The following is a 53,522-nucleotide window of genomic DNA, read 5'->3' on the forward strand; positions in this document are numbered from 1 at the left end:
CATCAGTTCGCCGCCAGCCGCGACTTCGCAGCCTCGCTCGGGCTGGTGCCGCGCCAGTACAGCACCGGCGGCAAGGCCACGCTGCTGGGCATCAGCAAGCGCGGCGACAAGAACCTGCGACGACTGCTCGTGCAGTGCGCCAGGGCCTTCATGCAGCGTCTGGACAAGTACCCCAGCCCGCTGGCCGACTGGGTGCGCTCGCTGCTCACGCGCCGGCACTCGAACGTCGTGGCCTGCGCGCTGGCCAACAAGCTCGCGCGCATGGCCTGGGCCTTGGCCCGCAGCCACACGGTCTATGACCCTGGCAAGCTGCGGCCGGAAGCAACGTCAGCCTGACCAACCAACACTCGCCCTTAACTCCTATCAACACCCAACAGGTTTTGCGACTGCTGTAGCAGTGATGACGTGAACGGCCCATTCGGCCTGGCAGGCATCCAGACACAAAAATCGGCTCTTGAAGCCGAGCGGCTTTTAAGGACTGCCAGGCGCGACTCTCATCGTGGCGCGGGAATCACCGATCCCCACCCAGACGCCGGATAGATTTACGCAAGCCACTTCACATCGCCGTCAGCGCTTGCAAAAGCGGGGTGACCATAGATTTTTGTTGCCCGCTCAGCGCGTGGCGGCCTGGCGCACCTTGTCGAGGTAGGCGTGCCCGTCCGGCGGCAGGCCGCTGCGCTGGGAGGCCCAGATCATCTCGCCCAGCGCTTCCATGGCGACGTGGTGGGCTTCATGGCGGGAGTTGCGCTTCGCCGCCAGCAGGTCCACCGCCTGGCGGATGCCGGAGGGCTGGTCGATGGCGTGCTGCTCCGTGATCGTCAGATGCATGGACAGGTGCAGGAAGGGGTTGGTGCGGCCCTCTTCCACCGTATAGACCTTGTCCAGCGCTGCGGCCTCGTCGGCGAGGTCGTCGTGGTACTCGGGGTGCTCGGCGATCCAGTCCGCGGCGATGGCTTCCATCGGGATCAATGGCGCGCCGTCGCGCCATTTGCGGTAGGTGGCGCAGAAGAAGCGCCGAACTTCGAGCTGGGAGGGGGCGAACATGGGCGCGATTGTCGCCGCCGGCCTCAACCCGGGCGCGCCTCCAGGGCTTGCAGCGCCTCTAGCGCTCCGCAGGCCATGCCCACGCCGAAGGCGGCGGCCACTTCCGGCTCGCGCACATTGATGCGCACGATCTGCCCGCCGTGGGCGGCGGCGACGAGCTGGCTGAAGTGCCGCACCGAGGGCACGGCGGTGCCGGCGCCGATCTCGACGACGACGGCCCGCTCCACACGGCCCAGCCAGTCCGACAGGCGCCGGGCCTGGGCCTCGTAGCGGTCGGGCACCCAGTCCCAGTCGCCGAACATCAGCACGTTGGGTCGTGCCAAGCCGCTGCAGCCGGGGCAGGCGGGCAAGTCGCTGAGCCAGCGGCACTCGGCCTCGTCGATGTCGGGCTCGATGCCGTCCGCCGGCCAGGGTTCCTCACCGCAACCGCGCAGGCACTGCAGCCAGTGCAGGGAGCCGTGGCATTCCTGGATGGGCATGCCGTCGAATCCGGCGCGCTGGAACTGCCCGTCGACGTTGCTGGTGAACACCGCCATGCCCTGCAGCATCTGCCCGCCCCAGCGCCGCAGCAGGCCGAAGCCGGCATGCGGCACGGTGCGCCGGTACAGCGCCAGGCGGTGGCCGTAGAAGCCCCAGGCCAGCTGCGGGTCGCGCTCGAAGGTGCGCGGCGAGGCGACGGTCATGAAGTCCAGCCCCGCGCGGCCCAGCGCCGGGTAGGCGCGCCAGAAGCCCTCGGTGCCGCGGAAGTCGGGCAGGCCGGAGTCCACGCCCATGCCGGCGCCGGCCGCGACGATGAGGGCGTCGGCCTGGGCGATCAGGTCGGCGGCGTGGTCCAGCGCAGCGTCGTTCATGACGGCGTGCCGCCTTCCCAGCCACCGCGCTGGGCGCGGCGGTGGGCTTCCTCGGCCTCGCGCTCGGCGGCCATCTGCTGCTCGAACTGCTGGCGGCCCAGCTTGGCGGCGGCGATCAGCGCGCCCTCGTCGCCCTGCAGCGGCACCATCTGGTTGAGCACGTCGATGTTGTGGCGCCGGAAGCGCATGGCCTGGCGGCGTGCGGCGTGGGGCTCCATGCCGGTCAGCTCCAGCACGCTGCGGGCGCTCATCAGCGCGGCGTCGAAGGTCTCGCGCTCGATGTGGCGCACGCCGGCCTCGTGCAGCTGGTAGTAGTGCTGCACGTTGCGCGCGCGGGCCACGACGGTGAGCTGCGGGAAATGCGCACGCGCCAGCTCGGCGATCTCCACGCTCTGTGCGATGTCGTCGATGGCGATGACGAGGACACGGGCCGTCGCGGCGCCGGCGGTCTTGAGCATGTCCAGCCGCGTTGCGTCGCCGTAGTAGACCGTCCATTCGAAGCGCCGCAGGCTCTCGATGGCCTCGGAGTCGTGGTCCAGCACGGTGGCCTCGATGCCGTTGGCACGCAGCATGCGGGCGATGACCTGACCGTAGCGGCCGCTGCCGGCAATGATGATGGGCGAGGGCGGCGGCGGCACCTCGTCGCGTTTCTTCTTCTGCCCGAGGCGGGCGAGCTTCTGCGACATCAGCCGGTCGCCGCCCGTCAGCAGCAGCGGCGTGAGCGCCAGGGACAGCGCCACGGCCGCCACCAGCGCCGAGTTCTGCGCCGCGGAGATCATTCCTTCACCCTGGGCGAGCTGGAACACGACGAAGCCGAACTCGCCGCCCTGGGCCAGCAGGATGACGAACGCTGGCCGCTCCACCAGCGGGATCTTCATCGCCTTGGCCATGCCTACCAGCACGAAGATCTTGCACACCAGCAGCGCCAGCACCAGCAGCGCCACGGAGCCGGGCTGGGCCGCCACGGCCTTCAGGTCCAGCCCCATCCCGACCGCGATGAAGAACAGGCCCAGCAGCAGGCCCTTGAAGGGCTCCAGGTCGGTCTCCAGCTCGCGACGGTACTCGCTTTCGGCCAGTAGCACGCCGGCGAGAAACGCGCCCAGCGCCATCGACAGGCCGACCAGCTGCATCAGCGCGGCCGTGCCCAGCACCAGCAGCAGCGCAGCGGCGGTGAAGATCTCGGGCGTCTTGCTGTGGGCAATCCAGCGCAGCGCCGGGCGCAGCAGCAGCCGGCCGCCGAAGACGATGGTGACGATGGCGCCCACCGCCTTGGCCGCCGCCAGCCAGGTCTTGCCGTCTCCGTCGTCGTGCGCGCCGCTCAGGGCCAGCACGGGCACCAGCGCGAGGATGGGAATGGCGGCGATGTCCTGCAGCAGCGCGACGGACAGGATGCTCTCGCCCGCCGTCGTGCGGCCGAGGTTGCGCTCGGCCAGCACGGCGAGCGCGACGGCGGTGGACGACATCGCCAGCCCCAGGCCCACGACGACGGCCAGCCGCCACGGGTAGCCCAGCGCGATGCCCAGCACCGTCAGCACCGCCGCACAGCCCAGCAGCTGCACGCTGCCCCAGCCGAAGATGGGCCGGCGCATGGCCCACAGCCGCTTGGGCTCCAGCTCCAGGCCGACGAGGAAGAGCATCAGCACGACGCCCAGCTCGGCCACTTCGGGGATGGCGGTGGACTCGGGGATCAGCCCCAGCACGGCCGGGCCGACAGCCAAGCCGGCGGCGAGGTAGCCGAGGATGGAGCCCAGGCGCAGGTAGCGCGCGAGGGGCACCGCCAGCACGGCGGCGGCCAGGAAGACCAGCGGCAATTGCAGCCAGTTGCCGTGGCTCATTGCTCGCCTCCAAGCGTCGAGAACAGGGCCGGGCGTTCGTCCAGCTCCACGGCTTCCTCGTCGCCCACCGGGGGCTCCAGAACCTCGTCGCACCACTCGGGGAAATGCGCCAGCCGATGCGAGAAGAGGTCGGCATGGGCCCGGATCTGCGCATCCGTCGCGCGGTGGGCGGCGTGCAGGATCTGCGGCGGCAGCCAGTTCATGCCGCAGGTGCGCGCCGACTGCTGGTAGGGCAGCAGGAAGTCCTCGATCGGATGGTGGTTGTGGCCGCCGGGCGAGTAGGCCTCGGCGCTGCCGCCGGTGGAGGCCACCAGCCAGAAGTCCTTGCCGTGCAGGGCCGTGCCGCCGGGGCCATAGGCCCAGCCCAGGCGCGGCACCTCGTCCAGCCAGAGCTTTTGCAGCGCCGGCATGCTGTACCAGTAGATGGGGTGCAGCATGACGACGAGCTTGGCTGATTCCAGCGCGCGCTGCTCGGCGTCCACATGGATGTGGAAGTCCGGGTAGAGGCGGTAGAGGTCGCGCAGCTCCACGCGGCCGGCCGCAGGCGAGGCGCGCAGCGTGTCGAGCACGGTGCGGGTTGCCTGGGAGCGGGCGAGGTCGGGGTGGGCGGCGAGGACGAGGATGTCGCGGGCGTTGCTGTCGGGCATGGCGAGCTAGGTTAACTTCCTGGCCCTGCACTGCCACCGAGATCAGCCCGAATGCGCATCTTCGAGACTCTTGCCGACCTGCAGGCCCTGACCGGCCAGCCCCTGGGCCACAGCGACTGGATCACCGTCGACCAGGCCCGCGTCAACGCCTTCGCCGAGGCCACCGAGGACCGGCAGTGGATCCATGTCGACCCCGAGCGGGCCAAGGCCGGACCCTTCGGCGGGCCGATTGCCCATGGCTTCCTGACCCTGTCGCTGATCCCGTATTTCTTCGAGACCGGATTTGCCGTGCGCGAGAGCCGCATGGTGCTGAACTACGGTCTCAACAAGGTGCGCTTCACGGCGCCGGTGCCGGTGGGCAGCCGGCTGCGTGCGGCCTTCAAGCTGCTGGCGGTGGAGGACGTGGCCGGCGGCGCCAAGCAGCTGACGGTGGAGGTGGCCATTGAGGCCGAGGGCGCGGCCAAGCCGGTCTGCGTGGCGGAGAGTCTGGCGCGGCATTACCGTTAGTTCGGGCGGGGCCGGCTAGCATCGCGGCCTTCGCAACGATTGCTCGCCCCATGGCCTCCAGCCTGCTCGTCCTGCTCGACGACATCGCCACCGTCCTCGATGACGTGGCGACCATGACCAAGGTCGCCGCCAAGAAAACCGCCGGCGTGCTGGGCGACGACCTGGCGCTGAACGCCCAGCAGGTAACCGGTGTGCATGCTGATCGCGAACTTCCCGTCGTCTGGGCCGTGGCGGTGGGCTCGCTGCTGAACAAGGCCATCCTGGTGCCCGCGGCGCTGGCCATCTCGGCCTTCGCGCCCTGGGCCGTCACGCCGCTGCTGATGCTGGGCGGCGCCTACCTGTGCTTCGAGGGCTTCGAGAAGCTGGCGCACAAGGCCCTGCACAGTGCCGCGGAAGACCAGGTCCACCACGACGAGCTGGTTAAGGCCATCGCCGACCCGCAGGTGGACATGGCGGCCTTCGAGCGCGACAAGGTCAAGGGCGCCATCCGCACCGATTTCATTCTGTCCGCCGAGATCATCGTCATCGCGCTGGGCACGGTGGCCACGGCCTCGCTGCAGCAGCAACTGGCGGTGCTGGTGGCGGTGTCCGTCGCGATGACGGTGGGCGTCTACGGCTTCGTGGCAGGCATCGTGAAGATGGACGACGTGGGGCTGTGGCTGTCGCGCAAGCCGGGCGCCGGCGCCCAGGGCCTCGGCCGCTTCCTGCTGGTCGCGGCGCCGCGGCTGATGGAGCTGCTGTCGGTGCTGGGCACCGCGGCCATGTTCCTCGTCGGCGGCGGCATCCTGGTGCACGGCATCGCGCCGCTGCACCATGCCATCGCGCATCTGTCCGAGGGGCAGGCCTGGGCGGTGGGCGCGCTGCTGCAAAACGGCGCGAATGCCTTGGTGGGCGTGGTGGCCGGCGCGCTCGTGCTGGCCGGCGTGATGGCCGTGCAGAAGCTGCGCGGGCGCTGATCAGCTGGCGCTGTAGGCCAGCCTGACGTAGATCGGCGCGAAGGCCTCGGCCTGCGTGATCTCCAGCAGCCGCTCCTTGGCCAGCTCCAGCATCGCGATGAAGGTGACGACGAGCACGGCCTGGCCCTTCTCGACGTCGAAGAGCTTCTCGAACTCAACGAAGCGCTGGCCCTGCAGCCGGCGCAGCACGATGCTCATGTGCTCGCGCACGGAGAGCTGCTCACGGCTGATCTTGTGGTGCTGGTTGAGCTTGGCGCGCTTGAGGATGTCCAGCCAGGCCTCGCGCAGGTCGGCGGTGGAGACGTCGGGGAAGGCCGGCGTCAGCGACTGCTCGATGTGGATCTGGGCGCGCAGGAAGTCGCGGCCCAGCACGGGCAGGCGGTCCAGCCGTGCGGCGGCCAGCTTCATCTGCTCGTACTCCAGCAGCCGGCGCACGAGCTCAGCGCGTGGGTCCTCGACCTCCTTGCCGTCCTCGCTCTTCTTGGGCGGCAGCAGCATGCGCGACTTGATCTCGATGAGCATGGCCGCCATCAAGAGGTATTCGCTCGCCAGCTCCAGGTTGTGCTTGCGGATCTGCTCGACATAGCTGAGGTACTGGCGCGTCACGTCGGCCAGCGGGATGTCGAGGATGTTGAAGTTCTGCTTGCGGATCAGGTAGAGCAGCAGGTCCAGCGGGCCCTGGAAGGCTTCCAGGAAGACCTCCAGCGCATCCGGCGGGATGTAGAGGTCCAGCGGCATCTGGAACAGCGGCTCGCCGTACAGGCGTGCCACGGCAACCGCGTCGACGACCTCGGGCAGGTCGGACTCGGCGAGGCCGGGTTCCTCAGCCACGGCCGTCAAGGCTTACTTGCCGGACGTTTGATAGACGTAGGGCTGCTGGGGCACGCGGGCTTCGTTGAAGCCGGCCTGGGCTGCGCGGTCCTGCTCCTTGTCCCACAGCAGGGCACGGCCGGCGCGCTGTTCGGCTTCCAGCGTCGGGCGCTGGGCCTTGAGCTGCTCGATGAAGGACGTGACTTCGGACTTGTAGGGCTTCCAGAACAGGGGCATGGCGGATCTCGCAGACAGGACTCAGGATTTTAGTTCGCCCAGCGAGGGCAGGATGCCGGCCTCGCCGAGCTCGTCGGCCAGGCCGGAGCGGCGCAGCAGGTCCAGCGGTTGCGGGTTCACGTTGGCGAGGACGAGGGCGGTGCCGCGCTTGAGCAGGGTGCGGTGCAGCTCGCGCAGCGCCTCCACGCCGGTCGTGTCCATGACGATCAGGCGGTGCATCTCGAACACCAGGGCCCGCGTGCCGGGCGGCAGTTGCTCCGGCACGGGCTCCAGCCTGCCTACGGCGCCGAAGAACAGGCCGCCATACAGCTCGTAGGCGACGACGCCGGCGGGCAGCGGCTGGTCTTGCACGCGCTTGAGCGTGAACAGCTGGCTCATGCGATAGACGAAGAACAGGCAGGACGCGACCAGCCCGACCTCCACGGCCACCGTCAGGTCGGCGACGACGGTCAGCACGAAGGTGCCGAGCAGCAGCGTCCGGTAGGTCAGGTTGAAGCGCCGCAGCCGGGCGAATTCATGCCACTCGCCCATGTTCCAGGCCACGACGAGCAGGATGCCGGCCAGCGCGGCCAGCGGCACGTGCACGGCCAGCGGCGCGGCGACGAGCAGGATGAGCAGCAGGATCAGAGCGTGCACGATGCCGGCGACGGGGCTGGTGGCGCCGGCGCGGATGTTGGTGACGGTGCGGGCGATCGTGCCGGTGGCGGGCAGGCCGCCGAACAGCGGTGCGGCGAAGTTGGCGATGCCTTGCGCCATCAGCTCCTGATTGGGGTCGTGGCGGGGCAGGTCGGGGGTGAGTTTGTCGGCCACGCGGGCGCAGAGCAGCGACTCGATGGCGCCCAGCAGGCCCAGCGTCAGTGTCGGGATGACGAGCTGCTGCATGCCCGTCCAGTCCATGGCCGGCCAGGCCAGGGCGGGCAGGGACTGCGGGATGCTGCCGAAGCGGCTGCCGATGGTGTCCAGCGGCAGTTGCAGCAAAGCCGTGGCGGCCGTCGCGCCGACGAGGGCGATGACGGTGGACGGCAGCAGGGCCATCCAGCGCCGCAGCCCGGTGAGCGGCCGGTCCTGCACGATGTTCTTGGGCCAGAGCAGCAGGATGGCCATGCAGGCCGCTGCCAGGGCCGGCGCGGCGGGGTTGAGGCTGCCGATGTGCTCGCGCAGCGCGGCGATCTGGCCGAAGAAGTCGGCGGGCATCCTGGTGATGCTCAGGCCCAGGAAGTCTTTCAGCTGGGCCAGCGCGATCAGCACGGCGATGCCGTTGGTGAAGCCGGTGACGATGGCCACCGGGATGTAGCGCACCAGTACGCCGAGCCTGAGTGCCCCCATGGCGAACAGCAGCACGCCAGCGCCCATCGTGGCCAGCAGCAGATTGGCCAGGCCGTGGCGCTGCAGGATGCCGTAGACGACGACGATGAAGGCGCCCGCCGGCCCGCCGATCTGCACGCTGGAGCCGCCAAACAGGGAGATCAGCAAGCCTGCCACGATGGCGGTGGCCAGGCCCTGCTCGGGCCGCAGGCCGGAGGCGATTGCAAAGGCCAGGGCCAGAGGCAGCGCGACGATGCCGACCGTCAGGCCGGCGCCGACGTCAGCCAGCAGATGGGCGCGCGGATAGCCCGCCAGCAGCGCGAGGCTGCGTGGGCGAAAGGGATGCAGGCGGGGCAGGGGCATGAGTCCTCCGGGAGATGGCACGCGACGCGAGGGGCGCGGAGGCCGGAGGGCCGCAGTGGTAGCGCTCGGCGATGAAGCGGCGGCGCCGCGACGGACCGAGCTGCGGGTTCATGGCCTCAGCGCACCCGCATGCCCGGCTGGGCGCCGGCGTGGGGCTCCAGCACGAAGATACCGGGGTGGGCCTTTTCATCGGCATGGCCGGCGGCCAGCACCATGCCCTCGCTGATGCCGAACTTCATCTTGCGCGGGGCGAGGTTGGCCACCAACACCGTCAGCTTGCCTTCCAGGTCTTCGGGCTTGTAGGCGGCGCGGATGCCGCTGAAGACGTTGCGCGTGCGGCCTTCGCCCGCGTCCAACGTCAGGCGCAGCAGCTTGTCCGAGCCCTCCACCAGCTCGGCCTTGACGATCCTGGCGATGCGCAGGTCGACCTTGGCGAAGTCGTCGATCTTGATCTCGGCCGCGATGTCTTCGCCGCCGGGGATGACCTTGGGCGCCGGCGGAGCCTCGAACAGCTGCTCGACCTTGGCGAGGTCCACGCGCTGCATCAGGTGCTGGTAGGCGCCGATCTGGTGGGCGCCCAGCGCCCGAGCGCTGTCGCTCCACTGCAGCGGCTCGACTTTCAGGAAGGCTTCGACCTGGCCGCTGAGCGCGGGCAGTACCGGCTTGAGGTAGATCGCCAGCAGGCGGAAGGCCTCGATGCAGACGCTGCAGACGTCGTGCAGCGCGGCGTCCATGCCTTCCTGCTTGGCCAGTTCCCAGGGCTTGTGCTGGTCGACGAACTCGTTGACCTTGTCGGCAAGCGCCATGATCTCGCGCAGCGCCTTGCCGAACTCGCGCGTCTCGTAGAGCTCGGCGATGCCGGCGCTCTGGGCGCGCAGCGCATCCAGCAGCGTTCTGCCTTCCACGCCGAGGTCGCTGCTGAGCCTGCCATCGAAGCGCTTGGAAAGGAAGCCCGCAGCCCGCGAAGCGATGTTGATGAACTTGCCGACCAGGTCGCTGTTGACGCGGGCGACGAAGTCTTCGGGGTTGAAGTCGATGTCCTCGACGCGGGCGTTGAGCTTGGCGGCGATGTAGTAGCGCAGCCATTCCGCATTCAGGCCCAGGCTGAGGTACTTCAGCGGGTCCAGGCCGGTGCCGCGGCTCTTGCTCATCTTCTCGCCGCCGTTGACGGTCATGAAGCCGTGCACGAAGACGTGGTTGGGCGTCTTGCGGCCGCTGAAATGCAGCATGGCCGGCCAGAACAGCGTGTGGAAGTAGGTGATGTCCTTGCCGATGAAGTGGATCTGCTCCACCTCGGGCTGGGCCATGAAGGCGTCGAAGTCTTTCCCGATCTTGCCGAAGTAGTTCTTCAGCGAGGCCAGGTAGCCGACGGGCGCGTCCAGCCAGACGTAGAAGTACTTGCCTGGTGCGTCGGGGATCTCGATGCCGAAATAGGGCGCGTCGCGGCTGATGTCCCAGTCGCTGAGGCGGTTCTTGCCTTCCTCGTCAGGCTCGAACCATTCACGGATCTTGTTCAGCACCTCGGGCTGCAGGCGGCCGGGTTCCTGTGTCCACTGGGTCAGGAAGTCGACGCAGCGCGGGTCGCTGAGCTTGAAGAAGTAGTGCTCGCTGGTCTTGAGCACCGGTGTGGCGCCGGACAGTACCGAGTAGGGGTTCTTCAGCTCGGTAGGCGCGTAGACGGCGCCGCAAACCTCGCAGGAGTCGCCGTACTGGTCCTTGGCGCCGCACTTGGGGCATTCGCCCTTGATGAAGCGGTCGGGCAGGAACATCGACTTGGCAGGGTCGAAGAACTGCTCGATGGTCTTGGTGGTGATCAGCTCGTTGTGGCGCAGCGCCAGGTACACGGACTTGGAGAGTTCGTGGTTCTCGGCGCCGTCGGTGCTGTGCCAGTTGTCGAAGCTGATGTGGAAGCCGTCGAGGTACTGCTTGCGGCCGGCGGCGATGCCGGCGACGAAGTCCTGCGGCGTCTTGCCGGCCTTCTCGGCCGCGATCATGATCGGCGCGCCGTGGGCGTCGTCCGCACAGACGAAGTGCACCTGCGAGCCCGCCATGCGCTGGTAGCGAACCCAGATGTCGGCCTGGGTGTACTCCATGATGTGGCCGATGTGGAAACCGGCGTTCGCATAGGGCAGGGCGGTGGTGACGAAGAGCTGGCGGGGCATGGGCGCGGAAACGGCGGGCTGACGGGAAACGACTGATTTTAGGTTTGCGGCTCGACGGGGCCGGCATCACCGGCTTCGGTCGGGGCTTCGGCGCCGGCCTCGGCGGGAGCGTCGTCCTCGGCCGGCTTGCCGCTGAGCTTGCGCTGGCGCTTCTCCTCGGCCTTGCGTTTCTTGGCCAACTCGCGCTGGCGCTTCTCGTAGCTGTAATTCGGTGTGGCCAAGTGCAGTCTCCTGGGAGCGCCCGCACGCGCGGGCATCGGCCAATGTAACCCGCGGGCCAGTCGCAGGGGCTTTCCCACTTGGCGCCGAAAGCTACAGAGCACCTCAAGGATCAACCGTAAGTCACTGATCCGTAACACTTCCGCAAACTATCCACCGAGTCTGTGGAAAACTTTGTGGAGAACTGGCCTCCATCGCAGCCAAGCCCTTGTGTGATGCGGTCCCGCTTAGGTTGCTGAATTTTTAAGCACCTCCAACTGGCCTATAAGAATCAATCACTTAGCTTCATGGCTCGGGTTGTGGAAGCGTTGCCGCTGCTCAGGGTCCAAAAGGCTTGACGCTTGCCAGATTTGGGGATAAGTCAAGCCGCGGCGGGCGGATGTCACGGGTCTGGATGACAGCGTCGCCGCGGTTGTCCCCGTCAGCTGTGGACAAGTCTGTGGGCCGGTTGCCGACAGCGGCGCTAAGTACTTGATCCGCCACTGCCCGGCCTGCGCTGCCCGTTTTTGAGGCGACTTGCGCGCGGCTTTTGGGGGCAGTCCCCAACAAGGCAGTCGAAGGGCGGCGGCTAAACTCGCGGCCTTTTGAAGAGGCGGCAGCGGCGCAGATGGCGGATTTGATGAAGGACAGCGGTGGGCGCAAGAGCGCTTCCCGCGCCGGCACTTTCGAATTGAAGTCGCGCCGCTTCAGCCTGTTGGGCTTGGTGCTGCACAGCGCCAACATGGCGGACATCGCTGCCGACTGGGCCCAGCGTGCCGGCGCCGGCGGCTTCGAGCATGAACCCGTCGTCATCGACCTGAGCCAGGTGCCGCGGGCGCCGGCTGCCTCGGCCGATGAGGGCCAGGCCGCGCTCGCGCTGGACGGTCCCGCACCCGTCGACCTGAAGGCCATCGTCGAGTTGCTGCGCGCCAGCCAGCTGCAGCCGGTGGCCGTGGCTGGCGCGACGGTCGAGGAACTCGCGTTGGCGCAGGCCCTGGGCCTGGCCGACGCGGCAGACGAGCCCGCCGTTGCGGCGGCCGCGCCCGTCGAGACCGTGCGCGAGGTGGTGCGGGAGATCACCGTCGAGAAGATCATCGAGAAGCCCGCCGCGCCCGCGCCGACTCTGGTCATCGACAAGCCTCTGCGCTCGGGCCAGCGCATCTATGCCAAGGGTGGCGACCTCGTCGTGCTGGCTCTCGTGAATCACGGCGCCGAGGTCATCGCCGACGGCAGCGTGCATGTCTACGCGCCGCTGCGTGGCAAGGCCATCGCTGGTGCGCGCGGCGACACGACGGCGCGCATCTACGCCCACAGCCTGGAGGCCGAGCTGCTGTCGATTGCCGGCATCTACCGCACGACCGAGAACCCGCTGCCGGCCGATGTGGCGGGCAAGCCGGCGCAGGTTTTTCTGGATGGCGAGAAGCTGCTGATGCAGCCGCTCGCCTTCTGAACACCCGATTGAACTGAACGAACAGGAAAGCTCCAGATGACCAAGATCGTCGTCGTCACCTCCGGCAAGGGCGGGGTCGGCAAGACCACCACCAGCGCGAGCTTCGCCACCGGCCTCGCCATGCGCGGCCACAAGACCTGCGTCATCGACTTCGACGTGGGCCTGCGCAACCTCGACCTGATCATGGGCGTCGAGCGCCGCGTCGTCTACGACCTGATCAACGTCGTCAACGAAGAGATCAAGCTCACGCAGGCGCTGATCAAGGACAAGCAGCTCGACAAGCTCTACATCCTGGCCGCCTCGCAGACGCGCGACAAGGACGCGCTGAAGCAGGAAGGCGTGGAGCGTGTGCTGGAAGAGCTGAAGGCGATGGAGTTCGACTACATCGTCTGCGACTCGCCGGCCGGCATTGAGACCGGCGCGCTGATGGCCATGCACTACGCCGACGAGGCCCTGGTGGTGACCAACCCCGAGGTCTCCTCGGTGCGCGACTCGGACCGCATCCTTGGCATGCTCTCCAGCAAGACCAAGCGCGCCATCGAAGGCGGCGAGCCCGTGAAGGAGCATCTGCTCATCACGCGCTACAACCCCAACCGCGTCGAAGGCGGCCAGATGCTGAGCCTGGACGACATCCACGAGATCCTGCGCACGCCGCTGATCGGCGTCATCCCCGAGAGCGAGAGCGTGCTGCAGGCCTCCAACCAGGGCACGCCGGCCATCCACCTCGCCGACACGGACGTCGCCGAGGCCTACAAGGACGTCGTCGCCCGCTTCCTCGGCGAGGACAAGCCCATGCGCTTCACGGAGGCCGTGAAGCCGAGCTGGTTCAAACGCGTCTTCGGCGCCAAGTGAAGGGAGCCTCGCGATGGGATTCCTGAACTTTTTCCTCGGCGAGAAGAAGAGCTCGGCCAGCGTGGCCAAGGAGCGGCTGCAGCTCATCCTCGCGCATGAGCGCAATGGCCGCAGCTCCAGCCCCGACTACCTGCCGCAGCTGCAGAAGGAGTTGGTGGCCGTCATCAGCAAATACGTGTCGATCAATCCCGACGACATCAAGGTCCACATGGAGCGCCAGGGCGATCTTGAGGTCTTGGAAGTCAAGATCGAATTGCCGGAAGCAGCTGCGGGCCGCTAAGGCCTGCCGGCGCGTGCCTGCTCGCGCCGCATGAACAGGTAGAGACTCTCCACCTTGGCGCGGGCCCACGGCGTCTTGCGCAGGAACTTCAGGCTGGACGCCACGCTGGGGTCGATGCGAAAGCACTTGATCTCGATGCGCCGGCCCAGCTCGACCCAACCGAAATAGGCGACCAGATCGGTCACGATGGCCTCGAGCGTGAGGCCGTGCAGGGGATCGTTGGCGCCGTTCATTCGTGTGTGAACTGGTCTGAGTTCTTGCCCTTGAACTGGGCGTAGTAGCGCTTGATGGCCGCCATGTCGGCCTCGACGTCGCCGGTGGGCGTGAACAGCGGCCCGAGGCCCACGAGCTTGCGCGGATAGTCCATGTGCGCCATCACGATGGGCAGCTTGGCCGTCACGGCGATCCAGTAGAAGCCTGTCTTCCAGTAGATGGTCTTGCTGCGCGTGCCCTCTGGCGGCACGATGAGCTGCACCGGCCCGTCGGCCGCCAGCAAGGCCTCGGCCGAGGCGGCGACGAGGTTGTTGGACTTGCTGCGGTCCACCGGGATACCGCCCAGCCAGCGCATCAGCCCGCCGAACGGAAACTTGAAGATCGAGGCCTTGCCCATCCAGTAAGGCGTCAGGCGCAGTGCGAAGGACGCGAACAGCGTGAAAGGCAGATCCCAGTTGCTGGTGTGAGGCGCGGCGATGAAGACGCTCTTGCGCGCCTCGGGCGGCAGGCTGCCCTGGACGGTCCAGCCCGCCAATCTGAGCCAGGCCAGGGAGACGCCGCGCAGCAGGGTGCTGATCACGGGCGTCGTGAAGATGGTGCGATGCATGGCCGCGATTGTCCCGCGGCACCGGCCTGCCTCAATCTGAGGCAGCGCAAGAAAAGCGCTGCTGTGCCAAGGACTTGGGCTTGCAGCTCGCAGGCTGTCCCCGGTGTTGTCCACAGCTGCTGTGGATGGACGCTGCGGCTCATGCCGTGAATCCTGCCGTTGGTCGCACGCCCGCTTGCCGCCGACGCTGCCTGCCGCGATGCTGCGCGCCGTTCCATCCACCCGTTTGCAGCCATGCGCACACCCTCGATTCCCGTTGCCGTCCTGTTGTCTTTGCTGCTGGGCGCGGCTCACGCCGGCCAGCCCGCCACGCCCGCCGCCATGAAGGCCTATGCCGACAAGCTGCTCAATGACAGCAAGCTCAGGCCGGACGGCCCTGGCGTGACCGTGCTGGTGGCGCGCGGCGACCAGCTGCTCTACAAGGGCGCCCGCGGCATGGCCAGCATCGAGCTCGGCGTGCCCATGCAGCCTGACCAGCTGATGCGCATCGGCTCCGTCACCAAGCAGTTCGCGGCCGCGGCCCTGCTCAAGCAGATCGACGAAGGCAAGGCCGGGCTGGACGACCCGTTGTCCAAGTTCCTGCCCGACTATCCCGATGGCGGCCGCATCACTCTGCGCCAGCTCCTCAACCACACCTCGGGCGTGAAGAGCTACACCGGCATCGCCGGCTATATGGGCAACCCCGTGCGCCGCGACCTCAGCACGGCGGAGTTGATCAAGGAGTTCAAGGACCAGCCGGTGGACTTCCAGCCCGGCGAGAAGTGGGCCTACAACAACTCGGGCTATGTGCTGCTGGGCGCCGTGGTCGAGGCCATTTCGGGCAAGAGCTGGCACCAGTCCATCGACGAACTGCTGCTCCAGCCGGCCCACATCAACAGCGTGCACTACCAGGCCGGCGACAAGCTCTTCAAGGGCATGGCCCAAGGCTACACGCTGAACGCCGAGGCCCAGGTGGCACCGGCCGGGATCCTCAGCATGACCCAGCCCCACGCGGCCGGCGCCTTGATCGCTAACACCGACGGCCTGTGGCGCTGGAACCAGGCCCTGCATGGCGGCAAGCTGATCAGCAAGGCCGGCTACGACGGCATGGTCACGCCCGTGGCGCCGGCTGCGGCGCAGCGCTATGGCTTCGGGCTCTTCACCGGCACGCTGCGCGGCCAGCCCATGCTCTTCCATGGCGGCGGCATCCATGGCTTCGTGTCGACGCTGAACTACCTGCCGCAGAGCCAGACGACGGTCGTTATCTTGCGCAACAGCGACGCGCCCGGCTTCGCGATGGACACCGTCGCGCGCAAGCTGGCCGCCTTCGCCATCGGCGAGCCCTTTGCCGAAGCCAGGCCCGTGGCCGTGCCCGCCGAGCAACTCAAGGCGGCACAAGGCGTCTATGCCGGCGAGGGCGGGCAGACCCGTACCCTGCGGCTCAAGGACGGCGTGCTGCAGAGCCAGCGCAGCGGCGGTGGTGCAATGCCCCTGACCCCGCTGGGCCAGGACCGCTTTGCGTTCGCCGACTCCTTGACCGAGCTGCGGCTGGAGCGTGGCGCCGGCGGTCAGATCGTGGCCGTACGGCTCTTCAACAACGGCGAGAACGATGGCGAGCGGTGGACGCGCAGCGGTGATGCGCCGGCCGAGCGCAGCTATCTGGCCTTGGCGGCGGCGCAGATGCAGGCCCTGGCCGGCGACTACCTCTCGCCCCAGCTGTCGGTGCGTGTCTACATCGACGACAAGGGGCGGCTGATGGGCCAGGCACCCGGCCAGCCGGCCTTCGAGCTCAGGGCCAATGCGCCGCGCCAGCTCTATGTGGAAGAGGTCGACGCCCTGCTCGACTTCAGCGCCGAAGCGGGGCAGCCGGCCTCGATGACGCTGACCCAGGGCGGCCAGAAGGTGCTCATGCAGCGCAAGTGAGAATCACATCGCTGCGCGCCTCGGCCACGCAGGGCAGGATCAGCCCTTCGGCCTTCTCCTCGCAGGACAGGCCCGGCCATTCGATCCGGTACTCGATGCGCCCTTCGACCAGACGCGAGATGCAGGTGCGGCAGGTGCCCGTGCGGCAGGACCAGGGCAGGGCAATGCCGGCGGCCAGGCCGGCCAGCAGCAGGGTCTGGTCGGCCGCGGCGGGAAAGGTCTCGCCGCCGGGCAGCAGCGTCACGCGAAATGTCTCGGACATGACCGCCATCATGCCGGCTGCCCGGTAGCATGCGGCCGCCGATTCGCAAGATCGGCAGCGTTCTCAGGGCGGGGCGGAATTCCCCACCGGCGGTAGGTGCGCAAGCACGAGCCCGCGAGCGCCTTCGCCGCTTCGGTGGCGAAGGGTCAGCAGACCTGGTGCGATGCCAGGGCCGACGGTCAAAGTCCGGATGAAAGAGATCGCGTCGTGTCGGCGTGCCTGCGTTGAGTAGGCGCGCCGCTGCTGCGTGCGCTTGCCCTGATTCTGGAAAAACCGTCTTTCAAGAGGACACCATGAATCAGACCCTCAACCCCAGCTTCAACCTGACCCGCCTGCCGCGCGTGGCCATCCTGGCCGCCAGCTGGCACAAGGACATCGTCGGTGTGGCCGTTGCGGCCATCCGCAGCGAGTTCGGCCGATGTCGGATCCCTGCGGAGCAGGTCACCGTCATCGACGTTCCCGGCGCCTTCGAGATCCCGCTGCACGCCAGGCGCCTGGCCCGCACGGGGCGCTTCGATGCCGTCATCGCCTGCGGCCTCGTCGTCGACGGCGGCATCTACCGCCATGACTTCGTCGCCCAGACCGTCATCCAGGCGCTGATGGACGTGCAGCTGGAAACGGATGTGCCGGTGTTCTCCGCCGTGCTGACGCCGCACCACTTCCACGAGCATGGCGAGCACAAGCGCTTCTTCGCCGAGCATTTCTCCACCAAGGGCGTGGAGGTGGCGCGTGCCTGCCTCGCGACAATAGCGAGCCTGGACCAGCTGAACACGCTGGCCGCCTGACCTCGCCCACGGCGCGGCGCCTCACCAGGCGCCGCGCCCTTTGAACCGATTGCATGCTTGCCGCCCGCTACCTCGCCGGCTATCCCCCCGAACTGATCGCCCAGGCCGAACAATTGCGCCTGGAAGGGCGGCTGGCCGACCATTTGGTCCGCCGGCTGCCTGAAGCCCACGAGGTGCGCAGCGACTCGGCCCTGTTCGACTATGTGCAGGCGCTGAAGAACCGCCACATGCGCAATGCCGGCCCCTTGAACTTCGTCGGCTACGACGCCAAGCTGCGCGTGCTGCAGCAGGCCCTGGGCACCCACACCCGCCGTACCCAGGTGCAGGGCGCCAGGCTCAAGATGCGGCGCGAGATCCGCGTCGCCACGCTGTTCAAGGAGGCGCCGGCCGCGCTGCTGCGCATGATCGTCGTGCACGAACTGGCGCACCTGCGCGAGCTGGACCACAACAAGGCCTTCTACCAGCTCTGCCAGCACATGGAGCCGGACTACTTTCAGCTGGAATTCGATCTGCGGCTCTACCTGATGAACCAGGAGAACCCGGCGTGATCCTGCTCGCGCCGATGGAGGGCCTGCTCGACCACATCCTGCGCGACGTGCTCACGCGCGTGGGCGGCGTGGACCGCTGCGTCTCCGAGTTCATCCGCGTGACCGACCAGCTGCTGCCCAGCCGCGTCTTCACGCGCATCGTGCCCGAGCTGAGGAACGGCGGCCGCACGGCGGCGGGCGTGCCGGTGCACCCGCAGCTGCTGGGCTCCGACGTCATGTGCCTGGCCGAGAACGCGGCCCGCCTGGCCGAGCTGAAGCCTGAGGGCATCGACCTCAACTTCGGCTGCCCGGCCAAGTGCGTGAACCGCCACCGCGGCGGCGCCGTGCTGCTGGACGAACCCGAGCTCATCCATGAAATCGTGGCCACCGTGCGCCGCGCCGTGCCGGCCGACGTGATGGTGTCCGCCAAGATGCGGCTGGGCTACATGGACGACAGCCGCACGCTGGACGTGGCCCGTGCCATCCACGCGGCGGGCGCCCAGGAGATCGTCGTCCACGCCCGCACCAAGGCCGACGGCTACAAGCCGCCGGCCTACTGGGAGCGAATCGCCGCCGTGCGCGAGGCCGTGCCCATCACCCTCATCGCCAACGGCGAGATCTGGACCGTGGAGCATGCCGAGCTCGCGCGCGAGCGCAGCGGCTGCGAGCACCTGATGCTGGGCCGTGGCATGGTGGCCGACCCGGGGCTGGCACTGCGCGTCGCGGGTGCCCGTGCGACACCGCTGGCCTGGGCCGAGTTGCTGCCGCTGATGCAGGTGTTCTTCGATCAGGTGCGCGCCACCGTTGCCGCCAGGCACCAGGGCGGGCGGCTCAAGCAGTGGTTGCACTACCTCAAGCGCGCCTACCCCGAGGCCGAGGCGGCCTACGCGGAGCTGCGCACTTTCAACGACGCGGACGAACTGGCCCGGCGGCTGTTCAAGCCCGCCGCCATCGCCTGAAGCCTCAGCTGCCCGCGCCCGTTGTCAGGTGGTGGGCCGCCCGATGCAGATGGGCCAGGAAGTGGCGCACGCTGGGCTTGATGGCCGTGTCGGTGCGTGCCAGCGCGGCCAGCGTCAGCTGCAGCGGGCCTTCCTCCACGCGCACGATCTCCAGGTGCTGGCCCGCGAACGGGTGCTGGGCGATCTGGCGCGGCAACAGGCCCACGCAGTTGCCGCTGGCGACGATGGACAGCAGGCCCAGCGTCGAGTTGACGATGGCGCCGGCCGGTGGCGGCCTCATGCCGTGGCTCTCGTACAGCGTCTTGGCATAGCCCGAGTCGGCCGTCGCGCCGGTGTAGACCCAGGGCTGCTCGGCAAGCTCGGCCAGCCGCCGCGCGCGGGCCGACGGGTTGCCGCGCCGCACGACGATGACCATGTCGATGGGCATCAGCGTCTCGACGGCGAACTCTCCCGGCGGCAGATGCTCGGGCAGTGGACCCAGCGCCACATCGACCTCGCCCTTGCGCAGCCGGGTCAGTTGCTCGATGTAAAGCTCTTCGAAGACACGTAGCTGGATCTGCGGAAATTCGCGGCCGAAGGTGCGCAGGGTTTCCGGCACCAGCAGCATCACCGCCAGCGGCACGGCGCCGATGGACAGCGTGCCCGTCATGCGGCCGCCGAGCTGCTGGATCTGGTCCACCGCCTGCGTCAGCTCGCGGTCCGCGGCAATGGCTCTTTCATAGAGGACCATGCCCTGCGCCGTGGCCAGCACGCCGGTCGTCGAGCGCAGCAGCAGCGTGGTTGCCAGCTCGCGCTCCAGCTCGCGAATCATCTTGGTCAGCGCCGGCTGAGACACGCCGATCTGCCGCGCCGCGGCGCGCAGGCTGCCCTGTTCGATGGCCGCCACCAGGGCGCGGAGATTGGTCAGCTTCACCGCCTCATGATAACGAGCGGTTATCGCGACCTCGTGTGCAGCATCTTCTGGCGCCCAGGCCCCGTTCCTAGACTGCGCCGCAACTTGACCTGGATCAAGTCCAAACCACAAAGCCGCCGCCACGGCGGCACGCGAGGAGACTTCGTTGGATTCACTTCAGCCCGGCGCGCAGCCCGTGATGCGCCGTTTGGAAAGGCTTTGCGACGCGAGCGCCGCCGTGGGCGCCCTCGTGCTCAGCGCCGTCGCGCTGATGACCACGGTCAGCGTCATTGGCCGCGCCTTCTTTTCCCACCCCATCCTCGGTGACGTCGAGCTCGTTCAGCTGGGCGGCGCTGTCGTCGTTGCGAGCTTCCTGCCCTACACGCAGTTCCGCCGGGCCAACATCATCGTGGACTTCTTCACCACCGGCGCTCGCGCTGCCGCGCAACGGCTGATGGATGCCCTCGGCACCGGGCTCTACACGCTGGTGCTGGCCCTCATTGCCTGGCGCGTCGCGGCGGGCGGCCTGTCCATGCTCGCGTCGCAGGAGCGCTCCATGCTGATGGACCTGCCGCTGTGGATTCCCTACCTGCTGATGCTGCCGGGCCTGGCGCTGAGCGTGGCCATCGGCGCCGTGCAGACCTCCCAGCTACTGCGCGCGGAGGTGGCGGCATGAGCACGATGTCCATCGGCCTGTCGATGTTCGGCGCCATGCTCGTGCTGATGGCCGTGCGCGTGCCCATCGCGATCGCGATGTTCGTGCCGGGCGCCGTGGGCTACGTCTTCCTGTCCGGCTTCGATCCGCTGCTGGCCCACCTCAAGGGCGCGGTCTACGGCCGCGTGTCGGTTTACGACCTGTCCGTCATCCCGCTCTTCATGCTGATGGGCGCGGTGGCGGTGCAGGGCGGGCTGTCCAAGGCGCTGTTCGACTTCGCCAACGCGCTGCTCGGGCGCTTCCGCGGCGGCATGGCCATGGCCGGCGTGCTGGCTTGCGCGGCCTTCGGCTCCATCTCGGGCTCGACGGTGGCCACCACCGCCACCATCGCGCAAGTGGCCTACCCGCAGATGCGCCGCATCGGCTACTCGGGCAAGCTCGCCACGGCGGCTCTGGCTACCGGCGGCACCATGGGCGTGCTGCTGCCGCCGTCAGTCACGCTGATGGTCTACGCCATCCTGACCGAGCAGAACATCACCAAGATGTTCCTTGCCGCTTATGTGCCAGCGCTGATCGCGGCCGTCGGCTACATCGTCGCCATCGCGGTGATGGTGCGCCTGAACCCGCAGGACGCGCCGGCCGCCCAGGCCGCGCCGCGCAGCGAGGTGATGGCCGCCGGCCTCAAGGTCTGGCCCATCGTCGCCATCTTCGCCGTCGTCTTCGGTGGCATCTATGGCGGCCTGTTCACGGCCACCGAGGGCGCGGCCATCGGCAATGTGATGACTTGCGCCATCACGCTGCTGCGCCGCGAGATGGACGGGCCCAAGTTCGTTGCCGCCATCCGCACCACGGCCCAGACCAGCGGCATGATCTTCCTGATCTTCATCGGCGCCGACATGATCAACGCGGCGCTGGCCCTGTCGCAGCTGCCCGCGCAGCTGGCCGAGCTGGTGGGCCACCTGCAGATCCCGCCGCTGCTGGTGATGGCCGGCGTGATGGTGTTCTACATCGTGCTGGGCTGCGTGATGGACGAGATGAGCATGATCCTGCTCACCGTGCCGACGCTCTTCCCGGTCATCATGGGCATGGACTTCTTCGGCCTCGGCGTGGCCGACAAGGCGCTGTGGTTCGGCATCCTGATCCTGACTGTCTGCGAGATCGGGATGATCTTCCCGCCCGTGGGACTCAACGTCTACATCATGAACGGCCTGGCGCGCGACGTGTCCATGGTCGACACCTACAAGGGCGTCGTGCCCTTCCTGATCACCGACGGCCTGCGCCTGTCGCTGTTGATCGGCTTCCCCGCCACGGCCCTCTGGCTCGTGCACCTGCTGACCTGAGACCCAGAACCTAGGAGACACCATGAAACTGAACTTCCTGGCCGCATGCGGCCTGGTTGCAGCCGCTGCATTGCCCGCGCAGGCCCAAGAGGTCACGCTGAAGGTGCACTTCTTCCTGCCGCCCACCTCGTTCGCGAACACGCTGTTCATCCAGCCCTGGTGCGACAAGATCGCCAGGGAGTCCGGCCAGCGCATGAAGTGCCAGCTCTACCCGTCCATGCAGCTCGGCGGCACGCCGCCCCAGCTCTACGACCAGGTGCGCGACGGCGTGGCCGACGTGGTGTGGACGCTGCCCGGCTACACGGCCGGCCGCTTCCCCGCCGTCGAGGCTTTCGAGCTGCCCTTCATGATGCAGAGCCCCGAGGCCACCAGCAAGGCGCTGTGGGACTACGTGCAGGCCCACGCTCAGCCTGAGTTCAAGGATGTCAAGCCGCTGGCCTTCCATGTCCACGGCGACGGCGTTTTTCACATGGCCAGCAAGCCGGTGAAGGGCATGGCCGACCTGCGGGGCCTCAAGCTGCGCGCCCCCACGCGCATGACCAACAAGTTCATCGCCATGCTGGGTGCCACGCCGGTCAGCATGCCGGTGCCGCAGGTGGGCGATGCGCTGTCCAAGGGCGTCATCGACGGCGCCGTCGTTCCCTACGAGGTCGTGCCCTCGGTCAAGCTGCAGGAGCTGGCCAGGTACCACTCCGAGACCGATCCCGCCGAGCCGGCCTTCTACACGTCCACCTTCATCTTCGCGATGAACAAAGCGAAGTACGAATCGCTGCCGGCCGATCTGAAGAAGGTCATCGACGCCAACAGCGGCCAGGCCCTGTCCGGCCAGATCGGCAAGGCCTTCCTGCAGGCCGACCACGAAGGCAAGAAGCTCGTGCCGCCGGCCTCGGTCAACGTGATCCCGGCGAGCGAACTGGCCAGCTGGAAGCAGCTCGGCAACAAGCTGGCCGCCGACTGGGTCAAGGACATGGACGCCAAGGGCTTGGCAGGCGGCAAGTTGCTCGACGACGCCAAGGCTCTGATCGCCAAGCACGCTGCCGCGCGCTGATCCGGCTTCCTCACAACCAGGCCCGCCAGAGGCCCCGGACACAACCGATGAAACGAATGTTCAAGCGCCATTCGCTGGCGCTGAGGCTGGCTATTGCCTGCGCCACCGTCATGCCCGCCGCCTGCGCCGCCGCCAGTGGCAACAGCGCCGACTACATCCTCTGCCTGGAGGAAGTGGGTGCCGCCGGCATCAGGGGCTCGGGCGCGTCCGCCGCCAGCACGATCAAGGACGACATGTTCGCGGCGGTGGCCTACTGCCCCATCAACAACTTCGGCAACGCCGACGACGGCTACGAGTTCGAGTACGGCGCCGTGCGCAGCGACAAGAACACCGGCGCGCTGGGCGGCGTCGCCTACTCGGCCGGCCTGCAGGCGGCGGCGTCCACGGCCATGGCGGCCAGGTTCGCCGCCTACGTGGCCGGTCTCAACCTGAAGAGCGACGTCGGCGCGGCGCTGACCGCGCAAGGCTTGCGCGACGCCACCCAGGCCTTCGTGAAGGCCGAGATCGAGCGTCAGATCGCCAAGGGCACGGCCGTGCCGCAGCTGGGAGGCAGCTTCGTCACCAGCCTCGCGACGCTGGCCAACGACTGGCTCGCGCTCAGCGGCACGGACAGCAGCGCTACCGCGGCGGGCATCGACTACGCCAGGTTCGTCGCCTACGTGGCCGCCAACCAGGCGCTGAAGACCGTCGTGGCCTTTGACGCGGTCGGCGTCACGGGCAACAAGAGCGCGTCCACCAGCGCGTGGAACGTCAGCGGCGAGACCAATCTGTTCGGCGCGGCCACGGCGCGCTACGCCAACTTCAGCGAATGGAGCTGGAACAACAACGCCGCCACCGGCGACGGCTCCGGCACCGACGACACCGGCCTGAGTTGGGCCCAGCACACGGCGCTGAGCTCCAACACGCTGGCCACGCAGATCAAGCTCATCAACCCGCTGGCCTACCTGGGCACGGCCGCCGATAGCGCGCCCTACTGGAATGTGCGCCACGGCATGGTGGACCGCGACACCGCGTTCGCCATGCAGACGCTGCTGTATTTCGCGATCAGGAACGACGCGTCGGTCAAGGACCTGAACTTCAAGATCCCTTACCTCGTGCCCCACAGCGGCAACTACGACGTGCAGGAAGCCTTCGCCTGGATCAAAGCCAAGCTGGACGCCAATCCCTAAGCCCCCCACCCGCGGCGGGCCCGGGCCCGCCGCCAGCCGTACACACCATGGCCCAGATCATCGGCGGCATCGCCGCCTCCCACACGCCGACCATCGGTTTCGCCTTCGACCGCGACAAGCGCGACGAACCCGCCTGGGCGCCCATCTTCAAGGCCTTCGAGCCCGTGCAGCAGTGGCTCGCCAGCGCCAAGCCCGAAGTGCTGCTGCTGATCTACAACGACCACGTCACGTCCTTCTTCTTCGACCACTACTCGGCCTTCGCGCTGGGCGTGGGCGAGCAGTGGGCCGTCGCCGACGAGGGCGGCGGCGCGCGCGATCTGCCGGCCATCCAGGGCCATCCGCGGCTCGCCGCCCACATCGGCCAGTCGCTGATGACGGAGGAGTTCGACCTGTCCTTCTTCCAGGACCGCGGGCTGGACCACGGCTGCTTCTCGCCGCTGTCGGTCATGTGCCCGCACGTGCCGGCCTGGCCGGTGCAGCTGGTGCCGTTGCAGATGGGCGTGCTGCAGTTCCCCATCCCGAGCGCGCGGCGTTGCTACAAGCTGGGCCAGGCCCTGCGCCGCGCCATCGAGAGCTACCCCGAGGACCTGCGCGTGGCCATCGTCGCCACCGGTGGCCTGTCGCACCAGGTGCACGGCGAGCGCGCCGGCTTCAACAACACCGACTGGGACGCGCGCTTCCTCGACCTCTTCGAGCGCGACCCCGAGGCGCTGGCCGACATGACCCACGCCGAGTACGCGGCGCTGGGCGGCCTGGAAGGGTCCGAGGTCATCATGTGGCTGGTCATGCGCGGCGCGTTGGCGGCCCAGGTGACGTGCCTGCACCGCGACTATTACCTGCCGTCCATGACCGGCATCGCCACGGCCATCTATGAGCCTGCCGAACAGGCCCTGCCGTCCGCCGTGCTGCAGCGCCACCGCGCACGCATGGCCGAGCAGCTGGAGGGCGTCGAGGCATTGCCCGGCACCTACCCCTTCACGCTGGCGCGCAGCGTGCAGGGCTACCGCATCAACCGCTTCCTGCACGCGCTGGTGCGGCCCGAGGTGCGCGCCGCCTTCCTGGCCGATGAGGAGGCCGCCTTCGAGCAGGCCGGCCTGAGCGACACCGAGCGCGACCTCGTGCGCCGGCGCGACTGGCGCGGCCTCATCCACTACGGCGCCATCTTCTTCATGTTGGAGAAGCTGGGCGCTGTCATCGGCGTGTCCAACCTGCACATCTATGCCGCCATGCGCGGCGAGGCGCTGGAAGCCTTCCAGCGCACGCGCAACACCCGGGCCCTGTACTCGGTCGCCGGCAAGCAGGCCGGCCCGCTGGACTGGAACAAGCCGGCCCAGACCTGATTCCCAACCACAACGAGGAGACCTCCCCATGATCAAGCACGCAGTCGCGCTGTCCGCGCTGGCCCTGGCCGCCGGCGCCCAGGCCCAGAGCAATGTCGCCATCTATGGCATCCTGGACGCCGCCGTCGAGCACCTCAGCAACGTCGGCGCCAGCGCCGGCAGCCTCACGCGCATGCCGGGCCTGACGGGCGGCATCTCGCCGTCGCGCCTGGGCTTTCGCGGCACCGAGGACCTGGGCGACGGCCTCAAGGCCGTCTTCACGCTGGAGCAAGGCCTGGGCGTGGACAGCGGCACGCTGAACCAGGGCGGCCGCGCCTGGGGGCGCCAGGTCTTCGTGGGGCTGCAGGGCAGCTGGGGCACGGTCTCGCTGGGCCGGCAGTACTCCATGCTGTTCTGGTCGCAGCTGGACGCCGACATCCTCGGCCCGGCCATGTTCGGCTCCGGCTCGCTGGACAGCTACTTGCCCAACTCGCGCGTGGACAACGCCATCGCCTACCGCGGCAGCTTCAACGGCCTGACCGTCGGCGCCACCTACAGCTTCGGCCGCGATGCGGTGAACGCCGGCCCCAGTCCCTCGGGCACCAACTGTGCCGGCGAGAGCACGGACAGCAAGGCCTGCAAGCAGTGGTCGGCGATGGCCAAATACGACACGCCCACCTGGGGCGTGTCGGCCGCGGTCGACGAGATTCGCGGTGGCACCGGCGCGTTTGCCGCGCTCACCAGCAGCGCCCTGACTGACCGCCGCAGCACCGTGGCCGGTTGGGTCAGGTTCGGCACGGTGAAGCTCGGTGCCGGCGTCATCGATCGCAGGAACGAGGGCAGCGCCACGATGCCCAAGAGCCAGCTCTGGTACCTGGGGGCCAGCTATCCCATCACGCCGGCCTTCACGCTGGACGGCCAGGTCTTCCGGCTCGACTACCGCAACACCGTCAACCAGGCCACGCTGTTCGCGCTGCGCGGCGTGTACTCGCTGTCCAAGCGCACGGCCGTCTACGCGACGGCCGGCCGCATCGACAACGACGGCGCGCTGGCGCTGGGCGTGTCCAACGCCGCTGCCGGCAACGGCCCGGCCGCGGGCGCCGGCCAGACCGGCCTGGCCCTGGGCGTGCGGCACAGCTTCTGAAGCTGCCGCGCCGCCAGGGAATCAGCGCGGCTGCTTGGTGATGCGCAGATAGGGCTTGGGCGCCTTCCAGCCCTGCGGGAACAGCGCCTTGGCGTCCTCGTCGCTGACCGAGCCGGCGATGATGACGTCCTCGCCGGGCTTCCAGTTCACCGGCGTGGCGACCTTGTGCCTGGCGGTCAGCTGCAGGCTGTCCAGCACGCGCAGGATCTCGTCGAAGTTGCGCCCCGTCGTCATCGGGTAGGTCAGCATCAGCTTGATGCGCTTGTCCGGGCCGACGATGAAGACCGAGCGCACGGTGGCGTTCGTCGCCGCCGTGCGGCCCTCGGACGTGCTCTCGATGTCGGCCGGCAGCATGTTGTAGAGCTTGGCGACGGCGAGGTCGTGGTCGCCGATCATGGGGTACTTGGGCAGATGGCCCTGGGTCTCCTCGATGTCGGCCGCCCAGCGGTGGTGGTTGTCCACCGGGTCTACGGAGAGGCCGATCAGCTTGGCGCCGCGCCGGGTGAACTCCGGCTCGATCCTGGCCATGTAGCCCAGTTCGGTCGTGCACACCGGCGTGAAGTCCTTGGGGTGGGAGAACAGGATGGCCCACTGGTCGCCGATCCAGTCGTGGAATTTGATCTGGCCTTGCGTGGTCTGGGCAGTGAAGTCGGGGGCGATGTCGTTGATGCGCAGGGACATGGTGGCTCCAGGTGTGGGGGAGGGCGGGCTGAATGATAGGAAGGGTCCGGGCACCTGTCCCGCATGAGCTTGCTCGGAACGCGTCTATCGGCCCGCCGTGCCGAAGCCGGCGTCGGCCGGCATGAGCCGAGGTCGCGGCTAGCATGTCGCGATGAAGATCCTCATGACCCTGCTGGCCGCCGCCTGCGTCACGAGCGCAGCTCCGGCCCAGACCCCCAGCCTCGAACGCCTTACCGCCGACCCGCCCCTTGCCGGCCGCCTGCCGCGCCAGGCCGAGATCTCGCCCGCCGGGCAATGGGTCAGCTTCCTGCGTCCCTCGGCGGCGGACAGCGAGGTGCTGGAGCTCTGGGCCCAGCCCAGCGCGGGTGGCGAGCCGCGCAGGCTCGTCGCCGCGGCCGACCTGCTCGGTGGCGCCGCGCAGCAGCTCAGCGAGACCGAGAAGATGGCCCTGGAGCGCCAGCGCATCACCCAGCGCGGCATCACTGGCTACCAGTGGTGCGGTGGCGATGACGGCGCGCTGCTCTTCCCGCTGTCCGGTGATCTCTACCTGGTGCGGCTGGGGGGCGGCGGCCCGCAGGCGCAGCGCCTCACCAGCACGCCCGACGCGCCCAAGCTCGACCCCCGCTGCGCGCCCGATGGCCAGAGCCTGGCTTATGTGCAGGGCGGCAATCTCTATGTGCTGCCGCTTGGCGCCGGCGCCAGGCCGCGCCAGCTGACCGAGGACGGTGGCGACACGCTCAGCTGGGGCCTCGTGGAATTCATCGCCGCCGAAGAGCTGGGGCGGCAGCGTGGCTTCTGGTGGTCCAAGGACGGCAAGTCGCTGCTGGTGCTGCGCGTGGACGAGTCGGGTGTCGGCATCAAGACGCGCGCGCAGATCTTTGCCGACCGCACGGCCATGACGGCGCAGCGCTACCCCGCTGCCGGTGAGGCGAATGCCAGGGTCACGGCCTTCGTCATCGACGCGGCGACGGGCCAGCGCCGCGCGCTGCCGCTGCCAGCCGCGGCCGAGTACATCGCCCGTGCCGGCTGGTTCGCCGACGGCGCGCCCTGGCTGCAATGGTTCACGCGTGACCAGACGCGGCTGACCTTGACCGAATTCAAGACAGCAGCCCGCGACATCACTGTCGAGACCGATGCCGCCTGGGTCGACGTGCACGACGACCTCATCGAGACGCCACGCGGCCTTCTCTGGTCCAGCGAGGCCTCGGGCCGGCGCCAGCTGCTGCTGATCGACCGCGCCACGGGCGCGCGCACGCCGCTGACGCAGGCTTCCGAGCCGGTCGCGCACGCGGTCTGCGTGGGCGAGCGCGGAGTCGTCTTCGCCGCCGCGGGCGACTTGGGCAAGAGCCAGGAGCTCTACCTCGTGCCGCTGGCCGGCGGCAAGGCGCAGGCCGTGCCCGGCACGGCCCAGCGCCAGTGGCGCGACGCGAAGGCCGACAGCGCCTGCGCGCGGCTGCTCGTCACGCGTTCCGCCTGGGGCGAGCCGCCGCGGCTGGAACTGCGCACGCTGGGCCGCGGCGATGCCATCTTGCTGGCCGGCGATGCGCCCGACCCGGCGCTCAGGGCCTTCAGCAACACGCCCCTGGTGCTGGCGCTCACGGCCGCCGACGGCAGGACTGCGCTGAACGGCTTCTTCTTCGCCGCCCAGGGGCCGCAGCAGGGCAGGCGCCCCGTCATCGTGCTGGCCTACGGTGGCCCCGGCGCCGCGACGGTGGCCTGGGCCTGGGGCCGAGACATGCCGCTGATCGCCTACTGGCAGCAGCGCGGCTACGGCGTGCTGATGCTGGACACGCGCGGCATGGAGCACCGTGACCGCGAGTTCAGGCGTGCCCACCATGCCGCATTCGGCAAGGTCGAGGTGGCCGACCTCTTCGCCGCCGTGCGCCAGTTGCCCGAGCGCGTGGCCGGCGTGGACCCGGCTCGCATCGGCTTCTTCGGCTGGAGTTACGGCGGCTTCCTCGGCGCCCGTGCGATGCTGGATGCCGACACGCCCTTCGCCGCCGCCGTGGCCGTGGCGCCGGTGACCGACTGGACGCTCTACGACACAGCCTATACCGAGCGCTACCTTGGCATGCCGCAAGCGGGTAAGGCCCCGACCTATGCCGGCGCCAACCTGCCCGCCCGGGCGGGGCTGCTCGCCAAGCCCCTGCTGCTGGTACACGGCACGGCCGACGACAACGTGCTCTTCGAGCACACGCTGCGCCTCGTCGAGGCCCTGCAGACCGCCGGCAAGACCTTCGACCTGCAGATCTACCCCGGCAAGGCCCACGGTATCGCCGGCCGCGCGGCGCGGCTGCACCTCTACCGCACGATGGATGCCTTCTTCGAGAGGCATCTGAAGCCATGACCCTGGTTTACTCCACCGACGTCGGCCGCGTCTGCCCGGGCTGCCGCCAGCCCGTCGCCCAGTGCGCCTGCAAGGCCAAGGCGCGCCCGGCGGGCGACGGCGTCGTGCGCGTCAGTCGCGAGACGGCGGGCCGCAAGGGCAAGGGCGTGACCGTCATCCGCGGCCTGCCGCTGGACGATGCGGCGCTGACCGCGCTGGCCAAGCAGCTCAAGGCCGCCTGCGGCAGCGGCGGCACGGTGAAGGATGGCGTCGTCGAGATCCAGGGCGACCACGCCGACAAGCTCGCGGCCTGGCTGCAGGCACGGCCCGAGGGCTGGAAGGTCAAGCGCGCCGGCGGCTGAGCCGGCGGCCCGGGCCGGCGCCGCGGCTGCCGGCTACTGCAGGCCCTGGCGCGCTCTTTCGCGGGCCAGGTAGTTGGCCTGGGCCTGGTCGCGGTCGCGCTGCACGCGGGCCTCGTGCGTCTCCCAGTCGCCACAGCTGAAATAGGAGCCGCCAAACAGCCAGCCGCCGAGGCTGGAGCTGTCGACGGCGCGGGCATCGCCGCCTGTGCAGACCATGGCGGCCTTGGAGCTGCTCTGCTCGGCCAGGGCTTCCTGCACGAGCATGGAGCGCGACATCAGCACCGAGGCCGGCATGCCGACGGCGAGCAGCACGCCGCCGATGACGACACCCTTGGCCCAGCGTGGCAGGCCGGGGGCGGCCGGCGCTTGCGCCGGCCTGGCCTGGGGTTGAGGCCGTTTGAAGGGCACGGTGGCCGTGAAGGTGGTGGCATCGGCGGCTTTGGTGCCCGCGGTGCGGGTGCCGCCGGCGCCGCTCAGCAGGCGGGGCTGGGCCGGACGGGAGGGCTGGGAGGATGGCTGGGAAGAGGGCGGGACGGTGGGCATGGGGCGGGCCGGCGACGGGACCAAAAGGCATGCTAGGGAGCCGCTTCCGGCGAGGTGTGAGCAATTGCAAGGCCGCCCGTCCGGGGGGCTGAATCCGCGCAGAAAGTCACACCCTCGACAATCGGGCCATGACCGATACCGCTTTCTCCCGCCTGCCCCTCAGCCCCGCCATGCTGGCCAACCTCGACCAGCTTGGCTACGCGCAGATGACACCCATCCAGGCCGCCAGCCTGCCGCTGGCCCTGGCCGGGCGGGACGTCATTGGCGAGGCCCAGACCGGCTCGGGCAAGACGGCGGCCTTTGCAGTGGCGCTACTGCACCGCCTCAAGGCCGACCTGCCCCGCGTGCAGGCGCTGGTGCTGTGCCCCACGCGCGAGCTGGCCGACCAGGTCACGCAGGAGATCCGCCGCCTGGCCCGCGCGGCCGACAACATCAAGGTGCTGAGCCTGTGCGGCGGCAGCCCGATGAAGCCGCAGATCGAGAGCCTGTCCTTCGGCGCCCACATCGCCGTCGGCACGCCGGGCCGGCTCATCGACCACCTGGAGCGCGACACGCTGGACCTGTCGGCGCTGAACACGCTGGTGCTGGACGAGGCTGACCGCATGCTGGACATGGGTTTCCTGGACGACATCAAGGCGATCGCCAGGCGGGCGCCTGCCAACCGGCAGACGCTGCTGTTCTCGGCCACCTTCCCCGAGGCGGTGATGGACATCGCGCAGAAGTTCATGCGTGAGCCACAGACCGTCAAGGTCGCCGGGGCCACGAGTGCCGCGGCCTCCACCATCCGCCAGATCGCCTTCGAGGTGAGTGACGCCGAGCGCCTGGACGCCGTGCCCCGCCTGCTGCGCGCCTTCCGGCCCGAATCGACCATCGCCTTCTGCAACACCAAGCAGCAATGCCGCGACCTGGAAGCCGTGCTGGCCGCCCAGGGCTTCGTCGCGCTGGCCCTGCACGGCGACCTGGAGCAGCGCGACCGCGACCAGGTCCTGATCCAGTTCGCCAACCGCAGCGCCTCGGTGCTGGTGGCGACCGACGTTGCCGCGCGCGGCCTGGACATTGCCAACCTGGCCTGCGTCATCAACGTGGACATCAGCGCCGACGTCGAGCAGCACGTGCACCGCATCGGCCGCACCGGCCGGGCGGGCGCGGAAGGCCTGGCGCTGAGCCTGGCCAGCCTGGACGAGATGGGCCGCATCGGCCGCATCGAGCAGTTGCAGGGGCGGGAGTTCACGTGGCAGCCGCTGGACGAATTGCGCGACGCGCCGGGCGGCCCGCTGCTGCCGGCCATGGACACGCTGCAGATCCTGGGCGGCCGCAAGGAGAAGATCCGCCCTGGCGACATCCTCGGCGCACTGACCGGCGAGGCCGGCTTCACCGCCGCGCAGATCGGCAAGATCAACGTGACCGACTTCCACAGCTACGTGGCCGTGGAGCGCGGCATCGCCAGGGAAGCGGTGCGCCGGCTGTCGCTGGGCAAGCTCAAGGGCCGCAAGGTCAAGGTCAGGCGCCTAGCCGACCTCGCCGACCCAGCGGCGTCCTAACTGTCAGTTTTAGGGATAAGCCGGCATTCCGCGGCCTGCGCGTGGCGGCTACATTGGCCCTCAGCCCAGGGCCCCACATGCTGCACCGACGCCATCTGCTCCGAGGAATGGCCGCGCTGCCGATCGCAGCGGCCGGCCCCGTTCGCGCGCAGGAGCTGACGCTGACGCTGCGCGCACCCGACAGCGACACCGACCTGCGCAACGCCTACATCCGCGACGCCGTGCAGCTGGCGCTGGACAAGACCCGCGCCAGCGACGGCGCCTACCGCCTGCAGCTCTCCGCGTCGATGAACAAGCGCCGCGCGCTGCTGGAGGCCGCCCAGCAGACCGTGCCCAACTTTCTGCTCGTCACCGGGCCGGACGCCGGCCGCGCCGCCGGCCTGGTGCCGGTGCTCTTTCCCATCCACCTGGGCGTCAACCGTTACCGCGTCTGCTTCGTGCACGCGCCGCACCGCGCCCTCGTCCGGGAGGCCGACACGCTGAGCGCCATCGCGCGGCTGCGCCACGTGCAGGGCCGCGGCTGGGCCGACGCCGACATCCTGCGCGCCAACGGCTTCACGGTGGCCGAGATCGCTACCTACGAGGCCTTGTTCCAGATGATCGCGCTGGGCCGTGCCGACCTGTTCTGCCGCAGCGTGCTGGAAGTGGGCGAGGAGGTGCGCGCCCATGCCGGGCTCAAGGGCCTGGCCCTGGACGACAGCCTTCTGCTGGCCTACGACCTGCCGCAACACATCTACACCCACCCCGGCAACCATGTGGTCATCGAGCGCCTCGCCCGCGGCCTGCGCCTGGCTTTTGCCGACGGCTCGCTGCAGACCCTGCTGCGTCAGCACCTGCAGCCCTCGCTGGCCCTGTTGAACCTGCCCCAGCGCCGGCTGATGACGCTGAACGTGCCCAGCCCCGCCATCGTCGAGATGAACGACCGGCCTTTCCAGATCGATGTGCTGAGAGCATCGCCGCGCCAGCCGTGACATCTTGGCGCGCGGACCGTCAACTGCGGGGGGCGGTGGCCGCGGTTGCGACCTTTTCACGCGCAAAGGCCCCGGGCGGCGCCTAGTCTGGTTGCAAGACGAGGTGCAACATGAACTCACGCCCCATGCCCCTGATGTGCGACGACTACGAGTTGCGGTTCGAGTCCCTGTTCCAGGCCGGCCGGGCGCTCGCCTTTCCCTGCGATGCCCATGGCGGCGTGCGCCTGGATTCCCTGAGCGACCGGGCGCGGCAGAACTATCTCTTCGCCCGCGCCGTCGTCGGTCGTGAATACGCCACGCCCGTCGTGCTGCGTCGCTGAAGGCGCCGTGCCGCGCTCGCCACGCAGCGCCTGAGCCTCACTTCGAGAAGCTGTCCTTCAGCCCGGTGATCTTGTTGAATACCGGCCGGTCGGCGCGGTGGTCGACGCGGTCGGTCACGAAGTAGCCGTGGCGTTCGAACTGCCAGCGCTGGTCGGCCGCCGCGCCGGCCAGCGAGGGCTCGACGAAGCCCTGCACCACGCGCAGCGAGTTCGGGTTCAGGAACTCGATGAAGTCGCGGCCGCCGGCATCGGGCTGGGGTTCGGCGAACAGGCGTTCGTACAGGCGCACCTCGGCCTGCACCGCTTCGTGCGCGCCCACCCAGCCGATGGTGCCCTTGACCTTCACGGCATCAGCGCCCGGTGTGCCGCTCTTGGTGTCGGGGATGACGGTGGCGAGTGCCGCGGTCACGTTGCCGTCGGCGTCCTTCTCGGCGCCGGTGCACTCGACGATGTAGCCGGCCTTCAGGCGCACCTTGTTGCCCGGGCTGAGGCTGCCGTCAGGCTGCCGTTGTGGCGGGTACAGGCGGAAATAGCCCTTGGGCGGCACTTCGACGAAGTCCTCGGCCTCGATCCACAGCTCGGGGCCGAGAGAGAACTTGCGCTGACCCAGCTCCGGCTTGTGCGGGTGGGCGGCCGTCTCGCAGGACTCGCGGTGGTCATTGCTGCCGAAGACCTCGGCGTAGTTCGTCAGCTTCAGCTTCAGCGGTTGCAGCACGGCAAAGGCGCGCGGGGCTTGTGGCTCCAGGTCGGCACGCAGGGCCTGGTCGAGGACGGTATCGTCGATCCAGGCATTCTGCTTGCTGGCACCGGTGGACTCCACCATCGCGCGCAGGCTGGCCGGCGTGAAGCCGCGGCGGCGCAGGCCCACCAGCGTCGGCATGCGCGGGTCGTCCCAGCCGCTGACGTGCTTCTCCTCCACCAGCTGGCGCAGTTTGCGCTTGCTGGTGACGACGTAGTTCAGGTTGAGGCGGCCGAACTCGATCTGCTGCGGCAGGGGCCGGGCCAGCAGCCCCAGGTCGGCAAGATGCTCCAGCAGCCAGTCGTAGAAAGGGCGCTGGTCTTCGAACTCCAGCGTGCAGATGCTGTGGGTGATGCGCTCCAGCGCGTCCTCGATGGGGTGGGCGAAGGTGTACATCGGGTAGATGCACCATTTGCTGCCGGTGGCGTGGTGTTCCGCGTGCTTGATGCGGTACAGCGTCGGGTCGCGCAGGTTGATGTTGGGCGAGGCCATGTCGATCCTGGCGCGCAGCACCATGTCGCCGTCGGCATGCCGGCCGTCGCGCATCTCGCGCAGACGGGCCAGGTTCTCGGCTGGGCTGCGGTCGCGGAAGGGGCTGTTCACGCCGGGCCTGCCGAAGTCGCCGCGGTTCATGCGCATCTCGTCGGCGCTCTGCTCGTCCACATAGGCATGGCCGGCGTTGACGAGCGCCTCGGCCGCGGCATACATAAAGTCGAAATAGCTGCTGGCTTCGTAGAGGTTGTCGCCCCAGCTCCAGCCCAGCCACTGCACCATCTCCTTGATGGCGTTGACGTACTCCACTTCCTCCTTCTCGGGGTTGGTGTCGTCGAAGCGTAGGTGGCAGGCGCCGCCGAAGTCGCGTGCCAGGCCGAAGTTCAGGCAGATGCTCTTGGCGTGGCCGATGTGCAGATAGCCGTTGGGCTCGGGCGGGAAGCGGGTGCGGATGCGCGCCTCGTCCAGCGGGCCCGCGGCGTGGTGGGCGGCGTCGCCCGGCGTGCCGGCGAAATGGCGGCCGGCGAACGTGCCAGCTTCGAGATCGTGCTCGATGCGCTGGCGCAGGAAGTTGCTGGCGGGGGCTGCGGAGGAGGCGGGCTGGCTCATGGCGGGCTCTAAAACGGAACCGGGCCACATGGCCCGGCGGAATGCGGCGATTTTACGGAGCCGGCGGGTGTGCCCGCAGCGGCAGCCGCACATGGGCCAGGCCGATGCTGATCCAGACGGCGACGCTGAAGTAGAGCGTCATCCAGACGACCTCGCTGCGCCAGTGCGCCCAGTCGTGCGACACGTGCCAGCGGTAGGCAGCATCGGCCACGCCAGCGGAGAGCGTCGGATAGACGCGGCCGGCGGCTTCGTCGGCCAGCCAGCGTTCCCAGTACATGGGCACGTCAACCGTGAACATGTAGGCGGCATAGAGGCTGCCTGCCATGATGGCCAGACCCAGCCAGCGCCTGGCCCGCACGGTGGTGCGGGGCCACAGGGCCAGCAGGGCCAGCACGCTGAGCAGGGCGACCGTGCCCCACAGCGTTTCCTCCACGACGTGGCCGATGTTGCGCGTCGTCAGCACGGCATACCAGGAGTGGCACTCGGCCAGTGTGATCAGCGGCAGCACGGCGTGCGACAGCCACAGCCCGCCGCGGTGCCGCGTGGCCAGCGCCGCACCGCGCAGCAGCAGCGCCCATTGGGCGGCGAAGCTCAGTTCCGCCAGCGTCGCCACCGTGCGGCCGACGATGACGCTGGACGCCCACGAATCAACCATGACGAGGCGCGGTACGTCGAACACCGGCAGCAGGGAGCGGTAGCCGCAGCCCAGCACGTACAGGGCCGACAGCAGCAGCTGCAGGCGCTGGTGCGGCCAGGTCGCGCCGTCGGGCCGATTGCGGTGCAGCCAGGCGGTGGAGGCCGTCCAGGCGACCAGGTTGAGCCCCGCGATGGCGCAAAGCAGATGCCACCAGTAGGTTGCGTCACTCATGGGTGTCTCCTCGGCCCGCTTCCTCAGCCCGATTTGCGCGGCCGCCCGGTCTTGACGGGTTCCAGCCGGTCCAGCGCAGCGGCCAGGGCCTGGGCGTCCAGCTCGGCCAGCGCATGCAGGCCGGCACGCAGCAGCTCGCTCTTCTTGGCCTCGCGCCTGGCGTCGTGCAGCCGGTGCTTGAGCTGGGCGATCAGCGCGTAGTCGGCCTCGGGCATGGTGAAGCCGTCGCGCACGAGCTTGGCGCGTTCGGCCGGGGCGGGTTTGCGGGGCTGGCTCATAACGATGAAAACCGTTTATACAGTTTTCATCGTTGCTAGGCTACAGGGCTTTGAAACGATGTGCGTGCACGCGGCTGACCGTCAGCTTCTCGGGCCGGCGGCGCAGTTCCAGCTGCACGGTGCCGTTCTCCTGGCGCAGCGCCCGGGCGACGGCGTCGATATGGACGACGGTCGAGCGGTGCACCAGCCAGAAGCGCTCGGGGTCGAGCTGGGGCAGCAGCTCGCGCAGGGACACGCGCACCCAGAACTCGCGTTCGGGAGTCACGGCGCGCACGTATTTGTCGGCGGCTTCGAGGTAGGCGATGTCGTCCACGGGCACCAGCTCGATGGCCTCGCCGACGGCGGCCTGCAGATGGCGCAGCCGCGGTGCCGGCGCGGCCTGGGCCAGCAGCTGGCGCAACGTGGCCAGCGTGGCGTCGCCGGTGGCCGGCTCGGCGAGGCGGGCCCGCAGTCGCTCGACGCTCTGGGCCAGACGCCCGGGCGTGACCGGCTTGAGCAGGTAGTCGGCCGCGGCCGTCTCGAAGGCCTGCAGCGCATACTGGTCATACGCCGTCACGAAGACGAAGAGGGGCAGGGCGCCGGCGTCGTCCGGCCAGTCCTCGGTGATGGCCTGGGCGGCCTCCAGCCCCGTCATACCCGGCATGCGAATGTCGAGAAAGCAGACCTGGGGTCGATGCCGCAGCGCCAGCTCGACGGCCGCCGTGCCGCTGCCGGCCTGGGCGACGACGTCCAGCGCCGGCCAGGCCGTGGCCAGCTCGGCGCGCAGGTTCTCGGCGAGCAGGGGCTCGTCCTCGGCGATCAGGGCGGTCGGGGTCATGTCAGCGGCGCCCGGCCGCGCGAAGGCGCTGACGCGCCGCCTCGGTCGGGAGTGAACGAAGTGAGCGTGGTGGCTTCATGTCTGGATCTCGATGCGGGCGACGCTGCCGCCGCCAGTTTGGGACTGCAGCGCGAAGCGGGCGCCGCCGCCGTAGCGCTGCGCCAGCCTTTCCTGCACCTGGCCGAGCCCGAAGCCGGTGCCGATGGCGGCAAGCTCGCTGCCCGAAGCCAGGCCGACGCCGCTCTCGGCCACCTCCAGCACCAGACTTTGGCCGGCCCTGGCGGCGCTGACGCGCAGCTCTCCGCCCTCCACATGCGGCTCCAGCCCGTGCTTGATCGCGTTTTCCACCAGCGGCTGCAGCAGCAGCGGCGGGATGGCGATGCCGGCCAGCTCGGCCGGCAGATCCAGCTTCACGCGCAGCCGCTCGCCCATGCGCAGCTTCATCAGCGCGAGATAGTCCGACAGGCGCTGGAACTCGTCCGCGAGGGCGTGCTCGGACGCGCGGCTGGCCTGCAGCGTGGCGCGCAGGTAGTCGATGAGGCGGTCCAGCATGCGCTGGGCCTCGTCGGGGCGCAGCTTGATGAGCACGCGCAGATGCGCCAGCGTGTTGAACAGCATGTGCGGCTCCAGCTGGCTCTGCAGCAGCGTGAGCCGTGCCTCGGCGGCCTGCTGCAGCGCTTGCGCCTGGGCCAGCCGCAATGTATTGACGCGGAGCAGCGAGAAGAAGAACAGCGTGGCCAGCAGCGACATCAGCAGCGCGAAGCCGACCGACAGTGCGGCGCGGCCGCCCGGCAGCTGCCAGGGCAGGGGCTCGTGCAGGCCGGTGATGGCGTTGGTCAACGCCACGCCACCGGCATAGCCCGCCACCGACCCCAGGGCGACGCAGGGCAGCATCCAGCCCCAGCCCACCCAGCCCTGGCTCAGCGCCGGGCTGTCGCCGCGCCAGCGCCGCAGCAGCCGGCTCATGGCGGTGGACAGCAGCGAGATCCAGGCGGAGATCTGCGCGCCGATCATGAAGGAATACAGCATGGACAGCCCGAAGTGGCTGCCACGCACGAGGTAGTTCACCAGGCCGGCCAGCAGGCAGATGGCGGCCGTGCCGCCGATGTGGGTCAGCCAGGAGTGGTGGCGGGAAGGCGTGGTCATGCCGCCAGCATCATGCCGCGCGCGGCGCGTTGCCAGCGAGGCGCGACGAACAGGGCCGGCGCGGCGCCAGCCGCATTCAGCGGTCGCCGCCGGTGTCGAGCTTGAAGACGCCCACCACCTCGTTCATGCGCTGGGCCTGGCCGCGCAGGCTGTCGGCGGCCGCGGCGGCCTCCTCCACGAGGGCGGCGTTCTGCTGCGTGACGCGGTCCAGCTGCTGCACGGCCTCGCTGACCTGGCCGATACCGGTGGTCTGCTCCTGGGTCGCCGAGCCTATCTCGGCGATCAGGTCGGCCACGCGCCGGACCTGGGTGACGATCTCGGTCATCGTGCTGCCGGCCTCGCCGACGAGCCGCGAGCCGGCGTCGACGTTGTCCACGCTCTGGCCGATCAGGGCCTTGATTTCGCGCGCCGCCTCGGCGCTGCGCTGGGCCAGGGCCCGCACCTCGCCGGCCACGACGGCGAAGCCGCGGCCCTGCTCGCCGGCCCGTGCGGCCTCCACGGCGGCGTTCAGCGCCAGGATGTTGGTCTGGAAGGCGATGCCGTCGATGGTGCCGATGATGTCGGCGATTCGGCTGGAGCTGGCCGAGATGTCGCCCATCGTCGCGATGACCTGCTGCACGACCTGGCCGCCGCGCGCGGCCACGCCGCTGGCGGACTCGGCGAGCTGGGTGGCCGTCTGCGCCGTCTCGGCGTTCTGGCGCACCGTGGCGTTCATCTCCTCCATGGAGGCAGCCGTCTGCTCCAGGTTGGCGGCCTGCTCCTCGGTGCGCTGCGACAGGTCGGCGTTGCCGCTGGCGATCTCGCCGGCGCCGGTGAGGATGGAGTCGGCGCCCTGGCGCACCTGACGCACGATGTTCACCAGGCCCTGGTTCATCTGGCTCAGCGCGGCCAGCAGCTCGGCGATCTCGTCGCGCCCTTCGGCGGTGATGGCCGAGCGCAGGTCGCCACCCGCCACGGCCTGGGCGTAGCCGACGGCACGCCGCACCGGCTCCGTGATGGAGCGCGTGATCAGCCAGGCCAGGCCCCCGCCCAACAGCAGCGCGGCTGCGGTGAGCAGGGCGGTCGTGGCGACTGCCGCCCCGCGGGTGTCCTGCCCGCGCTGGTACTCGGCAGCGGCCTCGTCGACCTGCAGCTTGACGAGCTGGTCGGACAGCTCGCGCGCCTTGCTGCCCAGCGGCAGCGTCTTTTCTTCGTAGATCAGCTGCGCGCTGCTCATGCCCCCGGCGGACAGCGCCGCGCCCACCGGCAGCAGACCTTCGTCGATATAGGCCTTGCGCGCCGCGACGAAGCGTTGCGCCAGGTCTCTTTCCTGCTCGGTCAGCTGCGTGGCCAGGTACTGGTCCATCAGCGACTGGCCGCGCTGGAGGTTGGCGGCGAGTTCGTCGCTGCGCCGCTTGATTTCATCGAAGCCCGGCGCGCGCAGCATCTCCACGATGACGAGGCGGTTGCGGGTGGAGAGGTTGTTCAGCTCGCCGAGCTGGGCCAGCGGAATGGTGCGGTCACGGTAGACCGTCTCCAGCCCCGCGGCGACGCGGTAGATGCCGCGCACGCTGATGGCTGCGACCGCCAGCATCAGCGCCAGCACGACGGCGAACGCGACGCCCAGCCGGCTGCCAATGCGCAATTGCTTCAGAGCGTTCATGCCATCCACCCTTCTGTGAGGTCGTCTCCCGGATGCAGAGAGTCTGCATGAACGGGCCGTTCGCGTCGACCAGGGCCTTCGCGACCCATGCCGGGTTGCCAGCAGGCCCTAGCGTCGGCGGCTGCTGCTGCTGCCGCCGAGGATGCTGCCCAGCACGCCGCGGATGATCTCGCGGCCCACGGCCGAGCCGATGCTGCGCACGGCCGACTTGGCGGCCGCCTCGGCCAGGCCGGGGTGGCGGCCGCCGCGCGGACCGGTGGTGCCGAAGAGCACGTCCTTGAGGCCGTCCATCATGCCGCCGGCGCTTTCCGCCGGTGCCGGCGCGGCCGGGCCGCCCTTGAAGACGCTGCCGGCCTCGGCCGCCATGCCGCCGCCGGCCGGCGCAGGCGCCGCCTTTCCGGAGAGCTTCTCGTAGGCGGACTCGCGGTCCAGCTGCTTCTCGTAGACGCCGGCCACCAGCGAGTTGGCGACGAGCTGCTGGCGCTGGGCCGGCGTGATGGGGCCGATCTGGCTGCCCGGCGGCAGCACGAAGACGCGCTCGGTGATGCTCGGGCGGCCCTTCTCGTCGAGCAGGCTCACCAGCGCCTCGCCCACGGCCAGCTCGGTAATGGCCGCGGCGATGTCCAACCCCGGCTTGGCGCGCATGGTGTCGGCCGCGCTCTTGACGGCCTTCTGGTCGCGCGGCGTGAAGGCGCGCAGCGCATGCTGCACGCGGTTGCCGAGCTGGCCCAGCACGGCGTCGGGGATGTCCAGCGGGTTCTGGGTCACGAAGTAGACGCCGACGCCCTTGGAGCGCACCAGGCGCACGACCAGCTCGATGCGTTCGATCAGTGCGTCAGGCGCGTCCTTGAACAGCAGGTGGGCCTCGTCGAAGAAGAAGACGAGCTTGGGCTTGTCCAGGTCGCCCACCTCAGGCAGGGTCTCGAACAGCTCGGAGAGCATCCACAGCAGGAAGGTCGCGTACAGCCGCGGCGCGTTCATCAGCTTGTCGGCCGCCAGCACGTTGATGACGCCCAGGCCGCCCTCGGTCTGCATGAAGTCGGCGATGTTGAGCATGGGCTCGCCGAAGAACTTGTCGCCGCCCTGGGCCTCGATCTGCAGCAGGCCGCGCTGGATGGCGCCCACGCTGGCGGCCGAGACGTTGCCGTACTGGGTGGTGAACTGACTCGCGTTGTCGCCCACGTGTTGCAGCATCGCGCGCAGGTCCTTCAGGTCCAGCAGCAGCAGGCCGTTGTCGTCGGCGATCTTGAACACCATCTGCAGCACGCCGGCCTGGGTCTCGTTCAGGGCCAGCATGCGGGCCAGCAGCAGCGGCCCCATGTCGGAGACGGTGGCGCGCACCGGGTGTCCTTGCTCGCCGAAGACATCCCACAGTGTGGTGGGGCAGGCGATCTTCTCGGGCGCTTCGAGGCCGCGGTCCTTCAGCACGCCCAGAAGCTTCTCGCCGGGGTTGCCGGCTTGGCTGATGCCGGTCAGGTCGCCCTTCACATCGGCCATGAAGACCGGCACGCCCAGCCTGGAAAAGCTCTCGGCGAGCTTCTGCAGGCTGATGGTCTTGCCGGTACCGGTGGCGCCGGTGATGAGGCCGTGTCGGTTGGCCAGCGCAGGCAGCAGCAGGCACTCGGTTTCGCCGTGGCGGGCCAGCAGGATGGGGTCGGTCATGGGGGGCTCCGTTCGTTGATGTCAGTCTAGGGCCACCGGCACCGCCAGCCCCTGCGAACGCGGGGGGTGTTGGCGGCCACGGTTGAGGGTTAGCCCGCTGCCGGCGCAGCACTGCGTGCACCGAGAGTGCCAGTCTCGGTGCCAGTGGCCTTCGATCCGGGGCCACCGGTCTTTGGATTCCTTATGGAGGAGAAGTCCTGATGTCCCGTTCTGCTCGTTTCACCCTCGGCCTGCTGGCCGCCGCTGCTGCCTGCTCGGTGCAGGCCGGCACCTTCGTCCTGCAGGCGCCTGCCTGGGGCGCAACCCAGAAGGCTGCGGTCGAGGCTGCCGGCGGCAGCGTCGACTACAGCCATGCCTCGGGCCTGGCCGTCGTGTCTTCCGACGCGGCCGACTTCCTGGCCAAGGTGCTGCGCGGCGGTGCCGTGACCAGCGGCGCCCCGGATATGGTCCTGCAGCAGGCGCCGGTGCGCGTCGTCGAGTTGAGCGCCGAGGAAGCCGCCAGCGTCGTCGTCAGCGACAACTTCTATTCGATCCAGTGGGCGCCGCAGGCAGTCGGCGCGCCGACCGCCTGGGCGGCCGGCTACAAGGGCAAGGGTGTGCGCGTGGCCGTCATCGACGGCGGCATTTACGGCGCCCATCCCGACCTGAAGGCCAACATCGACACGGCGGCAGCACGCTCCTTCGTGCCCGGCGGCGCCTGCCAGATGGCCTGGAACTGCGACACCGGCACGTTCTGGCACGGCACCCACGTGGCCGGCATCATCGCCGCGCCGCTGAACGGCCTCGGCGTCGTCGGCATCGCGCCGGAAGCGACCATCGTGCCGGTCAAGGGCCTGCACAACGGCTCGGGCAGCTTCGCCTCCATCATCTCGGCCATCCTCTACGCCTCGACCGAGGGCCGCGCCGACATCATCAACATGAGCCTGGGCGCCGTCTTCAACCGCGGCTCGCGCGATGCGTCCGAGCTCACCTCGGCGTTGAATCGCGCGATCAACACCGCCAGCCGCAACGGCACGCTGGTGCTGTCCGCGGCCGGCAACGAGGGTCTGGACATGGATCATAGCCAGAAGCTGGACCCGGCCGTGACCGACGGCCTCACGGGCGGCAACCTGATCGCCGTGCCGGCTGAAAGCGGCAACGGCATGGCCGTGTCGGCCACCGCTCCGCTCGGCTTCGCCTATGGCGCCACCAACTATGCCCGCTTCTCCAGCTACAGCAACTTCGGCAACTCGCTGGTCAGCGTGGCCGGCCCCGGCGGCGACTTCGCCTGGCCGACCAACGAGAACTGCACGCTGACCCGTACCGACGGCGTTGCGCTGACGCGGCCCTGCTGGGTGTTCGACATGGTGATGTCGACCGTGCGCGGTGCCCCCGGTTCGGCGGGGGGCTATGGCTGGGCTGCCGGCACCTCCATGGCCACGCCGGCCGTGGCCGCGGTGGCCGCGCTGATCAAGCAGAAGTACCCCGGTGCCTCGGTGGGCGAGCTGAAGACCCGCGTGCAGCGCGCTACCGTGGATGCCGGCAAGCCGGGCAACGATCCCTACTACGGCAAGGGCTTCATCAGCGCCGCCAAGGCCATCGCCGACTGATCCGCGTCAAGCCCGCCCCGAGGTCCCGGGGCGGGTCTCCCGATGTCGGCCCGTTAAACTCACGGGCTAGACATCAGGAGCTGGGCGCACATGGCTGGTCATTCCAAATGGGCCAATATTCAACACCGCAAAGGCCGCCAGGACGAGAAGCGCGGCAAGATCTGGACGCGCATCATCCGTGAGATCACGGTCGCGGCGCGCCAGGGTGGCCCGGACATCAAGGACAACCCCCGCCTGCGGCTGGCCGTCGACAAGGCCAAGGCCGCCAACATGCCGGCCGACCGCATCAAGTACAACATCGACAAGGCCAGCGGCAACATCGATGGCCTGACCTACGAGGAAATCCGCTACGAGGGCTATGGCATCGCCGGCGCGGCCATCATGATCGACACGATGACGGACAACCGCGTCCGCACCGTGGCCGAGGTGCGCCACGCCTTCAGCAAGTACGGCGGCAACATGGGAACGGACGGCTCGGTGGCCTTCCAGTTCAAGCACTGCGGCCAGCTGCTGTTCGCGCCCGGCACGTCGGAAGACAAGGTCATGGAAGTGGCGCTGGATGCGGGCGCGGAAGATGTTGTCACCGGTGACGACGGCGCCATCGAGGTGCTCACTTCGCCGGCCGACTACGAGGTCGTCAAGGCCGCGCTGGAGGCCGCCGGCCTGGTGCCGGAGCTGGCCGAGGTGACCATGCGCCCCGAGAACACCATCGAGCTGACCGGCGAGGACGCCGAGCGCATGCAGAAGCTGCTGGACGTCATCGAAGACCTCGACGACACGCAAGCGGTCTATCACAACGCCGAGCTGAACTGATGCGAGTCCTTGTCATTGGCAACGGCGGCCGCGAGCACGCGCTGGCCTGGAAACTGGCCCAGGGCGAGCGCGTCAGCCAGGTGTTCGTCGCGCCCGGCAACGGCGGCACGGCCCGCGACGAGCGGCTGCAGAACGTGCCCATCGCCCTTGCCGACGTGAAGGCGCTGGCCGATTTCGCCGTCGAGCAGAAGATCACGCTGACCGTCGTCGGCCCCGAGGCGGCGCTGGCCGCCGGCGTCGTCGACGAGTTTCGCGCCCGGGGTCTGCGCATCTTCGGCCCCACCAAGGCCGCGGCGCAGCTGGAGAGCTCCAAGGCCTTTGCCAAGGACTTCATGAAGCGTCATGGCATCCCGACTGCGGCCTACGAGACCTTCTCCGACCCCGCCGCCGCCCATGCATACGTGGACGGCCGCGGCGCCCCCATCGTCATCAAGGCCGACGGCCTAGCGGCGGGCAAGGGCGTGGTCGTCGCGATGACGCTGGACGAGGCCCACGAGGCGATCTCGTGGATCCTGGAAGACAACAGGCTCGGCGTGACGCACAACGAAGGCGGCGCGCGCGTCGTCATCGAGGACTTTCTCGCCGGCGAGGAAGCCAGCTTCATCGTCGTCTGTGACGGCAGGAACGTCGTGTCCCTGGCCACCAGCCAGGACCACAAGCGCCTGCTGGACGGCGACGCCGGCCCCAACACCGGCGGCATGGGGGCCTACTCGCCCGCGCCGGTCGTCACACCCAACGTGCATGCCAAGGTCATGCACGAGATCATCCAGCCGACCATCGCCGGCATGGCCAAGGACGGCCACCCCTTCACCGGCTTCCTGTACGCCGGGCTGATGATCGACGACCACGGCCAGCCGCGCACCGTCGAGTTCAACACCCGCATGGGCGACCCCGAGACCCAGCCCATCATGATGCGGCTCAAGAGCGACCTCTTCGAGCTGATGATGCACGCCACCGACGGCACGCTGGACCAGGTCGAGCTGCAGTGGGACCGCCGCGTCGCGCTGGGCGTCGTGCTCGCTGCCGAGGGCTACCCGCTGGAGCCCCGCAAGGGCGACGCCATCAGCGGCCTGCCCGAAGACGAGGACGAGGCCATGGTCTTCCATGCCGGCACGGCGATGGTAGACGGCAACCTCGTGACCAGTGGAGGCCGAGTGCTCTGCGTGACGGCCCTGGGTGAATCCGTGCGCACGGCGGCGCAGCGCGCCTACGACGCGGCCTCGGGCATCCAGTTCGCCGGCCGCCAGTACCGTTCCGACATCGGCCACCGGGCCATCAAGCGTTGACCCCCAACCCCTCGATCCAGCCTACCGTCCTCAGCGGGCCGCTGCACCCCCACGGCCGGGAAAGCCGCCTGGCGCGCCGGGTGCTGCGCCTGTTCGGCTGGACGGTGGATGCGCCCGGCCTGCCAGCGGAGCAGGGCGTCATCCTGGTCTATCCACACACGTCCAACTGGGACTTCGTCATCGGCGTGCTGGCCAAGTGGACGCTGGGCCTGCAGCTGCGCTTCTGGGGCAAGGACAGCCTCTTCAAGGTGCCGCTGCTGGGCCGCTGGGCGCGCTGGATCGGCGGCGTGGCGGTGGACCGCAGCAGCCGCCATGGCATCGTGGGCGACACCGTGCAGCAGATGAAGGCGGCGGCCGCGCGCGGCGAGCGTTTCTGGCTGGCCGTGGCGCCCGAGGGCACGCGCTCGCTGACGACCGGCTGGCGCACCGGCGCCTACCAGGTGGCCGTGCAGGCCGGTGTACCGGTGGGGCTGTGCTATTTCGATTTCAAGGAACGTGTCGTGTCGCTGACCCGCTTCGTCAGGCTGACCGGCGACATGCAGGCCGACTTCGCCGCCTTTGCCGACTACCTCGGCCCGCGCACGGCCAGGCGCCCCGAGCTGGCCGGCCCCATCCGCCCGCGCCAATGAACACCCAAGCCGTCCGCGACTATCTGCTCGACCTGCAACAGCGCATCGTCACCGCGCTGGAGGCGGCCGATGGCAACGCCTTCCTCAGCGACGGCTGGACGCGTGAGCCCGGTGGCCGGCTGGAGGGCGACGGCCTGTCTCGCCTCATCGAGGGCGGCTCGGTGTTCGAGCGCGGCGGCGTCAACTTCTCGCACGTGAAGGGCCGTGTGCTGCCGCCCTCGGCCACCCAGCACCGGCCGGAGCTGGCCGGCGCACCCTTCGAGGCCATGGGCGTGTCGCTGGTCATCCACCCGCACAACCCCTTCGTGCCGACCGTGCACATGAACGTGCGTGCCTTCATCGCCCTGCCGCCCGCCGCGCCCGCCGTGACTTGGTTCGGCGGCGGCATGGACTTGACGCCCTATTACGGCTACGAACGCGACGCCCAGCATTTCCACCGCGTCTGCCGCGAGGCGCTGGCACCGCACGGGCCCGAACTGCACCCGAAGTTCAAGACCTGGTGCGACGACTACTTCTTCCTGAAGCACCGCAACGAACCGCGCGGCATCGGCGGCATCTTCTTCGACGACTTCAACGAGGGCGGCTTCGACGCGGGCTTCGCGCTGATCCGCTCGGTGGGCGACGCCTTCACCCAGGCCTACCTGCCCATCGTCGAGCGCCGCCAGGGCTATGCCTACGGTGAGCGCGAGCGCGACTTCCAGGCTTACCGACGCGGCCGCTACGTCGAGTTCAACCTTGTTTGGGACCGCGGTACGCTGTTCGGGCTGCAGTCCGGCGGCCGCACCGAATCCATCCTGATGTCCATGCCGCCGCAGGTGAGCTGGCGCTACGACTGGGCGCCCGAGGCGGGCACGCCCGAGGCGCGGCTTTACACCGACTTCCTGCGGCCGCGCGACTGGGCCGACGAAACCCCGACCGCACTCTGGCTGTGAAACTTGCCCTTTTCGGCGGCAGCTTCGATCCGCCCCATCTCGGCCACCTGGCCTTCGCCCGCTTCGCATTGGACGCGCTGGCGCCCGATCGCATGGTCTGGCTGCCCGCCGGCCGGCAATGGCAGAAGCCCGACCAGATCATGGCCGCCGCCGTGCACCGCGCCGGCATGATCAAGCGGCTGATCGCCGGCGAGCCGCGCTTTGTGCTGGACGAGCGCGAACTGCACCGCCGCGGCCCCAGCTTCACGGCCGACACGCTGCGCGAGTTCGCGGGCCAGAACCCGGGCGCCGAGCTGTTGTTCTTGATCGGCCAGGACCAGTACGCCCGGCTGCCGACCTGGTACCAGGTGGAAACCGTCGTGTCGCTGGCCACGCTGGTCGTCGTGCCGCGCGGTGGCGAGGCCGTCGTCACGCCGCCTGGCCTGCCGGCCCACCGCCTGCGCGTGCTGGCCCTGCCTGAGAACCCCCTTTCGTCCACTGCCGTGCGTGACGCCGTTGCGCGCGGCGAGGACATCAGCCCCATGGTGGGCGCCGAGGTGGCGAGCTATATTGCCTCGCACCGCCTCTACGAGAAGAAGCACTGAATGGACATCCGCAAGCTGCAACGCGCCATCGTCGATGGTCTCGAAGACGTGAAGGCACAGAACATCGTCGTGTTCAACACCGAGCATCTGTCGCCCCTGTTCGAGCGCGTCATCATCGCGTCCGGCACGAGCAACCGGCAGACCAAGGCCCTGGCCTCCAGCGTGCGCGAGACCGTCAAGGGCCGCGGCATGCAGGTCATGCGCACCGAGGGCGAGGACAACGGCGAATGGATCATCGTGGACTGCGGTGCCGCCGTCGTGCACGTGATGCAGCCCGCCATCCGCGATTACTACCACCTCGAAGAGATCTGGGGTGACAAGCCCGTCAAGCTCAAGCTGGGCAGCGGTGAGGTCAAGCTCGTGAAGGCCTCCGAGCCCGAGCCGGCTGCGAAGAAGGCGCCGGCCAGGAAGTCCGCCGCCCCGGCCAAGAAGGCACCGACCGCCAAGAAGGCCGCACCGGCCAAGAAGGGCGTCAGCCGCGTCGTCGGCGCCAAGACGCCGGCGGCCAAGACCGTCAAGGTTGGCGCTGCCAAGCCGGCGGCCAAGAAGACCGGTGCCAAGGCCGCTCCTGCCAAGAAGGCAGCGCCCGTCAAGCCGGTGGCCAAGACGGTGGCCAAGAAGGTCGTCGCCAAGAAAGCCCCTGCCAGGAAGGCAGCCGCGAAGAAGGGCTGATGCGCCTGCTGCTTGTCGCCGTGGGCCAGCGCCAGCCGGCCTGGGCCGACACCGCCTACGAAGACTTCGCCAAGCGCTTCCCGCCCGAGCTCAGGCTGGAACTCAAGGCCGTCAAGGCCGAGACGCGTGGCAGCAAGACGGCCGAGCAGCTGATGGCGGCCGAGGCGGCGCGCATCGAGGCGGCTCTGCCGAAAGGCGTGCGCCGCATCGTCCTCGACGAACGCGGCGAGCGCCGCACCTCGGTGCAACTGGCCGAACGGCTCAAGCTGTGGATGGGCGAAGGCCGCGACGCGGCGCTCATCATCGGCGGCCCCGACGGCCTGCATCCCGACCTCAAGGCCACGGCCGACGAGACGCTGCGGCTGTCCGACCTGACGCTGCCGCACGCCTTCGCCCGCGTGCTGCTGGCCGAGGGCCTGTATCGCGCCTGGACCGTCACGACCGGCCATCCCTACCACCGTGAGTAAGCTGCTCTATCTGGCGTCCCAGAGCCCGCGCCGCCGCCAGCTGCTGGAGCAGATCGGGCTCGGGCACGAGCTGCTGCTGCCGGGCGCTGACGAAGATGCGGAAGCCCTGGAGGCCGTGCAGGCCGGCGAACTGCCTGAGGCCTACTGCGCCCGCGTCACCGCCGCCAAGCTCGATGCCGCGCTGGCCCGCCTGGCTGCACGCGGCCTGCCGCCGGCACCCGTCCTGTGCGCCGACACGACGGTGGCCGTCGATCACCTCATCCTCGGCAAGCCGGCAGACGCGGCCGATGCCGCCCGCATGCTGGGGCTGATGTCGGGGCGCACCCATCGCGTCATCACGGCGGTTGCCGTCGCCGACTCCTCGCACCGGGCGGCTGCGCTGAACGTGTCCCAGGTCGAGTTCGCACCGCTGTCTGCCGCGCAGATCGAACGCTACGTCGCGAGCGGCGAGCCCTTCGGCAAGGCCGGCGCCTATGCCATCCAGAGCCAGGCGGCGGCCTGGATCGTGAAGATTGCCGGCAGCTACTCGGGCATCATGGGGTTGCCCCTCTTTGAGACAGCCCGGCTGTTGGGGAAATTCGGTTTTGAGTTTTGACGCTTGCGTGCGGGGCGCGCGCAAGGGTCAGCATTCAAAGGTTCGCGATGGAAGACATCCTGATCAACTGGTCACCGCAGGAGACGCGGGTGGCCGTGGTCGAGAACGGCGCCGTGCAGGAACTGCACATCGAGCGCACCCTGGAGCGGGGCTTGGTGGGCAACGTCTATCTCGGCAAGGTCGTGCGGGTGCTGCCCGGCATGCAGTCGGCCTTCATCGACATCGGCCTGGAGCGTGCTGCCTTTTTGCACGTGGCGGACCTGCACAGCGCCTCGCAGTTCGGCCATGGCCGGCACCAGAACGCCCATGGTGTGGAGGTGCCGCCAACGCCCATCGAGCGCCTGGTCTTCGAGGGCCAGCCGCTGACGGTGCAGGTCATCAAGGACCCCATCGGCACCAAGGGCGCCCGCCTGTCCAGCCAGATCAGCATCGCCGGGCGCATGCTGGTCTGTCTGCCACAGGACGAGCACATCGGCATCAGCCAGAAGATCGGCTCGCCGGAGACGCGCGAGGCGCTGCGCGCCCGCATGGTGGCGCTGGTGGGCACGAAGGAGCAGGGCGGCGGCGGCGGCTTCATCCTGCGTACCAATGCCGAAGACGCCAGCGACGAGGAGCTGGCAGCCGACATCGCCTACCTGCGCAAGACCTGGCAGCAGATCCGCGAGAAGGCCTTGACCATGCCGCCGGCCAGCCTGCTGCACCAGGATCTCAGCCTCGTCGAGCGCGTGCTGCGCGACCTGACGAGCGAGCGCACGGGCTCCATCCGCATCGACTCCAAGATGCAGTACGACGTGCTGCGCGCCTTCGGCGAGACCTTCATGCCGGCGGCCACCGCCAAGCTAGAGCACTACCGCGGCGAGCGGCCCATCTTCGACCTGTGCAATGTCGACGCCGAGATCGCGCGGGCGCTGGCGCGCAAGGTGGAGCTGAAGTCCGGCGGCTCGCTGGTGTTCGACCAGACCGAGGCGATGACGACCATCGACGTCAACACCGGCGGCTTCGTCGGGGCCAGGAACTTCGACGACACCATCTTCAAGACCAACCTCGAGGCGGCCGGCGCCATCGCGCGCCAGCTGCGCCTGCGCAACCTGGGCGGCATCATCATCGTCGACTTCATCGACATGACGCGCGAGGAGCACAAGGCCGCGGTGCTGGCCGAGTTCAAGAAGCAGCTGGCGCGTGACCGCACCAAGGTCACCGTCGGCGGCTTCACGCAGCTGGGCCTGGTCGAGATGACGCGCAAGCGCACGCGCGAGTCGCTGGCGCGCATGCTCTGCGAGCCCTGCCCGACCTGCGAGGGCCGCGGCCAGGTGAAGACGGCGCGCTCGGTCTGCTACGACATCCTGCGCGAGATCCTGCGCGAGGCGCGCCAGTTCTCGCCGCGTGAATTCCGCGTCGTGGCGGCGGCCAATGTCGTCGAGATGATGCTCGACGAGGAGAGCGCCCACCTGGCCGGCCTGTCGGACTTCATCGGCAAGCCCATCTCGCTGACTGCCGAGCCGACCAACCAGACCGAGCACTACGACATCGTGCTGCTCTGAGTCGCGCGGCCTTGTCTGACGTCGCAACTGGCGTGGCTGCGGCAAAATCGCGCGCCATGCTCGAATCCCTCTCACGCCGCCGCAGTCTCGCGGCCCTTGCTGCACTGGGTGCAGCCCCGGCCCTGGCCCAGGTCCGCATCGACATCGCCGGCGTCGGTGGCACCCGCATCCCCGTGGGCATCGTCGATTTCCGCGACGAGTCCAAATCGCCCCAGCCCATCGCCGCCATCGTGCGCGCCGACCTGGAGCGTAGCGGCCAGTTCCGCAGCGTCGATGCGCCGGGGGGGCTCAACGAGACCAGCAGTCCGGTCTGGCCCGACTGGCGTGCCCGCCAGGCCGACGCCCTGGCGGCCGGCTCCGTCAGCCGCCTGGCCGACGGGCGCCTGGACATCCGCTTCAAGCTCTGGGACGTCGTCAAGGGCACCGAGCTGGTCGGCGAGGCCCATGCCGTGCATCCCGACGATGCGCGCCTGGCGGCCCACCGCATCGCCGACACCATCTACCAGAAGCTCACCGGCGAGCGCGGCGTGTTCGCCACGCGCATGGCCTATGTCACCAAGGCCGGCCCGCGCTACAGCCTCGTCGTGGCCGACGCCGATGGCGAGGGCGCCAAGATCGCGCTGACCAGCCCCGAGCCCATCATCTCGCCGGCCTGGGCGCCCAACGGCCGCGAGCTGGCCTATGTGTCCTTCGAGAGCCGCAAGGCCACCGTGCGCATCCAGGACGTGCAGACCGGCAGCCGCCGCGTGCTGGCCGACTTCAAGGGCACCAACAGCGCACCGGCCTGGTCGCCCGACGGCCAGCAACTGGCGCTCAGCCTGTCGCGCGAGGGCGGCACCCAGCTTTTCGTCATCAACCGTGACGGCTCTGGCCTGCGCCGGCTGGCGCAGAGCGGCGCCATCGATACCGAGGCCTGCTATTCGCCGGACGGCAGCAAGATCTACTTCGTCAGCGACCGGGGCGGCGGCCCGCAGATCTACCGCATGCCCGCCGGCGGCGGCGCGGCCGAGCGCGTGACCTTCAGCGGCAGCTACAACATCAGCCCGGCCGTCAGCCCCGATGGCCGCACGCTGGCCTACATCACGCGGATCAGCGGCGCCTTCCGCCTGTCGGTGATGGACCTCGGCACCGGCCAGTCCCAGCAGATCAGCGAGGCCAATGACGACGAGAGCCCGGCCTTCTCGCCCAACGGCAGGCTGATCGTCTACGCCAGCCGCGCAGGCGGCAAGGAAGTGCTGATGACGACGACGCTGGACGGCAAGATCAAGACGCCGCTGCTCGTGACATTGGCTGAGGTTCGCGAACCCACCTGGGGTCCGTTTACACGCCAGTAACTTGACAGTTCGCACCATGTTGGACAATGCAGCGCCCGCGCCGCTGATGGTGCCGTGCCCCAATCCCCCCGCCCCCCGTCTGTTGTGGAGACCACTCGAATGAAACTGACCCGCTATGCGCTCACCCTGATTGCCGCCGCCGCTCTCGCCGGCTGCGCATCCAACGTCAAGCTGGACGAGCCCGCGCCGGTCGAGACCCGCCAGCCGACCGCTCCCGTGGCGACTCCGCCGCAGCAGCCGGCGCAGCCCGCGCAGTCCGCCGTGCCGACGGTGGACCTGTTCAGCCAGTACACCCAGCAAGTCGCCGACAAGCGCGTCGTCTACTTCGACTTCGACAGCGACGTCGTCAAGGAAGAGTTCCGCCCGCTGATCGATCTGCATGCCAAGCGCCTGAACGCCAACAAGAAGGCCGCCCTGAACCTGGAAGGCCACACCGACGAGCGCGGTGGCCGCGAGTACAACCTGGCCCTGGGTCAGCGCCGTGCGGAGTCCGTGGCCAAGTCGCTGACGCTGCTGGGCGTCGGTGCGGCGCAAGTCGAAGCCGTCAGCTTCGGCAAGGAGCGCCCGGCCGCACAGGGCAGCACCGAGGAAGCCTGGGCCAAGAACCGCCGCGTCGAGCTCAAGGACAAGTGACAGTGATGCGCGTTCTGCGACTGACGCTCGCGGCCCTGGCCGTGGGCGCGGCTTTTCAGCAGCCCGCGCAGGCGGGCCTCTTCGAGGACGACGAGGCCCGCAAGGCCATCATCGAACTGCGTGCCCAGGTCAAGGCCAACGAGGACGCCGCGAAGCAGCGGTCCGAGCAGCTCAATGCGCTGATCCAGGATCAGCTCCAGCCGCTGCGCCGCAGCATGCTGGACCTGAACGGCCAGATCGACGCCCTGCGCGCCGAGATCGCCAAGCTGCGCGGCGCCAATGAGCAACTGGCCCGCGATCTGGCCGATACCCAGCGCAAGCTGACCGATCAGTCGCAGTCCGTCGAAGCGCGCCTGAAGCCGCTGGAGCCGCAGAAGGTCAGCCTCGATGGCCGCGAGTTCCAGGTCAACCCGGACGAACGCAACCAGTACGAGGCCGCCATCGGTCTCGTGCGCCGTGGCGACTTTCCCGAGGCCGTGGCCGCGCTGAACGCCTTCCTGAAGCGCTATCCCGCCAGCGGCTACACCGACTCGGTGCGTTTCTGGCTCGGCAATGCCCAGTACGGCAAGCGCGACTACAAGGATGCCATCGCCACCTTCAAAGCCTTCATCGCCGGCAACCCCGACCATCCACGCGCCGGTGAAGCCCTGCTCGCGTTGGCCAACTGCCAGATCGAGCTGAAGGACAACAAGGCCGCGCGACGCAGCCTCGAAGACCTCATCAAGGCCTATCCCGGCACCGAGGCCGCGCAAGCGGGCAAGGAACGCCTCCACGCCTTGAAGTGACATGGATCAGCTCGACGCTGATCTGGAGCGCCGCTTCGGCGGCCTGCGCCGCCTGCACGGCGACGCTGACTACCTGCGCCTGCGCGCCGCGAGATTCGCGGTCGTGGGCCTGGGCGGCGTCGGCTCCTGGGCCGTCGAGGCGTTGGCGCGCAGCGGCGTGGCCGAACTGACGCTGATCGACCTGGACCAGGTCTCCGAATCCAACATCAACCGCCAGATCCAGGCGCTGGGTTCCACCGTGGGCATGGCCAAGGCGGAGGCGTTGCGTCTGCGCATCGCCGACATCCATCCCGGCTGCACCGTGCGCGTCGTCGAGGAGTTCGTCGAGCCCGACAACTGGCCCGCC

Annotated in this window: 57 protein-coding genes and 1 riboswitch (1 of these 58 running past the window's edge); of the genes, 35 read left to right on the top strand and 22 right to left on the bottom strand. The window is 69.1% G+C overall.

All coding sequences use genetic code 11. From position 1 onward, the window contains the following. Window positions 1-336: transposase (locus AC07VX_RS23935; RefSeq protein WP_493183967.1), on the top strand; the 336-nt coding region annotated here is incomplete at its 5' end. 276 nt (window positions 337-612) lie between these two features. Here AC07VX_RS23935 and AC07VX_RS23940 read toward each other — a convergent pair. Genes AC07VX_RS23940 through kefF form a run of 4 tightly spaced genes read right to left on the bottom strand, consistent with a single transcriptional unit; the run spans window position 613 to window position 4,377 of the window. Next, window positions 613-1,044, bottom strand: coding sequence for a DUF1841 family protein (locus tag AC07VX_RS23940; protein ID WP_493166685.1), 432 nt, complete (start codon window positions 1,042-1,044; stop codon window positions 613-615). A 23-nt stretch (window positions 1,045-1,067) separates the two neighbouring features. Beyond that, entirely contained in the window at window positions 1,068-1,895 is an 828-nt protein-coding gene (locus AC07VX_RS23945; RefSeq protein WP_493166686.1) for an SIR2 family NAD-dependent protein deacylase, read from the bottom strand. Beyond that, on the bottom strand, window positions 1,892-3,730 hold the full coding sequence (gene kefC, locus AC07VX_RS23950; protein ID WP_493166687.1) for a glutathione-regulated potassium-efflux system protein KefC: 1,839 nt from the start codon (window positions 3,728-3,730) through the stop codon (window positions 1,892-1,894). The genes AC07VX_RS23945 and kefC overlap by 4 nt, the downstream gene beginning before the upstream one ends. Beyond that, entirely contained in the window at window positions 3,727-4,377 is a 651-nt protein-coding gene (kefF, locus tag AC07VX_RS23955) for a glutathione-regulated potassium-efflux system oxidoreductase KefF (protein ID WP_493166688.1), read from the bottom strand. The genes kefC and kefF overlap by 4 nt, the downstream gene beginning before the upstream one ends. A gap of 51 nt (window positions 4,378-4,428) precedes the next feature. Here kefF and AC07VX_RS23960 point away from each other — a divergent pair, with 51 nt between their 5' ends. After that, window positions 4,429-4,884, top strand: coding sequence for a MaoC family dehydratase (locus AC07VX_RS23960; RefSeq protein ID WP_493166689.1), 456 nt, complete (start codon window positions 4,429-4,431; stop codon window positions 4,882-4,884). 50 nt (window positions 4,885-4,934) lie between these two features. After that, window positions 4,935-5,840, top strand: a complete 906-nt coding sequence (locus AC07VX_RS23965) for a DUF808 domain-containing protein (RefSeq protein ID WP_493166690.1) — start codon at window positions 4,935-4,937, stop codon at window positions 5,838-5,840. Here the strand turns inward: AC07VX_RS23965 and AC07VX_RS23970 are convergent, their stop codons facing one another. The 5 genes from AC07VX_RS23970 to AC07VX_RS23990 all read right to left on the bottom strand — a co-directional run bounded on the left by AC07VX_RS23970 (window position 5,841) and on the right by AC07VX_RS23990 (window position 10,938). Next, a complete protein-coding gene (locus AC07VX_RS23970; protein ID WP_493166691.1) occupies window positions 5,841-6,671 on the bottom strand; it encodes a segregation and condensation protein A in 831 nt (276 codons plus the stop codon). It lies immediately after the preceding gene. Window positions 6,672-6,683: 12 nt separating this feature from the next. Further along, complete coding sequence (locus tag AC07VX_RS23975; protein ID WP_493166692.1) at window positions 6,684-6,887, bottom strand: DUF3460 family protein; 204 nt, start codon at window positions 6,885-6,887, stop codon at window positions 6,684-6,686. 21 nt (window positions 6,888-6,908) lie between these two features. Further along, the gene (locus AC07VX_RS23980) at window positions 6,909-8,555 is read right to left on the bottom strand and encodes a SulP family inorganic anion transporter (protein ID WP_493166693.1); all 1,647 of its coding nucleotides are present in this window, start codon (window positions 8,553-8,555) and stop codon (window positions 6,909-6,911) included. 116 nt (window positions 8,556-8,671) lie between these two features. Next, window positions 8,672-10,717 carry a methionine--tRNA ligase gene (metG, locus tag AC07VX_RS23985; RefSeq protein ID WP_493166694.1) on the bottom strand — a complete coding sequence of 682 codons (2,046 nt, stop codon included), beginning with the start codon at window positions 10,715-10,717 and terminating at the stop codon, window positions 8,672-8,674. Between the two features lie 38 nt (window positions 10,718-10,755). Continuing rightward, window positions 10,756-10,938, bottom strand: coding sequence for a hypothetical protein (locus AC07VX_RS23990; RefSeq protein WP_493166695.1), 183 nt, complete (start codon window positions 10,936-10,938; stop codon window positions 10,756-10,758). A gap of 617 nt (window positions 10,939-11,555) precedes the next feature. Between AC07VX_RS23990 and minC the strand changes: the two genes are divergently transcribed. Genes minC through minE form a run of 3 tightly spaced genes read left to right on the top strand, consistent with a single transcriptional unit; the run spans window position 11,556 to window position 13,497 of the window. Then, complete coding sequence (minC, locus tag AC07VX_RS23995; RefSeq protein ID WP_493166696.1) at window positions 11,556-12,365, top strand: septum site-determining protein MinC; 810 nt, start codon at window positions 11,556-11,558, stop codon at window positions 12,363-12,365. 36 nt (window positions 12,366-12,401) lie between these two features. Continuing rightward, a complete protein-coding gene (minD, locus tag AC07VX_RS24000; protein ID WP_493166697.1) occupies window positions 12,402-13,217 on the top strand; it encodes a septum site-determining protein MinD in 816 nt (271 codons plus the stop codon). Window positions 13,218-13,230: 13 nt separating this feature from the next. Beyond that, window positions 13,231-13,497 carry a cell division topological specificity factor MinE gene (minE, locus tag AC07VX_RS24005; RefSeq protein ID WP_119043242.1) on the top strand — a complete coding sequence of 89 codons (267 nt, stop codon included), beginning with the start codon at window positions 13,231-13,233 and terminating at the stop codon, window positions 13,495-13,497. Here minE and AC07VX_RS24010 read toward each other — a convergent pair. Then, on the bottom strand, window positions 13,494-13,730 hold the full coding sequence (locus tag AC07VX_RS24010; RefSeq protein WP_493166698.1) for a VF530 family protein: 237 nt from the start codon (window positions 13,728-13,730) through the stop codon (window positions 13,494-13,496). The genes minE and AC07VX_RS24010 overlap by 4 nt on opposite strands. After that, window positions 13,727-14,317, bottom strand: coding sequence for a 1-acyl-sn-glycerol-3-phosphate acyltransferase (locus tag AC07VX_RS24015; protein ID WP_493166699.1), 591 nt, complete (start codon window positions 14,315-14,317; stop codon window positions 13,727-13,729). The genes AC07VX_RS24010 and AC07VX_RS24015 overlap by 4 nt, the downstream gene beginning before the upstream one ends. A 234-nt stretch (window positions 14,318-14,551) precedes the next feature. On the opposite strand from AC07VX_RS24015, the gene AC07VX_RS24020 reads away from it, so the two are divergent. Beyond that, the gene (locus tag AC07VX_RS24020; RefSeq protein WP_493166700.1) at window positions 14,552-16,219 is read left to right on the top strand and encodes a serine hydrolase domain-containing protein; all 1,668 of its coding nucleotides are present in this window, start codon (window positions 14,552-14,554) and stop codon (window positions 16,217-16,219) included. Here AC07VX_RS24020 and AC07VX_RS24025 read toward each other — a convergent pair. Then, entirely contained in the window at window positions 16,203-16,481 is a 279-nt protein-coding gene (locus AC07VX_RS24025) for a 2Fe-2S iron-sulfur cluster-binding protein (protein ID WP_493166701.1), read from the bottom strand. The two genes, AC07VX_RS24020 and AC07VX_RS24025, sit on opposite strands and share 17 nt — an antisense overlap. Window positions 16,482-16,536: 55 nt before the next feature. Next, a riboswitch (FMN riboswitch) is annotated at window positions 16,537-16,687 on the top strand. Between the two features lie 87 nt (window positions 16,688-16,774). Here AC07VX_RS24025 and AC07VX_RS24030 point away from each other — a divergent pair. The 3 genes from AC07VX_RS24030 to AC07VX_RS24040 are packed head-to-tail and all read left to right on the top strand — an operon-like array spanning window position 16,775 to window position 18,752. After that, window positions 16,775-17,266: a 6,7-dimethyl-8-ribityllumazine synthase gene (locus AC07VX_RS24030; RefSeq protein ID WP_493166702.1), complete on the top strand. Its 492-nt coding sequence runs from the start codon at window positions 16,775-16,777 to the stop codon at window positions 17,264-17,266. A gap of 53 nt (window positions 17,267-17,319) precedes the next feature. Next, the gene (locus AC07VX_RS24035; RefSeq protein ID WP_493166703.1) at window positions 17,320-17,814 is read left to right on the top strand and encodes a M48 metallopeptidase family protein; all 495 of its coding nucleotides are present in this window, start codon (window positions 17,320-17,322) and stop codon (window positions 17,812-17,814) included. A gap of 14 nt (window positions 17,815-17,828) precedes the next feature. Further along, complete coding sequence (locus AC07VX_RS24040; RefSeq protein WP_493166868.1) at window positions 17,829-18,752, top strand: tRNA dihydrouridine synthase; 924 nt, start codon at window positions 17,829-17,831, stop codon at window positions 18,750-18,752. A gap of 4 nt (window positions 18,753-18,756) precedes the next feature. Here the strand turns inward: AC07VX_RS24040 and AC07VX_RS24045 are convergent, their stop codons facing one another. Continuing rightward, the gene (locus tag AC07VX_RS24045; RefSeq protein WP_493166704.1) at window positions 18,757-19,665 is read right to left on the bottom strand and encodes a LysR family transcriptional regulator; all 909 of its coding nucleotides are present in this window, start codon (window positions 19,663-19,665) and stop codon (window positions 18,757-18,759) included. Window positions 19,666-19,810: 145 nt separating this feature from the next. Here AC07VX_RS24045 and AC07VX_RS24050 point away from each other — a divergent pair, with 145 nt between their 5' ends. The 6 genes from AC07VX_RS24050 to AC07VX_RS24075 are packed head-to-tail and all read left to right on the top strand — an operon-like array spanning window position 19,811 to window position 26,319. Then, complete coding sequence (locus AC07VX_RS24050) at window positions 19,811-20,320, top strand: TRAP transporter small permease (protein ID WP_493166705.1); 510 nt, start codon at window positions 19,811-19,813, stop codon at window positions 20,318-20,320. Next, complete coding sequence (locus AC07VX_RS24055; RefSeq protein WP_493166707.1) at window positions 20,317-21,639, top strand: TRAP transporter large permease; 1,323 nt, start codon at window positions 20,317-20,319, stop codon at window positions 21,637-21,639. The genes AC07VX_RS24050 and AC07VX_RS24055 overlap by 4 nt, the downstream gene beginning before the upstream one ends. 22 nt (window positions 21,640-21,661) lie before the next feature. Further along, window positions 21,662-22,687, top strand: coding sequence for a TRAP transporter substrate-binding protein (locus AC07VX_RS24060; protein WP_493166708.1), 1,026 nt, complete (start codon window positions 21,662-21,664; stop codon window positions 22,685-22,687). Window positions 22,688-22,734: 47 nt separating this feature from the next. Next, a complete protein-coding gene (locus AC07VX_RS24065) occupies window positions 22,735-23,856 on the top strand; it encodes a hypothetical protein (protein ID WP_493166709.1) in 1,122 nt (373 codons plus the stop codon). 47 nt (window positions 23,857-23,903) lie between these two features. Next, the gene (locus AC07VX_RS24070; protein ID WP_493166710.1) at window positions 23,904-25,196 is read left to right on the top strand and encodes a gallate dioxygenase; all 1,293 of its coding nucleotides are present in this window, start codon (window positions 23,904-23,906) and stop codon (window positions 25,194-25,196) included. 28 nt (window positions 25,197-25,224) lie between these two features. Continuing rightward, window positions 25,225-26,319 (top strand): porin, encoded by a 1,095-nt coding sequence (locus AC07VX_RS24075; protein WP_493166711.1) that lies wholly within the window; start codon window positions 25,225-25,227, stop codon window positions 26,317-26,319. A 21-nt stretch (window positions 26,320-26,340) separates the two neighbouring features. Here the strand turns inward: AC07VX_RS24075 and AC07VX_RS24080 are convergent, their stop codons facing one another. After that, window positions 26,341-27,000 (bottom strand): peroxiredoxin, encoded by a 660-nt coding sequence (locus tag AC07VX_RS24080; protein WP_493166712.1) that lies wholly within the window; start codon window positions 26,998-27,000, stop codon window positions 26,341-26,343. A 151-nt stretch (window positions 27,001-27,151) separates the two neighbouring features. Here AC07VX_RS24080 and AC07VX_RS24085 point away from each other — a divergent pair, with 151 nt between their 5' ends. Together AC07VX_RS24085 and AC07VX_RS24090 are read left to right on the top strand one after the other, a co-directional pair. Continuing rightward, window positions 27,152-29,347 carry a S9 family peptidase gene (locus AC07VX_RS24085; RefSeq protein WP_493166713.1) on the top strand — a complete coding sequence of 732 codons (2,196 nt, stop codon included), beginning with the start codon at window positions 27,152-27,154 and terminating at the stop codon, window positions 29,345-29,347. Beyond that, a complete protein-coding gene (locus AC07VX_RS24090) occupies window positions 29,344-29,688 on the top strand; it encodes a translation initiation factor Sui1 (protein ID WP_493166714.1) in 345 nt (114 codons plus the stop codon). The genes AC07VX_RS24085 and AC07VX_RS24090 overlap by 4 nt, the downstream gene beginning before the upstream one ends. A 33-nt stretch (window positions 29,689-29,721) precedes the next feature. On the opposite strand, the gene AC07VX_RS24095 is transcribed toward AC07VX_RS24090, so the two are convergent. Next, on the bottom strand, window positions 29,722-30,231 hold the full coding sequence (locus AC07VX_RS24095) for a hypothetical protein (protein ID WP_493166715.1): 510 nt from the start codon (window positions 30,229-30,231) through the stop codon (window positions 29,722-29,724). Window positions 30,232-30,359: 128 nt separating this feature from the next. On the opposite strand from AC07VX_RS24095, the gene dbpA reads away from it, so the two are divergent. The 3 genes from dbpA to AC07VX_RS24110 all read left to right on the top strand — a co-directional run bounded on the left by dbpA (window position 30,360) and on the right by AC07VX_RS24110 (window position 33,063). Then, complete coding sequence (gene dbpA, locus AC07VX_RS24100) at window positions 30,360-31,772, top strand: ATP-dependent RNA helicase DbpA (RefSeq protein ID WP_493166716.1); 1,413 nt, start codon at window positions 30,360-30,362, stop codon at window positions 31,770-31,772. Window positions 31,773-31,849: 77 nt separating this feature from the next. Continuing rightward, a complete protein-coding gene (locus tag AC07VX_RS24105; protein ID WP_493183969.1) occupies window positions 31,850-32,743 on the top strand; it encodes a hypothetical protein in 894 nt (297 codons plus the stop codon). Between the two features lie 110 nt (window positions 32,744-32,853). Next, window positions 32,854-33,063 carry a hypothetical protein gene (locus tag AC07VX_RS24110; RefSeq protein ID WP_493166718.1) on the top strand — a complete coding sequence of 70 codons (210 nt, stop codon included), beginning with the start codon at window positions 32,854-32,856 and terminating at the stop codon, window positions 33,061-33,063. A gap of 37 nt (window positions 33,064-33,100) precedes the next feature. Here the strand turns inward: AC07VX_RS24110 and AC07VX_RS24115 are convergent, their stop codons facing one another. From AC07VX_RS24115 to AC07VX_RS24145, 7 genes are all read right to left on the bottom strand, one after another. Further along, window positions 33,101-34,903, bottom strand: coding sequence for a glutamine--tRNA ligase/YqeY domain fusion protein (locus tag AC07VX_RS24115; protein ID WP_493166719.1), 1,803 nt, complete (start codon window positions 34,901-34,903; stop codon window positions 33,101-33,103). 52 nt (window positions 34,904-34,955) lie between these two features. Continuing rightward, window positions 34,956-35,771, bottom strand: coding sequence for a hypothetical protein (locus AC07VX_RS24120; RefSeq protein ID WP_493166720.1), 816 nt, complete (start codon window positions 35,769-35,771; stop codon window positions 34,956-34,958). A 23-nt stretch (window positions 35,772-35,794) separates the two neighbouring features. After that, on the bottom strand, window positions 35,795-36,049 hold the full coding sequence (locus tag AC07VX_RS24125) for a hypothetical protein (RefSeq protein ID WP_493166721.1): 255 nt from the start codon (window positions 36,047-36,049) through the stop codon (window positions 35,795-35,797). A gap of 40 nt (window positions 36,050-36,089) precedes the next feature. Next, window positions 36,090-36,866, bottom strand: a complete 777-nt coding sequence (locus AC07VX_RS24130) for a LytR/AlgR family response regulator transcription factor (protein WP_493166722.1) — start codon at window positions 36,864-36,866, stop codon at window positions 36,090-36,092. A gap of 75 nt (window positions 36,867-36,941) precedes the next feature. After that, window positions 36,942-38,012 carry a sensor histidine kinase gene (locus AC07VX_RS24135; RefSeq protein ID WP_493166723.1) on the bottom strand — a complete coding sequence of 357 codons (1,071 nt, stop codon included), beginning with the start codon at window positions 38,010-38,012 and terminating at the stop codon, window positions 36,942-36,944. A gap of 76 nt (window positions 38,013-38,088) precedes the next feature. Continuing rightward, complete coding sequence (locus AC07VX_RS24140) at window positions 38,089-39,654, bottom strand: methyl-accepting chemotaxis protein (RefSeq protein ID WP_493166725.1); 1,566 nt, start codon at window positions 39,652-39,654, stop codon at window positions 38,089-38,091. Between the two features lie 108 nt (window positions 39,655-39,762). Further along, window positions 39,763-41,316: a helicase HerA-like domain-containing protein gene (locus AC07VX_RS24145; RefSeq protein WP_493166726.1), complete on the bottom strand. Its 1,554-nt coding sequence runs from the start codon at window positions 41,314-41,316 to the stop codon at window positions 39,763-39,765. A 200-nt stretch (window positions 41,317-41,516) separates the two neighbouring features. Between AC07VX_RS24145 and AC07VX_RS24150 the strand changes: the two genes are divergently transcribed. The 14 genes from AC07VX_RS24150 to AC07VX_RS24215 form a co-directional block, all read left to right on the top strand. Next, window positions 41,517-42,905, top strand: coding sequence for a S8 family peptidase (locus AC07VX_RS24150; protein WP_493166727.1), 1,389 nt, complete (start codon window positions 41,517-41,519; stop codon window positions 42,903-42,905). Window positions 42,906-42,995: 90 nt separating this feature from the next. Next, on the top strand, window positions 42,996-43,718 hold the full coding sequence (locus tag AC07VX_RS24155) for a YebC/PmpR family DNA-binding transcriptional regulator (protein WP_493166729.1): 723 nt from the start codon (window positions 42,996-42,998) through the stop codon (window positions 43,716-43,718). Then, entirely contained in the window at window positions 43,718-45,004 is a 1,287-nt protein-coding gene (gene purD / locus AC07VX_RS24160) for a phosphoribosylamine--glycine ligase (protein WP_493166731.1), read from the top strand. The genes AC07VX_RS24155 and purD overlap by 1 nt, the downstream gene beginning before the upstream one ends. Then, window positions 45,001-45,633 carry a 1-acyl-sn-glycerol-3-phosphate acyltransferase gene (locus AC07VX_RS24165; RefSeq protein WP_493166732.1) on the top strand — a complete coding sequence of 211 codons (633 nt, stop codon included), beginning with the start codon at window positions 45,001-45,003 and terminating at the stop codon, window positions 45,631-45,633. The genes purD and AC07VX_RS24165 overlap by 4 nt, the downstream gene beginning before the upstream one ends. Then, window positions 45,630-46,565 carry an oxygen-dependent coproporphyrinogen oxidase gene (hemF, locus tag AC07VX_RS24170; RefSeq protein ID WP_493166734.1) on the top strand — a complete coding sequence of 312 codons (936 nt, stop codon included), beginning with the start codon at window positions 45,630-45,632 and terminating at the stop codon, window positions 46,563-46,565. The genes AC07VX_RS24165 and hemF overlap by 4 nt, the downstream gene beginning before the upstream one ends. After that, the gene (gene nadD, locus AC07VX_RS24175) at window positions 46,562-47,149 is read left to right on the top strand and encodes a nicotinate-nucleotide adenylyltransferase (protein ID WP_493166736.1); all 588 of its coding nucleotides are present in this window, start codon (window positions 46,562-46,564) and stop codon (window positions 47,147-47,149) included. Before hemF ends, nadD begins: the two co-directional genes overlap by 4 nt. Next, complete coding sequence (gene rsfS / locus AC07VX_RS24180) at window positions 47,150-47,821, top strand: ribosome silencing factor (RefSeq protein WP_493166737.1); 672 nt, start codon at window positions 47,150-47,152, stop codon at window positions 47,819-47,821. Further along, complete coding sequence (gene rlmH, locus AC07VX_RS24185; RefSeq protein ID WP_493166738.1) at window positions 47,821-48,288, top strand: 23S rRNA (pseudouridine(1915)-N(3))-methyltransferase RlmH; 468 nt, start codon at window positions 47,821-47,823, stop codon at window positions 48,286-48,288. The genes rsfS and rlmH overlap by 1 nt, the downstream gene beginning before the upstream one ends. Continuing rightward, entirely contained in the window at window positions 48,281-48,883 is a 603-nt protein-coding gene (locus AC07VX_RS24190; protein ID WP_493166739.1) for a Maf family protein, read from the top strand. The genes rlmH and AC07VX_RS24190 overlap by 8 nt, the downstream gene beginning before the upstream one ends. A gap of 47 nt (window positions 48,884-48,930) precedes the next feature. Continuing rightward, complete coding sequence (gene rng / locus AC07VX_RS24195; RefSeq protein ID WP_493166740.1) at window positions 48,931-50,424, top strand: ribonuclease G; 1,494 nt, start codon at window positions 48,931-48,933, stop codon at window positions 50,422-50,424. A gap of 56 nt (window positions 50,425-50,480) precedes the next feature. After that, entirely contained in the window at window positions 50,481-51,758 is a 1,278-nt protein-coding gene (gene tolB / locus AC07VX_RS24200) for a Tol-Pal system beta propeller repeat protein TolB (RefSeq protein WP_493166741.1), read from the top strand. 99 nt (window positions 51,759-51,857) lie between these two features. Continuing rightward, window positions 51,858-52,391 carry a peptidoglycan-associated lipoprotein Pal gene (gene pal / locus AC07VX_RS24205; protein WP_493166742.1) on the top strand — a complete coding sequence of 178 codons (534 nt, stop codon included), beginning with the start codon at window positions 51,858-51,860 and terminating at the stop codon, window positions 52,389-52,391. A 5-nt stretch (window positions 52,392-52,396) separates the two neighbouring features. After that, a complete protein-coding gene (gene ybgF, locus AC07VX_RS24210) occupies window positions 52,397-53,176 on the top strand; it encodes a tol-pal system protein YbgF (protein WP_493166743.1) in 780 nt (259 codons plus the stop codon). A 1-nt stretch (window position 53,177) separates the two neighbouring features. Continuing rightward, window positions 53,178-53,522, top strand: the start of a protein-coding gene (locus tag AC07VX_RS24215) for a tRNA threonylcarbamoyladenosine dehydratase (RefSeq protein WP_493166744.1). Its footprint extends 480 nt past the window's final position; only the first 345 of its 825 coding nucleotides appear in the window; the start codon lies at window positions 53,178-53,180; the stop codon falls past the right edge of the window.

It is taken from the genome of Roseateles sp. GW821-FHT03B02 (assembly GCF_059421025.1).

What these genes read in the sequence shown, in the direction of transcription:
- AC07VX_RS24115 (WP_493166719.1), bottom strand. Translation starts at nt 34,903, where the DNA reads ATGAGCCAGCCCGCCTCCTCCGCAGCCCCCGCCAGCAACTTCCTGCGC.
- minC (WP_493166696.1), top strand. Translation starts at nt 11,556, where the DNA reads ATGAAGGACAGCGGTGGGCGCAAGAGCGCTTCCCGCGCCGGCACTTTC.
- AC07VX_RS24085 (WP_493166713.1), top strand. Translation starts at nt 27,152, where the DNA reads ATGAAGATCCTCATGACCCTGCTGGCCGCCGCCTGCGTCACGAGCGCA.
- AC07VX_RS24010 (WP_493166698.1), bottom strand. Translation starts at nt 13,730, where the DNA reads ATGAACGGCGCCAACGATCCCCTGCACGGCCTCACGCTCGAGGCCATC.
- purD (WP_493166731.1), top strand. Translation starts at nt 43,718, where the DNA reads ATGCGAGTCCTTGTCATTGGCAACGGCGGCCGCGAGCACGCGCTGGCC.
- AC07VX_RS23975 (WP_493166692.1), bottom strand. Translation starts at nt 6,887, where the DNA reads ATGCCCCTGTTCTGGAAGCCCTACAAGTCCGAAGTCACGTCCTTCATC.
- AC07VX_RS24055 (WP_493166707.1), top strand. Translation starts at nt 20,317, where the DNA reads ATGAGCACGATGTCCATCGGCCTGTCGATGTTCGGCGCCATGCTCGTG.
- AC07VX_RS24145 (WP_493166726.1), bottom strand. Translation starts at nt 41,316, where the DNA reads ATGACCGACCCCATCCTGCTGGCCCGCCACGGCGAAACCGAGTGCCTG.
- AC07VX_RS24110 (WP_493166718.1), top strand. Translation starts at nt 32,854, where the DNA reads ATGAACTCACGCCCCATGCCCCTGATGTGCGACGACTACGAGTTGCGG.
- kefC (WP_493166687.1), bottom strand. Translation starts at nt 3,730, where the DNA reads ATGAGCCACGGCAACTGGCTGCAATTGCCGCTGGTCTTCCTGGCCGCC.
- AC07VX_RS24125 (WP_493166721.1), bottom strand. Translation starts at nt 36,049, where the DNA reads ATGAGCCAGCCCCGCAAACCCGCCCCGGCCGAACGCGCCAAGCTCGTG.
- AC07VX_RS23980 (WP_493166693.1), bottom strand. Translation starts at nt 8,555, where the DNA reads ATGCCCCTGCCCCGCCTGCATCCCTTTCGCCCACGCAGCCTCGCGCTG.
- AC07VX_RS24105 (WP_493183969.1), top strand. Translation starts at nt 31,850, where the DNA reads ATGCTGCACCGACGCCATCTGCTCCGAGGAATGGCCGCGCTGCCGATC.
- kefF (WP_493166688.1), bottom strand. Translation starts at nt 4,377, where the DNA reads ATGCCCGACAGCAACGCCCGCGACATCCTCGTCCTCGCCGCCCACCCC.
- dbpA (WP_493166716.1), top strand. Translation starts at nt 30,360, where the DNA reads ATGACCGATACCGCTTTCTCCCGCCTGCCCCTCAGCCCCGCCATGCTG.
- AC07VX_RS24065 (WP_493166709.1), top strand. Translation starts at nt 22,735, where the DNA reads ATGAAACGAATGTTCAAGCGCCATTCGCTGGCGCTGAGGCTGGCTATT.
- AC07VX_RS24070 (WP_493166710.1), top strand. Translation starts at nt 23,904, where the DNA reads ATGGCCCAGATCATCGGCGGCATCGCCGCCTCCCACACGCCGACCATC.
- pal (WP_493166742.1), top strand. Translation starts at nt 51,858, where the DNA reads ATGAAACTGACCCGCTATGCGCTCACCCTGATTGCCGCCGCCGCTCTC.
- AC07VX_RS24030 (WP_493166702.1), top strand. Translation starts at nt 16,775, where the DNA reads ATGAATCAGACCCTCAACCCCAGCTTCAACCTGACCCGCCTGCCGCGC.
- rng (WP_493166740.1), top strand. Translation starts at nt 48,931, where the DNA reads ATGGAAGACATCCTGATCAACTGGTCACCGCAGGAGACGCGGGTGGCC.
- AC07VX_RS24140 (WP_493166725.1), bottom strand. Translation starts at nt 39,654, where the DNA reads ATGAACGCTCTGAAGCAATTGCGCATTGGCAGCCGGCTGGGCGTCGCG.
- AC07VX_RS24060 (WP_493166708.1), top strand. Translation starts at nt 21,662, where the DNA reads ATGAAACTGAACTTCCTGGCCGCATGCGGCCTGGTTGCAGCCGCTGCA.
- AC07VX_RS24130 (WP_493166722.1), bottom strand. Translation starts at nt 36,866, where the DNA reads ATGACCCCGACCGCCCTGATCGCCGAGGACGAGCCCCTGCTCGCCGAG.
- AC07VX_RS24025 (WP_493166701.1), bottom strand. Translation starts at nt 16,481, where the DNA reads ATGTCCGAGACATTTCGCGTGACGCTGCTGCCCGGCGGCGAGACCTTT.
- AC07VX_RS24015 (WP_493166699.1), bottom strand. Translation starts at nt 14,317, where the DNA reads ATGCATCGCACCATCTTCACGACGCCCGTGATCAGCACCCTGCTGCGC.
- AC07VX_RS24040 (WP_493166868.1), top strand. Translation starts at nt 17,829, where the DNA reads ATGGAGGGCCTGCTCGACCACATCCTGCGCGACGTGCTCACGCGCGTG.
- tolB (WP_493166741.1), top strand. Translation starts at nt 50,481, where the DNA reads ATGCTCGAATCCCTCTCACGCCGCCGCAGTCTCGCGGCCCTTGCTGCA.
- metG (WP_493166694.1), bottom strand. Translation starts at nt 10,717, where the DNA reads ATGCCCCGCCAGCTCTTCGTCACCACCGCCCTGCCCTATGCGAACGCC.
- AC07VX_RS24135 (WP_493166723.1), bottom strand. Translation starts at nt 38,012, where the DNA reads ATGACCACGCCTTCCCGCCACCACTCCTGGCTGACCCACATCGGCGGC.
- AC07VX_RS24080 (WP_493166712.1), bottom strand. Translation starts at nt 27,000, where the DNA reads ATGTCCCTGCGCATCAACGACATCGCCCCCGACTTCACTGCCCAGACC.
- AC07VX_RS24095 (WP_493166715.1), bottom strand. Translation starts at nt 30,231, where the DNA reads ATGCCCACCGTCCCGCCCTCTTCCCAGCCATCCTCCCAGCCCTCCCGT.
- AC07VX_RS23945 (WP_493166686.1), bottom strand. Translation starts at nt 1,895, where the DNA reads ATGAACGACGCTGCGCTGGACCACGCCGCCGACCTGATCGCCCAGGCC.
- ybgF (WP_493166743.1), top strand. Translation starts at nt 52,397, where the DNA reads ATGCGCGTTCTGCGACTGACGCTCGCGGCCCTGGCCGTGGGCGCGGCT.
- minE (WP_119043242.1), top strand. Translation starts at nt 13,231, where the DNA reads ATGGGATTCCTGAACTTTTTCCTCGGCGAGAAGAAGAGCTCGGCCAGC.
- AC07VX_RS23960 (WP_493166689.1), top strand. Translation starts at nt 4,429, where the DNA reads ATGCGCATCTTCGAGACTCTTGCCGACCTGCAGGCCCTGACCGGCCAG.
- AC07VX_RS24020 (WP_493166700.1), top strand. Translation starts at nt 14,552, where the DNA reads ATGCGCACACCCTCGATTCCCGTTGCCGTCCTGTTGTCTTTGCTGCTG.
- AC07VX_RS24035 (WP_493166703.1), top strand. Translation starts at nt 17,320, where the DNA reads ATGCTTGCCGCCCGCTACCTCGCCGGCTATCCCCCCGAACTGATCGCC.
- minD (WP_493166697.1), top strand. Translation starts at nt 12,402, where the DNA reads ATGACCAAGATCGTCGTCGTCACCTCCGGCAAGGGCGGGGTCGGCAAG.
- AC07VX_RS24090 (WP_493166714.1), top strand. Translation starts at nt 29,344, where the DNA reads ATGACCCTGGTTTACTCCACCGACGTCGGCCGCGTCTGCCCGGGCTGC.
- rsfS (WP_493166737.1), top strand. Translation starts at nt 47,150, where the DNA reads ATGGACATCCGCAAGCTGCAACGCGCCATCGTCGATGGTCTCGAAGAC.
- AC07VX_RS23965 (WP_493166690.1), top strand. Translation starts at nt 4,935, where the DNA reads ATGGCCTCCAGCCTGCTCGTCCTGCTCGACGACATCGCCACCGTCCTC.
- AC07VX_RS24120 (WP_493166720.1), bottom strand. Translation starts at nt 35,771, where the DNA reads ATGAGTGACGCAACCTACTGGTGGCATCTGCTTTGCGCCATCGCGGGG.
- AC07VX_RS23940 (WP_493166685.1), bottom strand. Translation starts at nt 1,044, where the DNA reads ATGTTCGCCCCCTCCCAGCTCGAAGTTCGGCGCTTCTTCTGCGCCACC.
- hemF (WP_493166734.1), top strand. Translation starts at nt 45,630, where the DNA reads ATGAACACCCAAGCCGTCCGCGACTATCTGCTCGACCTGCAACAGCGC.
- rlmH (WP_493166738.1), top strand. Translation starts at nt 47,821, where the DNA reads ATGCGCCTGCTGCTTGTCGCCGTGGGCCAGCGCCAGCCGGCCTGGGCC.
- AC07VX_RS24155 (WP_493166729.1), top strand. Translation starts at nt 42,996, where the DNA reads ATGGCTGGTCATTCCAAATGGGCCAATATTCAACACCGCAAAGGCCGC.
- AC07VX_RS24150 (WP_493166727.1), top strand. Translation starts at nt 41,517, where the DNA reads ATGTCCCGTTCTGCTCGTTTCACCCTCGGCCTGCTGGCCGCCGCTGCT.
- AC07VX_RS24075 (WP_493166711.1), top strand. Translation starts at nt 25,225, where the DNA reads ATGATCAAGCACGCAGTCGCGCTGTCCGCGCTGGCCCTGGCCGCCGGC.